The sequence below is a fragment of the Shewanella sp. CAL98-MNA-CIBAN-0140 genome (genome assembly GCF_040309905.1).
Lineage (GTDB): Bacteria > Pseudomonadota > Gammaproteobacteria > Enterobacterales > Shewanellaceae > Shewanella > Shewanella psychromarinicola.
Map to the genome: position 1 here is coordinate 1 of NZ_JBEOPI010000027.1, position 57,671 is coordinate 57,671.

The 57,671-nt window shown below is 42.9% G+C and carries 57 protein-coding genes and 1 riboswitch (1 of these 58 running past the window's edge); of the genes, 17 read left to right on the forward strand and 40 right to left on the reverse strand.

Annotation, left to right across the window (positions count from 1 at the left end):
* Positions 1-553 precede the first annotated feature (553 nt).
* Complete coding sequence (locus AAEY93_RS14200) at positions 554-997, forward strand: RNA recognition motif domain-containing protein (protein ID WP_101033675.1); 444 nt, start codon at positions 554-556, stop codon at positions 995-997.
* A 42-nt stretch (positions 998-1,039) separates the two neighbouring features.
* Here the strand turns inward: AAEY93_RS14200 and murI are convergent, their stop codons facing one another.
* Positions 1,040-1,819, reverse strand: coding sequence for a glutamate racemase (gene murI / locus AAEY93_RS14205; RefSeq protein ID WP_101033673.1), 780 nt, complete (start codon positions 1,817-1,819; stop codon positions 1,040-1,042).
* Between the two features lie 129 nt (positions 1,820-1,948).
* Here murI and trmA point away from each other — a divergent pair, with 129 nt between their 5' ends.
* A complete protein-coding gene (gene trmA, locus AAEY93_RS14210) occupies positions 1,949-3,046 on the forward strand; it encodes a tRNA (uridine(54)-C5)-methyltransferase TrmA (RefSeq protein WP_351077755.1) in 1,098 nt (365 codons plus the stop codon).
* 64 nt (positions 3,047-3,110) lie between these two features.
* On the opposite strand, the gene fabR is transcribed toward trmA, so the two are convergent.
* Positions 3,111-3,728, reverse strand: a complete 618-nt coding sequence (gene fabR / locus AAEY93_RS14215) for an HTH-type transcriptional repressor FabR (RefSeq protein WP_101033668.1) — start codon at positions 3,726-3,728, stop codon at positions 3,111-3,113.
* A 156-nt stretch (positions 3,729-3,884) separates the two neighbouring features.
* On the opposite strand from fabR, the gene AAEY93_RS14220 reads away from it, so the two are divergent.
* The 4 genes from AAEY93_RS14220 (at position 3,885) to AAEY93_RS14235 (ending at position 9,337) form a co-directional block, all read left to right on the forward strand.
* Entirely contained in the window at positions 3,885-4,994 is a 1,110-nt protein-coding gene (locus AAEY93_RS14220; protein WP_101033666.1) for an acyl-CoA desaturase, read from the forward strand.
* A gap of 757 nt (positions 4,995-5,751) precedes the next feature.
* Positions 5,752-6,807, forward strand: a complete 1,056-nt coding sequence (gene selD, locus AAEY93_RS14225) for a selenide, water dikinase SelD (protein ID WP_124012997.1) — start codon at positions 5,752-5,754, stop codon at positions 6,805-6,807.
* Complete coding sequence (mnmH, locus tag AAEY93_RS14230) at positions 6,807-7,907, forward strand: tRNA 2-selenouridine(34) synthase MnmH (protein ID WP_124012996.1); 1,101 nt, start codon at positions 6,807-6,809, stop codon at positions 7,905-7,907. The genes selD and mnmH overlap by 1 nt, the downstream gene beginning before the upstream one ends.
* A 110-nt stretch (positions 7,908-8,017) precedes the next feature.
* Positions 8,018-9,337 (forward strand): IS4 family transposase, encoded by a 1,320-nt coding sequence (locus tag AAEY93_RS14235; RefSeq protein ID WP_124012472.1) that lies wholly within the window; start codon positions 8,018-8,020, stop codon positions 9,335-9,337.
* Between the two features lie 282 nt (positions 9,338-9,619).
* Here the strand turns inward: AAEY93_RS14235 and cysQ are convergent, their stop codons facing one another.
* Together cysQ and nudE are read right to left on the reverse strand one after the other, a co-directional pair.
* The gene (gene cysQ / locus AAEY93_RS14240; protein WP_101033660.1) at positions 9,620-10,429 is read right to left on the reverse strand and encodes a 3'(2'),5'-bisphosphate nucleotidase CysQ; all 810 of its coding nucleotides are present in this window, start codon (positions 10,427-10,429) and stop codon (positions 9,620-9,622) included.
* A gap of 116 nt (positions 10,430-10,545) precedes the next feature.
* Positions 10,546-11,133 carry an ADP compounds hydrolase NudE gene (nudE, locus tag AAEY93_RS14245; RefSeq protein ID WP_101033658.1) on the reverse strand — a complete coding sequence of 196 codons (588 nt, stop codon included), beginning with the start codon at positions 11,131-11,133 and terminating at the stop codon, positions 10,546-10,548.
* Positions 11,134-11,210: 77 nt separating this feature from the next.
* Between nudE and yrfG the strand changes: the two genes are divergently transcribed.
* Entirely contained in the window at positions 11,211-11,876 is a 666-nt protein-coding gene (gene yrfG, locus AAEY93_RS14250) for a GMP/IMP nucleotidase (RefSeq protein WP_124012995.1), read from the forward strand.
* A 179-nt stretch (positions 11,877-12,055) separates the two neighbouring features.
* Here the strand turns inward: yrfG and AAEY93_RS14255 are convergent, their stop codons facing one another.
* The 12 genes from AAEY93_RS14255 to gspC form a co-directional block, all read right to left on the reverse strand.
* Complete coding sequence (locus tag AAEY93_RS14255) at positions 12,056-12,817, reverse strand: type II secretion system protein N (RefSeq protein ID WP_124012994.1); 762 nt, start codon at positions 12,815-12,817, stop codon at positions 12,056-12,058.
* 9 nt (positions 12,818-12,826) lie between these two features.
* Positions 12,827-13,303: a type II secretion system protein M gene (locus AAEY93_RS14260; protein ID WP_101033652.1), complete on the reverse strand. Its 477-nt coding sequence runs from the start codon at positions 13,301-13,303 to the stop codon at positions 12,827-12,829.
* 1 nt (position 13,304) lies between these two features.
* Complete coding sequence (gene gspL, locus AAEY93_RS14265; RefSeq protein ID WP_101033650.1) at positions 13,305-14,510, reverse strand: type II secretion system protein GspL; 1,206 nt, start codon at positions 14,508-14,510, stop codon at positions 13,305-13,307.
* Between the two features lie 50 nt (positions 14,511-14,560).
* Entirely contained in the window at positions 14,561-15,547 is a 987-nt protein-coding gene (gene gspK / locus AAEY93_RS14270; protein ID WP_101033648.1) for a type II secretion system minor pseudopilin GspK, read from the reverse strand.
* On the reverse strand, positions 15,547-16,221 hold the full coding sequence (gene gspJ / locus AAEY93_RS14275; protein WP_101033646.1) for a type II secretion system minor pseudopilin GspJ: 675 nt from the start codon (positions 16,219-16,221) through the stop codon (positions 15,547-15,549). The genes gspK and gspJ overlap by 1 nt, the downstream gene beginning before the upstream one ends.
* Entirely contained in the window at positions 16,202-16,609 is a 408-nt protein-coding gene (gene gspI / locus AAEY93_RS14280) for a type II secretion system minor pseudopilin GspI (protein ID WP_232772114.1), read from the reverse strand. The genes gspJ and gspI overlap by 20 nt, the downstream gene beginning before the upstream one ends.
* Positions 16,602-17,174, reverse strand: a complete 573-nt coding sequence (gene gspH / locus AAEY93_RS14285; protein WP_101033644.1) for a type II secretion system minor pseudopilin GspH — start codon at positions 17,172-17,174, stop codon at positions 16,602-16,604. The genes gspI and gspH overlap by 8 nt, the downstream gene beginning before the upstream one ends.
* Before the next feature lies 1 nt (position 17,175).
* A complete protein-coding gene (gspG, locus tag AAEY93_RS14290; RefSeq protein WP_101033643.1) occupies positions 17,176-17,610 on the reverse strand; it encodes a type II secretion system major pseudopilin GspG in 435 nt (144 codons plus the stop codon).
* Between the two features lie 100 nt (positions 17,611-17,710).
* Positions 17,711-18,943, reverse strand: coding sequence for a type II secretion system inner membrane protein GspF (gene gspF, locus AAEY93_RS14295; protein WP_101033641.1), 1,233 nt, complete (start codon positions 18,941-18,943; stop codon positions 17,711-17,713).
* 3 nt (positions 18,944-18,946) lie between these two features.
* Complete coding sequence (gene gspE, locus AAEY93_RS14300) at positions 18,947-20,491, reverse strand: type II secretion system ATPase GspE (RefSeq protein WP_372491462.1); 1,545 nt, start codon at positions 20,489-20,491, stop codon at positions 18,947-18,949.
* A 7-nt stretch (positions 20,492-20,498) separates the two neighbouring features.
* Positions 20,499-22,631, reverse strand: coding sequence for a type II secretion system secretin GspD (gene gspD / locus AAEY93_RS14305; RefSeq protein WP_351077773.1), 2,133 nt, complete (start codon positions 22,629-22,631; stop codon positions 20,499-20,501).
* Positions 22,632-22,655: 24 nt separating this feature from the next.
* On the reverse strand, positions 22,656-23,570 hold the full coding sequence (gene gspC / locus AAEY93_RS14310) for a type II secretion system protein GspC (protein WP_124012991.1): 915 nt from the start codon (positions 23,568-23,570) through the stop codon (positions 22,656-22,658).
* Positions 23,571-23,833: 263 nt separating this feature from the next.
* On the opposite strand from gspC, the gene hslR reads away from it, so the two are divergent.
* The 4 genes from hslR to AAEY93_RS14330 all read left to right on the forward strand — a co-directional run bounded on the left by hslR (position 23,834) and on the right by AAEY93_RS14330 (position 28,977).
* Positions 23,834-24,247: a ribosome-associated heat shock protein Hsp15 gene (gene hslR / locus AAEY93_RS14315; RefSeq protein WP_124012990.1), complete on the forward strand. Its 414-nt coding sequence runs from the start codon at positions 23,834-23,836 to the stop codon at positions 24,245-24,247.
* Between the two features lie 10 nt (positions 24,248-24,257).
* A complete protein-coding gene (hslO, locus tag AAEY93_RS14320; RefSeq protein ID WP_124012989.1) occupies positions 24,258-25,118 on the forward strand; it encodes an Hsp33 family molecular chaperone HslO in 861 nt (286 codons plus the stop codon).
* Positions 25,119-25,370: 252 nt separating this feature from the next.
* Positions 25,371-26,927, forward strand: coding sequence for a phosphoenolpyruvate carboxykinase (locus tag AAEY93_RS14325; RefSeq protein ID WP_351077779.1), 1,557 nt, complete (start codon positions 25,371-25,373; stop codon positions 26,925-26,927).
* A 190-nt stretch (positions 26,928-27,117) separates the two neighbouring features.
* The gene (locus AAEY93_RS14330) at positions 27,118-28,977 is read left to right on the forward strand and encodes a M14 family metallopeptidase (protein WP_351077834.1); all 1,860 of its coding nucleotides are present in this window, start codon (positions 27,118-27,120) and stop codon (positions 28,975-28,977) included.
* Positions 28,978-28,985: 8 nt separating this feature from the next.
* On the opposite strand, the gene AAEY93_RS14335 is transcribed toward AAEY93_RS14330, so the two are convergent.
* A complete protein-coding gene (locus AAEY93_RS14335) occupies positions 28,986-29,300 on the reverse strand; it encodes a GIY-YIG nuclease family protein (protein WP_351077782.1) in 315 nt (104 codons plus the stop codon).
* A gap of 134 nt (positions 29,301-29,434) precedes the next feature.
* Between AAEY93_RS14335 and moeA the strand changes: the two genes are divergently transcribed.
* Positions 29,435-30,688 (forward strand): molybdopterin molybdotransferase MoeA, encoded by a 1,254-nt coding sequence (moeA, locus tag AAEY93_RS14340; protein ID WP_351077785.1) that lies wholly within the window; start codon positions 29,435-29,437, stop codon positions 30,686-30,688.
* 8 nt (positions 30,689-30,696) lie between these two features.
* The gene (moeB, locus tag AAEY93_RS14345; RefSeq protein WP_101033623.1) at positions 30,697-31,467 is read left to right on the forward strand and encodes a molybdopterin-synthase adenylyltransferase MoeB; all 771 of its coding nucleotides are present in this window, start codon (positions 30,697-30,699) and stop codon (positions 31,465-31,467) included.
* 91 nt (positions 31,468-31,558) lie between these two features.
* Here moeB and AAEY93_RS14350 read toward each other — a convergent pair whose 3' ends face one another.
* On the reverse strand, positions 31,559-31,690 hold the full coding sequence (locus tag AAEY93_RS14350; protein ID WP_101033621.1) for a DUF2986 domain-containing protein: 132 nt from the start codon (positions 31,688-31,690) through the stop codon (positions 31,559-31,561).
* 188 nt (positions 31,691-31,878) lie between these two features.
* The gene (locus AAEY93_RS14355; RefSeq protein WP_101033619.1) at positions 31,879-32,046 is read right to left on the reverse strand and encodes a YqaE/Pmp3 family membrane protein; all 168 of its coding nucleotides are present in this window, start codon (positions 32,044-32,046) and stop codon (positions 31,879-31,881) included.
* Between the two features lie 153 nt (positions 32,047-32,199).
* On the opposite strand from AAEY93_RS14355, the gene AAEY93_RS14360 reads away from it, so the two are divergent.
* Positions 32,200-33,408: a GGDEF domain-containing protein gene (locus AAEY93_RS14360; protein ID WP_351077789.1), complete on the forward strand. Its 1,209-nt coding sequence runs from the start codon at positions 32,200-32,202 to the stop codon at positions 33,406-33,408.
* A gap of 133 nt (positions 33,409-33,541) precedes the next feature.
* Here the strand turns inward: AAEY93_RS14360 and AAEY93_RS14365 are convergent, their stop codons facing one another.
* From AAEY93_RS14365 to moaA, 11 genes are all read right to left on the reverse strand, one after another.
* Positions 33,542-34,219 carry a TIGR01621 family pseudouridine synthase gene (locus tag AAEY93_RS14365; RefSeq protein WP_101033615.1) on the reverse strand — a complete coding sequence of 226 codons (678 nt, stop codon included), beginning with the start codon at positions 34,217-34,219 and terminating at the stop codon, positions 33,542-33,544.
* A gap of 40 nt (positions 34,220-34,259) precedes the next feature.
* Positions 34,260-35,501 (reverse strand): sensor histidine kinase, encoded by a 1,242-nt coding sequence (locus tag AAEY93_RS14370; RefSeq protein WP_101033613.1) that lies wholly within the window; start codon positions 35,499-35,501, stop codon positions 34,260-34,262.
* Between the two features lie 67 nt (positions 35,502-35,568).
* Entirely contained in the window at positions 35,569-36,246 is a 678-nt protein-coding gene (locus tag AAEY93_RS14375; protein ID WP_101034784.1) for a response regulator transcription factor, read from the reverse strand.
* A 13-nt stretch (positions 36,247-36,259) separates the two neighbouring features.
* A complete protein-coding gene (locus AAEY93_RS14380; RefSeq protein ID WP_232772112.1) occupies positions 36,260-36,721 on the reverse strand; it encodes a hypothetical protein in 462 nt (153 codons plus the stop codon).
* Between the two features lie 375 nt (positions 36,722-37,096).
* Positions 37,097-38,209 (reverse strand): ABC transporter ATP-binding protein, encoded by a 1,113-nt coding sequence (locus AAEY93_RS14385; protein ID WP_124012984.1) that lies wholly within the window; start codon positions 38,207-38,209, stop codon positions 37,097-37,099.
* Complete coding sequence (gene modB / locus AAEY93_RS14390; protein WP_101033608.1) at positions 38,190-38,870, reverse strand: molybdate ABC transporter permease subunit; 681 nt, start codon at positions 38,868-38,870, stop codon at positions 38,190-38,192. The genes AAEY93_RS14385 and modB overlap by 20 nt, the downstream gene beginning before the upstream one ends.
* Entirely contained in the window at positions 38,870-39,715 is an 846-nt protein-coding gene (gene modA / locus AAEY93_RS14395) for a molybdate ABC transporter substrate-binding protein (RefSeq protein WP_351077796.1), read from the reverse strand. Before modA ends, modB begins: the two co-directional genes overlap by 1 nt.
* A 40-nt stretch (positions 39,716-39,755) precedes the next feature.
* Entirely contained in the window at positions 39,756-40,226 is a 471-nt protein-coding gene (gene moaE, locus AAEY93_RS14400; RefSeq protein ID WP_124012982.1) for a molybdopterin synthase catalytic subunit MoaE, read from the reverse strand.
* Position 40,227: 1 nt separating this feature from the next.
* On the reverse strand, positions 40,228-40,476 hold the full coding sequence (gene moaD, locus AAEY93_RS14405; RefSeq protein WP_101033602.1) for a molybdopterin synthase sulfur carrier subunit: 249 nt from the start codon (positions 40,474-40,476) through the stop codon (positions 40,228-40,230).
* Between the two features lie 64 nt (positions 40,477-40,540).
* Positions 40,541-41,017 carry a cyclic pyranopterin monophosphate synthase MoaC gene (moaC, locus tag AAEY93_RS14410; protein WP_124012981.1) on the reverse strand — a complete coding sequence of 159 codons (477 nt, stop codon included), beginning with the start codon at positions 41,015-41,017 and terminating at the stop codon, positions 40,541-40,543.
* Positions 41,018-41,103: 86 nt separating this feature from the next.
* Positions 41,104-42,084: a GTP 3',8-cyclase MoaA gene (gene moaA, locus AAEY93_RS14415; RefSeq protein WP_101033598.1), complete on the reverse strand. Its 981-nt coding sequence runs from the start codon at positions 42,082-42,084 to the stop codon at positions 41,104-41,106.
* A riboswitch (molybdenum cofactor riboswitch) is annotated at positions 42,072-42,204 on the reverse strand. (Overlaps the previous gene by 13 nt.)
* Before the next feature lie 231 nt (positions 42,205-42,435).
* Between moaA and AAEY93_RS14420 the strand changes: the two genes are divergently transcribed.
* On the forward strand, positions 42,436-44,085 hold the full coding sequence (locus AAEY93_RS14420; protein WP_124012980.1) for an electron transfer flavoprotein-ubiquinone oxidoreductase: 1,650 nt from the start codon (positions 42,436-42,438) through the stop codon (positions 44,083-44,085).
* 412 nt (positions 44,086-44,497) lie between these two features.
* Positions 44,498-46,417: a methyl-accepting chemotaxis protein gene (locus AAEY93_RS14425; RefSeq protein ID WP_124012979.1), complete on the forward strand. Its 1,920-nt coding sequence runs from the start codon at positions 44,498-44,500 to the stop codon at positions 46,415-46,417.
* Between the two features lie 95 nt (positions 46,418-46,512).
* On the opposite strand, the gene AAEY93_RS14430 is transcribed toward AAEY93_RS14425, so the two are convergent.
* The 6 genes from AAEY93_RS14430 to AAEY93_RS14455 all read right to left on the reverse strand — a co-directional run bounded on the left by AAEY93_RS14430 (position 46,513) and on the right by AAEY93_RS14455 (position 51,968).
* Positions 46,513-46,872 carry a DUF4870 domain-containing protein gene (locus AAEY93_RS14430; protein WP_124012978.1) on the reverse strand — a complete coding sequence of 120 codons (360 nt, stop codon included), beginning with the start codon at positions 46,870-46,872 and terminating at the stop codon, positions 46,513-46,515.
* Between the two features lie 39 nt (positions 46,873-46,911).
* Positions 46,912-47,604, reverse strand: a complete 693-nt coding sequence (locus tag AAEY93_RS14435; RefSeq protein WP_101033590.1) for an MOSC domain-containing protein — start codon at positions 47,602-47,604, stop codon at positions 46,912-46,914.
* Between the two features lie 292 nt (positions 47,605-47,896).
* The gene (locus AAEY93_RS14440) at positions 47,897-48,742 is read right to left on the reverse strand and encodes a PfkB family carbohydrate kinase (protein ID WP_101033588.1); all 846 of its coding nucleotides are present in this window, start codon (positions 48,740-48,742) and stop codon (positions 47,897-47,899) included.
* Positions 48,743-49,033: 291 nt separating this feature from the next.
* Entirely contained in the window at positions 49,034-50,371 is a 1,338-nt protein-coding gene (locus AAEY93_RS14445; RefSeq protein WP_101033586.1) for a coproporphyrinogen III oxidase family protein, read from the reverse strand.
* A 333-nt stretch (positions 50,372-50,704) separates the two neighbouring features.
* Positions 50,705-51,028, reverse strand: coding sequence for a N(4)-acetylcytidine aminohydrolase (yqfB, locus tag AAEY93_RS14450; RefSeq protein WP_101033584.1), 324 nt, complete (start codon positions 51,026-51,028; stop codon positions 50,705-50,707).
* A gap of 70 nt (positions 51,029-51,098) precedes the next feature.
* Complete coding sequence (locus tag AAEY93_RS14455; RefSeq protein ID WP_101033582.1) at positions 51,099-51,968, reverse strand: AraC family transcriptional regulator; 870 nt, start codon at positions 51,966-51,968, stop codon at positions 51,099-51,101.
* 268 nt (positions 51,969-52,236) lie between these two features.
* Between AAEY93_RS14455 and AAEY93_RS14460 the strand changes: the two genes are divergently transcribed.
* On the forward strand, positions 52,237-53,400 hold the full coding sequence (locus AAEY93_RS14460) for an iron-containing alcohol dehydrogenase (RefSeq protein WP_351077806.1): 1,164 nt from the start codon (positions 52,237-52,239) through the stop codon (positions 53,398-53,400).
* A 276-nt stretch (positions 53,401-53,676) separates the two neighbouring features.
* Here AAEY93_RS14460 and AAEY93_RS14465 read toward each other — a convergent pair whose 3' ends face one another.
* The 4 genes from AAEY93_RS14465 to AAEY93_RS14480 form a co-directional block, all read right to left on the reverse strand.
* Positions 53,677-54,009 (reverse strand): DMT family transporter, encoded by a 333-nt coding sequence (locus tag AAEY93_RS14465; RefSeq protein WP_101033577.1) that lies wholly within the window; start codon positions 54,007-54,009, stop codon positions 53,677-53,679.
* A 581-nt stretch (positions 54,010-54,590) separates the two neighbouring features.
* Positions 54,591-55,598 carry a zinc-dependent alcohol dehydrogenase family protein gene (locus tag AAEY93_RS14470; protein ID WP_101033575.1) on the reverse strand — a complete coding sequence of 336 codons (1,008 nt, stop codon included), beginning with the start codon at positions 55,596-55,598 and terminating at the stop codon, positions 54,591-54,593.
* A gap of 85 nt (positions 55,599-55,683) precedes the next feature.
* Entirely contained in the window at positions 55,684-56,808 is a 1,125-nt protein-coding gene (locus tag AAEY93_RS14475) for an alkene reductase (RefSeq protein WP_351077811.1), read from the reverse strand.
* Positions 56,809-56,966: 158 nt separating this feature from the next.
* Positions 56,967-57,671 carry the 3' portion of a CmcJ/NvfI family oxidoreductase gene (locus AAEY93_RS14480; RefSeq protein ID WP_101033571.1) on the reverse strand. Its footprint extends 126 nt past the window's final position, so 705 of the gene's 831 nt are visible here — the last part of the coding sequence; its start codon lies off the right edge, out of view; its stop codon occupies positions 56,967-56,969.

Here is a 57,671-nt window from a genome sequence, read left to right on the forward strand (position 1 = left end):
ATTTTTTGATTGCCAACATTCCGAAGAACAGAAGACAATTTCGAATAACTCAATACCTGTGAATGTCCACACAGATTACTTGATAAATTGTTAAAGAGCGTTGATGCTATCTTTCATGCATCGCCGTAAGACGCTAGGTCATTGGCTTGGGATGCGTATTTTACGCATTCCCTTTATGGCGTCAAGTGTTTTTTCAAACTTCTTTTTGCCTGTTATCAACACTATTAAGTAGTTGTAAATAACGCTAACCGGTTTCTGCTTTCGCTGTATGCCGTGTCAGTGGATGCGCATTATAGGCAGCTTGAGATTTAGTGCAAGCGCTTTTATTGATGAAATGTTTTGAATGTCGAACTTTTGGTCAGATCGATTCTTTTTTAACTTTTTTGTTCAAAGAACCGTCTTCACCTAAATCACAAAACACTTATTTTTGATATTTAAGTTGATTTCAAGCTCAATTTTTCAACAGTACTCTGGTTTATCTGGTAATTTTTAATTAGTATGTAATAGTATTTAACAGTTATTTATCATTTTTTTATTCATTAGAGATTATTTTATGCAGAAATCATTCGTGATTGTTTTGATTGCGGCGCTTCTTGGCGCTTTTGTTTTTTCTCAGTTTGGCGGCACACCATCTTCGGTAGCGTTTATTGCTGGTGTAGTCGTTGCGACGTTAATTTTCACCTTTATGCCATCTAGTGGTTCAAATTCTACAGAGGAACCGTATGTAGGTCCCACTATGACACTGTATGTTGGCAACTTGCCTTATCGTGTTCATGAGGGAGAAGTAAAAGCATTGTTCGGTGAGTACGGACCGGTTAACTCCGTTCGTCTAGTACGAGACCGTAAAACAGGACGCCGTAAAGGATTTGGGTTTGTTGAGATGTCTGAAGCGGGAGCACAGAAGGCAATGTCGAAATTAAACGACTACAGCTTTCAAGAACGCACGTTAAAGGTAAGAGAAGCTAAATCACAAGAATCTGATACAGAAAATAGCTAATCGTTATTGAGCAGGATTCTTAGCACTATTTAAACAGTGTTGTTAGTCGGTTATGGTTACCAGCGAAAAATCACCAAAACCATAATCGACTAATGTTGCTTTAAGCCCTTCGCTAATATCCTTGGTATAACACGCTTGTAATTGTTTACTTCCATCATTGTCTCTGCTCAGTAAAAACCTAACTCGCTTTGCTACTGCTTCCCCAGAATCTAATAGTGTTACGCCGCCACCAAGATAATAACTAATTTCTGACGCTATCATTGGGAAATGGGTACAGCCCAGTACCAGTACATCAATATTAGATGCCGCTATGGGAAATAAGATATCGTTCAGTTTATTTCTATCGATTTGCTGACGCGCCACATGTTGCTCAGCAAGTAACACTAAATCTGACGTACCAAATAATTCGACCTTGCAGTTTCCAGCAAACTGATTGATCAGCGCTTGAGTGTAATCTCGTTTCACTGTGCCCGGCGTAGCCAATAAACCAATGTGCTTTTTCTTCGATAACATCGCAGCAGGTTTTATGGCAGGAACAACACCCACGATAGGAATTGTTAATTGTTGGCGTAATAGCGGCAATACCAAAGTACTGGCGGTATTGCAGGCAACAACCACGATACTGGCATTAACACGTCGAGCATGATGGGTGATCAGAGCAACACATCCAGCTATTAACTCTTGCTCTGATAAGTTGCCATAGGGCAAGCGGGCATTATCAAATAAATAGCAATAATCATGCTGTGGCAGCTGTTTTCTAATTTCATTCATGACCGACAATCCGCCGATACCAGAATCAAATACTAAAATAGGTCCAGACAATAGGGGCTCCAAATATGAATATGCTCAGTTTTAATCGTCATGTCATTTTATACTTAGGCGCGTAATACTAGACATCAGCGTCATTTAGTATACTATTTGCGCCCTTTTTTACAGTCTTAGGTGGTCGATATGAATTTAGCTGCAATGGATCCTAAAAACTACGATGCACAATTACAACAAAAGCGCATCAAGCTAGAACAGGCCTTTGCCGATTTCAATCCACCAAAGCTTGAAGTCTTTGCTTCTGAGCCTATGCATTATCGCATGCGTGCTGAGTTTAGAATGTGGCATGAAGGTGATGACTTATATTACTACATGTTTGATAAAGCATTGAATGCTAAAGTGCGTTGCGATCAATATTTGCCAGCGGGGTTGATGATTAATCAAATGATGGCTGCATTAATCACCGAATTAACTCCCAATCCTGCGTTACGCTATAGGCTGTTTCAAATTGACTTTTTATCGACGTTAAGTGGCGAGATATTGGTCTCTTTGTTATATCACCGTCAGCTTGATGAAGAATGGCGCGAACATGCGACTCAATTAAAGGCAAAATTATCTGCTCAATTTAATGTCAGTATTATTGGCCGAGCACGCAAACAGAAAATCGATTTAGATAAAGACTATGTTACCGAAACACTTACAGTAAACGCTCAACGATTACATTATAAGCAGATAGAAAATAGCTTTACCCAGCCCAATGCTAAAGTATCCGTAAAAATGTTAGAATGGGCCGTTGATGCAACTAAAAACAGCCAAGGAGATTTACTTGAATTGTACTGTGGCAACGGCAATTTTACTATTGCATTGGCACAAAATTTCAATCGCGTTTTAGCAACCGAACTGGCCAAGCCTTCAGTTGATGCCGCTCAGTACAATATCGATATTAATAAAGTCAATAATGTCCAAATTATTCGTATGTCTGCTGAAGACTTTAGTGATGCGATGGCGAAAAAGCGTCAATTTAGACGTTTAGAAGGCATCGACTTAGACAGTTACGATTGCAATACTATCTTTGTTGACCCGCCTCGTGCAGGCATTGACCCTGAAACATTAAAGCTTATACAAGGTTATGAGCGGATTTTGTATATTTCATGCAATCCAGAAACACTGAATGACAATTTGTTAACCTTAGGCCAAACACATAAAATCACTCGCTTTGCGCTATTTGACCAATTCCCCTATACAGACCACATGGAATCAGGCGTATTACTAGAACGTAAGTAATGCAGATTAACTAACAAACAGGGCGCTAATGATTAGCGTACTGTTTGTTTATAAAGGCAGTTGATTAGGCTCTATTATCCATTTTATGTTGTAACGCTTCAGCACCAGTAGCGACCATCCGCAGTTGCAATACTAATTGGTCGGCCAACGCTCTACGTTCGCTACGTTTTGAATCCAACGCCGATGCTCCCGCATTAAATACCAAAATAACCAGCGCTTCAGCTTGAGCGCGCGCTAACACAGGTGTGCGGTTAGCTTGTGCTTCAGTGTAATGAGCAAGTTCAGAGATAAAGTGTTCAATTTCGCGCTCAACTGCAGCTCTAAATGCGGCAGAGGTACCTGAACGTTCATGTAACAGTATTCGAAATACGTTAGGGTTTGATTCCAACACTTCCATAAAAGTGTCAACAGAAATACGGATCACGCTACCACCGGCTTCTGCGCGTTGACGACCTTTACGCATCATTTGACGTAAGGTTAATCCGCCTTCATCGACCATGGTTAAGCCAAGCTCGTTCATATCTTTAAAATGGCGATAGAATGATGTGGGCGCAATACCAGCTTCACGTGCAACTTCACGTAAACTTAAGCTAGAAAAGCTACGCTCGGCACTGAGTTGATTAAATGCAGCATCAACTAATGCACGGCGGGTTTTTTCCTTTTGTTGTGCTCTTACGCCCATTTACTAATCCATTCAGTCAATATTAATTCACAGATAATACCGTTTTTACAACAGAAACACAGCCCTGTTAAGCTTGACCATGACTAGTTCTGTACGTTAAATTAGCGTACAATTGTACGCTCAACTTATTTATCCCTATTATTGGAACCCTACTAAATGAAAAAACCTCCAATCATTTGGCTTAATACCCTGTTATTTGCCATTACTTTTATTGGTGCTCTGGTGTTAATCCCTTGGCGTGGTTTTACCCATGGCTTTGATGGCATTGAATGGATTGCATTTGTTATTTTCGCTTACGCAAGTGGTCTATCGATTACTGCGGGTTACCACAGATTATGGTCACATAAAGCTTATAAAGCTCACTCATCGGTTCGTTTTTTATACGCACTAGGCGGAGCGTTAGCACTACAGAACAGTGCATTACATTGGTGTAGTGATCACCGCGTTCATCACAAACATGTTGATAATAATGATAAAGATCCGTATTCAGCCAAAATGGGATTTTGGTACAGCCACATAGGTTGGATGCTGCGCGAGTATCAAGCAAGCCGCTATAGTAACTATAATAACGTCCGCGATTTACAAAATGATCGTATCGTTATGTGGCAACACAAGCACTACTTAGCCTTAGTGATTTTAATGAATATAGGTTTACCAGCATTTATAGGCTGGTTGAATGGCGATATTTTATCAATGGTACTTATGGCAGGTTTATTGCGTCTAGTGGTAGTACATCACTGTACGTTCTTCATAAACTCATTGGCTCATCTCTGGGGCAAACAACCGTACACAGATAAAAATACCGCTAAAGATAATGCATTTTTAGCATTGCTGACATATGGCGAGGGTTATCACAACTTCCATCATATTTTCGAAAATGATTACCGCAATGGAATAAAATGGTGGGACTACGATCCAACTAAATGGTTAATCAAGCTAATGAACTGGTTTGGTTTAGCCAGTGATTTACGTAAAGTGCCACAAGAGCGCATTGAAAGTGCACGTTTGCAGATGCAACTTTTACAAGCACAGAATCAGGTTGCGCACTTACCTAACTGCGATGAAATAATCGAAAAATTTCAAGCAGAGTATGAGCTGATGAAGCAACACTTAGTCGACTATTATCAAGCGAAAAAGAGCTTGTTAGAGGCGAAACGCAAGCAACTTACAGATCACAATCTGAAACAACAAGTACAATTATTGCGTAACCAATTTCTTGAACAACAACGTAATTGGAAAAGCTTAACGGCTGCTTATACGTCATAATACGTCATAATACGTAAATAGCATAAAAAAAGGTTACGTATAGCGTGACCTTTTTTTTAAGTAATCTCAACGAGTTCGAGTAAAGAGTTAATTAATCTCAGCTCTTAACCCATGTTGAGGTTTGGTAAATTGTTGGGCGCACTTGCTGTTACAACATTTGGCAGTTGGTCTGACTGCCATCGAAAAAGGGGCAATGCTCAGCGCCACTTTAGACCAAAAATCCTTAGGGAAAGTGGTAAGTACCCGCCCTTGTGGCTAAAGTTAACCCCCTCACTCCAGAGGCTAACAGGATAGTATCGCCGTCTGCTGAGTATTCAACAGTGTATTATCACTCATCTTTAACGTTAATGTTGTGGCTAACTGCGCTAATGACTGTTCAGATACCGCTAATAATAAATCGTGGTAGCTTCTCAATATATGAATCAAAGTACTTGATACCTAACCTATTTGACTCGCCAATTTTATTAATCTTAGCTTATCGATGTTCTCGGCTTTAAATGGGTCATCACCATCGCTCGCCATTTGTTTTATGTGTTCATGTGTATGCTCTTTGCGCCTTACCACGATAGTCGGCTCTCCGTCATATGGTCTCTATTGGTTAAAAAACTAGCCGCAACCAAAATAAAAATAATGCTCATAATTATCTTTTATTCTCGACTCTCGACACTGTCACGTTAATGACAGAGTAAAATACAAGATATTCTTACTGAGAAACATTATAATTGCTGCTCAATACGCCAGCGATAAATCAACTACCATGCCTGATCAAACAATTAAGCTCACCGAATATAGCCATGGCGCAGGCTGCGGCTGTAAAATTTCCCCAAAAGTATTAAGTACCATTCTTGCGTCACAACTCCCTGTGTTTACTGATCCTAACTTATTAGTCGGTAATCAAACACGTGACGATGCAGCCGTCTATAAGCTGAATGAACAAACTGGCATTATCAGTACCACTGACTTTTTTATGCCCATTGTGGATGACCCATTTACCTTTGGCCGAATTGCAGCAACCAATGCCATTAGCGACATATATGCCATGGGGGGAACGCCTATTATGGCGATTGCTATTTTAGGTTGGCCAATCAATCTATTAGCAGCAGAAATAGCCCAAAAAGTGGTTGATGGTGGACGTCAAGCCTGTGCCGATGCTGGTATTATGCTGGCTGGCGGTCACAGTATTGATGCCCCAGAACCTATTTTTGGTTTAGCCGTGACAGGACAAATCCCGCTCGAGCAAGTAAAGAAAAATAACACCGCTAAAGCTAACGATCGCCTATATATCACCAAACCGATTGGAATTGGCATTCTTACCACTGCGCAGAAACAAAAGAAACTGCGTGATGAAGACAGTCAAATTGCACCTAATGCGATGTGTCAGCTCAACACGATTGGTATTGATATCGCTAAAATTGTTGGCGTTAATGCCTTAACTGACGTCACTGGTTTTGGACTGGCTGGCCACTTAATTGAAGTGTGCCAAGGTGCAAAACTTAAAGCGAATTTAATATTATCCCAAGTTCCTTTGTTACCCAAAGTCAGTGATTACCTCGCTCAAGGTTGTATCCCAGGCGGTACCCATCGTAATTTTGACAGTTATAGCGAGTATTTACCGCCATTAACCGATGAACAGAAAGCCATTATCTGCGATCCACAAACCAGCGGCGGATTGTTAGTTTCTGTGAGTGCAGAGGCTGAAAATGAACTGAAAGTATTATTGGAAACCAATGGTATTGCCGCAACTTGTATCGGTACCCTCCATGAATATGAACCTCGCGCTGACGGATACGATATCCTTATGGAATTAAGCTAATGAGTGACGTCATTCCCAGCTCAGAATATGGCAGACTATTATTAGAAAATCGTCCGTTAATAGATGTCAGAGCACCCATTGAATTTTCCAAAGGTGCATTTAGTCACTCGATTAATTTACCGTTAATGCAAGATAGTGAACGCCAAAAAGTAGGAACATGTTATAAACAAAATGGCCAAGATGCTGCCATAGCGTTAGGTCATAGGTTAGTAAATGGTCCCGTTAAGCAACAACGTATAGATGCTTGGCTCGCTCAGTTGTCACAACATCCTGATAGTTATTTATATTGTTTTCGTGGTGGTTTACGTTCAACGTTATCACAGCAATGGATTAAAGAATCTGGCATAAATATCCCATATATTGAAGGGGGTTATAAAGCCATGCGTAATTTTTTAATCAATACTATCGAGCAGGCACCCAATCAATCTAAAGTGCTCATTTTAAGTGGCATAACAGGCAGTGGTAAAACGGAAGTTATCAACCAACGTGATGAGTCCGTCGATCTTGAAGGCATTGCCAATCATCGGGGATCAAGCTTTGGCAAAAATATCGATCCACAACCCAGTCAAATTAACTTCGAAAATAACTTAGGTGTGGCATTACTGAAGCATCAACAACAGCAACATAGCCATTTACTGTTAGAAGATGAAAGTATGCTTATAGGCAGGTCAGCCCTGCCTCATCATTTTTACAACGCCATGCAACAAGCGGATATTATCGTTCTCGATGAACCATTAGATGCGCGTTTACCGCGTTTATTGAATGATTATGTTGAACAAAAACTCGCTGATTATGTGTCTCACTTTGGTGAGCATGATGGTTTTGATGCATTTAGAGCTTATTTGACTCAAAGTTTATTGGGGATCCGTAAACGCTTAGGCGGTAAACAACATCAGCAATTACAGGACTTGGTTGACGATGCACTTGAGGTACAACAAAGCCAAAATGATACCAGTAAACATCTAGACTGGATAAACCTGTTACTCGATATTTACTATGACCCGATGTACCAATACCAACTTGAAAAGAAAAATGACAGGGTTGTCTTCCAAGGGAGTAGGCAAGCGATACACCAATGGCTAGATACTCACAAGTCATAAGTCATTTCAAAAAAATGCCCTCTAGATGAGCAATGCCGATCGTTTAAGAGCACTTGACCGATCCTGCAGATGAAAGATAATCCCTACCAGTATTCTGGTGGGGATTTTTTATGTTTGTGCAAGAGCTTGAGTTAGTTCATGAGTCTGTTGAAGAAAGCGGGTCTTACGGTTCTGTAATGGAGGCGATTGATTCAGATTGGATCGAACAATCACTCCTTTCAGCTAACAAGGCGAGTATCCGTAATCGCCGTCTGCCTGCCCAGCAGGCAGTCTGGCTAGTACTCTGGATGGGGTTAATTCGTAACCAGTCCATCAAAGAAGTCTGTAGCTCGATGGATATTGCACTTCAATCTGGAGACTCAACTTGGTCTCGCGTAGCGCCGAGTGTATTGACGGATTGCCGACGACGCTTAGGTGAAGCGCCTATGTCGTACTTATTTAAATCCACTGTCTCAGCTTGGCTTGAGCAAGCGTTGGGGGAGAATAACGCGCTAGGGCTTACCACCCTTGCCGTTGATGGAACCGTGTTTCGTTGCCAAGATTCTGAAGAAAATGCCAATGAGTTTGGTTTTATTTCAAACACACACAAACCCTATCCTCAACTTCGATTAGTCAGCCTTATATCGACTGAAACCAGAATGGTATTAGGTGCTGCCTTTGATGGCTGCCACGTAGGAGAGGTCACGCTCGCACAGCGTTTAGTTCAAGATACCCCTGATAATTCCTTAACCCTATTTGACCGTTGTTATTTCTCTGCTGACTTATTAGTAAACTGGCAAAGCTCTGGAGTACAGCGACATTGGCTGACACCCGTAAAGTCAAAGATGCGCTACGAGGTAGTCGAAGAGTTTGCGAATAATGACTTGCTCATTGATATGCCCGTCTCCCCACAGGCGAGAAAGAAAAATCCGGAGCTCCCTGAAACATGGCGCGCCCGTTTTATCGCTTATCAAGAGCCAAAAGGTGAAATAAAAGGATTTGTCACCTCATTGATTGACCCTGTTCAGTATCCGCTGGACAAGCTGCTAAATATCTACTGGCAACGCTGGGAAATAGAAGAAGGATATGGCGAACTTAAGCAAACCCAGCTGCAAAGCAAGGTGACGTTACGGAGCAAATTTGTTGAAGGTGTTAAGCAAGAATTGTGGGGAGTGCTTATCGCTTATAATCTGGTTCGTTTAGAAATGACAGCGATAGCAAAGGAAGCTAAGGTCGCGCCAACCCGTATCAGTTTTACCGCTGCAATAAGCTTGATAGATACACAATTAAGGTGGCTTGCTTTATCACCAGATGGAAAGCTGCCAGCGAAACTGAAGCAAATGCGAGCCGATATAAAACACTTTATCCTGCCAGATAAAAGAAAGCACCGAACGTATCCACGCTCAGTGCTCTACATACCCAGTCGCTATCCACTTAGATATAAACAATAGTGCTTATCCGAATAGCATTAACTCAAATGAGTGGCGTTTTTTGGGATCTCATGGTCTTCGGCATTAAAATTAACCCTTACCTGCCATAGTAGCCCAAGCAATATCTATGCTGGCAATAAAGCAACTCGCCATTGGTTAGCTAATGCTATCAAGTAAAGCGCCATCCTAGTTTCAGGTAGACATATTAGCTAATCTCAACCCATAAAATGAGTCAAAATCAGCCGTCGACTAAAAAACAGACAAACAGAACCATTAATTCAAAACAAGTAAAATAACTATTAATCAATTTGTTAGCAACATATCCCACGGGAGATTGGTACTGCCGACCACAATGAAATTAGGATTTTCGAGCGTTTCACGCTCATTGTAGGTCATAGGCTGCAAATTAATATCAATCAGTGCCCCACCCGCTTCTTCAATAATGATCTGCGCCGCGCCCGTATCCCACTCACCAGTTGGCCCTAAGCGGACATAGCAATCTGCACGCCCTTCGGCCACTAAACAACTCTTTAATGCAGCGCCTCCCATCACCACTAACTCACAATGATTGGGTTTATTAAGCAGCTTTAATACCGATTGCGGGTCTTGACGACGACTGACCGCTAAACGCAAATGCTCTGGTTCATCACCGGTTAATTGTTTACTGGTAATGCGTAGCTCATTCTTACCATCACGCTTATAAGCTCCTAACCCCGCGATCGCGTAGTAACACACTTTCGTCATCGGCACATAAACCACACCCATGATAGGACGATTATGTTCAACCAAGGCAATAATGACTGAAAAATCACCACTGCCCGCAATAAACTCACCAGTACCATCTAATGGATCGACTAACCAATAGCGTTTCCATGTTTCACGCACACTTAATGGAATATCCGCCGCCTCCTCACTTAAAATAGGAATATCAGGCGTTAGCTCAGCTAACTGACGGCAAATAATGTCGTGCGCAGCTAAATCGGCAGACGTCACCGGGGTATTGTCTGCCTTCATTTCGCGTTTAAAGTTACCTTTAAGGTAAATGTCACGAATTGTTTGCCCAGCTTCCGTTGCAATGTCTATGACTTGCTCAATTACATCTTCTGGCTTCATTACTACTCCAATTGCTGGATTCGAGAAAGATGACCTGACAAGGACACCAATAAACAAGGCTATCGCCTATTCTATGTTGCTGTTCTATGGCTAACACAATACGCCGAGTAATTTATCTATTCTACATCGTTTAGCTCACGTTTAAGACTATCCGTTGATGTACTCAGATATTGCTGAGTTAAAAAAAGCGCACTCACACTGCGAGACTCAGAAAAGTCGACATTATCGAGTAATAACTGCCAATCAGATAATGGCCAAGGGATCACGTCGATCGGCTCTGGCTCATCACCTTCCAAACGACTGGGATACAGTTTTTCGGCCACAAAAATATGCATTTTGCTGGAAAAGTAACCAGGCGCAAGTGATAGCTCTTTTAAATGAGTCAATTGATAACTACCAAAACCAATTTCTTCTTGGAGCTCTCTATTGGCTGCTTCAATCGCTGTTTCACCAGGATCAATCAATCCTTTAGGAAAACCCAGTTCGTAATTATCGGTGCCAGCGGCATATTCACTGGCTAATAACAAATTACCTTGATGAATAGGCACCATCATCACAGCCCCCCTGCTACCGCCTTTCATTCTTTCATATTGACGTTCTACGCCATTAGAAAACTTAAGGTGTACCTGCTCGATTTGAAACAGTCGGCTTTTAGCAACAATTTCGGTATGCAGGATCTCCGGCTTTTTATGCCGCTGTGTCATTGAAGCCCCATGTGACGAATTAATATAGACAAGGTACAATCTTACTATTCTAGGTATATTCTACAACCGGAATTTACATGTTTCCTTGGTATAAAATAGATACAGTCCTACTCGACATGGATGGCACCTTGCTTGATCTTCATTTTGATAACCACTTTTGGTTGCATATAGTGCCTGAACAATTAAGCATACAGAGGCAAATAAGCTTGGATGAAGCCAATAAATTAGCTAAACAAGCTTGCTATGATGTGGTCGGCACCTTAGATTGGTATTGTCTTGATTACTGGCAACGCCATTTAAAACTCGATATTTTGGCATTACACCATGCATCGGCGGACAGGATTAAGCTTCGCCAAGACAGCATGCCTTTTTTACAGGCATTAGCTGGGGCAAATAAGCAACGCATCTTGTTTACTAATGCTCACCCACAAAGTTTAGCCCTTAAGTTAACCCATACCAACTTAGCCGATGGTTTAGACGACATGCTATCGAGCCATGAAAGCGGCTATCCCAAAGAGCATCCACAATTTTGGCAATATGCATTTAATAAATTTAACGTAGATCCGTCGAGGTGTTTATTTATTGATGACAGCGAAGTCATTTTAGCGGCATCAAAAAAAGCGGGGGTAGGTTATCAACTCGGAATAAAGAATCCAGATAGCCAAAAACCTCAGCTTGAATTTGCCAATTTCCCAGCGATTACCGATTACCACCTACTATTACAGACACTTCAAGCCATTTAGCAATATTGTCGCCATAGAAACAACGAAGGGATTGAAGTTAAGTTGAATGACCGCCGAGTAGCGATTGATTTTTAAGCGTGGCCATTATAGTTAAGCTAGCATTGCTGAATCAAATGTGAATGATATAAAAACGCCTTGATATTGGTATCAAGGCGTTTTTATTAATCTCTTTATAGGTATTACAAACCAGGCACAACACCTTGATAGTTAATTGGATAATACCCTTGAGTATCTTGTCGACCTAAAAATGGTAACGCCTCACGTAAATCCTTAGGTTGAGCATCTGTCGGTTTAATTTTAGCACTGACCTTAACCAAGTTTGATTCGCCTAAAATAGCTGTCCCCGTTAAGCCCAATACGTTTTGCGTTTCATCAGTGGCCAGTTGTAATTGCCCGTCAAGACAACTCAATCCCAATGTGATATTGCCCAAAGGGTATACCCCAAATTGATTTTTGACATTAGTGTGATTTACAAATAATTTACCGTGTAATTGTTCGCACCATGGTTTACCTTGCTTTAAGACTTCAACCATTATGCTCACATCACCGTCAATTTGGGTTTTAAAAGGTAAGCGAGCACCCGCTAGTATAAAGCTATCTTGTAGATCAAGACGAATATTTTTCGCGCTCATCCCAGATAATGACCAGCTAAGACTGCCTTTACCGCTGACTGGCGTGGCACGATTACCGACATTAAAATCGATATTGGCTTGACCAACAAATAATCCCCACGGGCTTAACGTCCAACTAACCCGTTCTATCTGTCGTTGATCAATCGTGATTAAGGCCGCTTTCCCCTGCCAAAGTGTACCTTCAGCACCACTTATCACCATATTATTTGGCAATGGGGCAATACTGACTAACCAATTTGCAGGTAAATATACCAATAAAAACATCATATAGATAATGACGCCAATGACTATTTTTGAAAATAAACTCACAAAAAACCCTTACTGTGAAAGCTGAATACGTCTTACTTTTACAAAGCCAGCAACGTCTGATTCCGTTAAATCAACACTGTCCAGTGTTAATCCTTTCTGCGTCACTAAGTCATGTAAATAACCCAGGAGTGCGTCGAATGGCACATCATCCATCCAGAGTTGGATCTTATCGCCTTGCGGCTGCATACGGGTGATTTCTAATTGATATTGTCCCGCGGTTTGGTTGACGATAGAGCTTAAACTTCCAGGTACTTTCGCTTGCGCACCAGCTTGTTTTAGACCCGTTATTTTATTCGCGCTTTGTTTAACATAATTTAACGTTTTCTGTGCGGCGATGTTATCGCGCTCGGCGGCTTCTTGAGCATTAGATATAGGTGCCCAAATACCCCAATAAACAATACCAATGACAAGTACCACGGCACAAAAACCAACCAGCTGTTGCTCTCTAATAGCTAAACTTTGCCACCAAATACGCATATTTTCCATGTTATTTAATCCTTAACGTCAGCGTACTGGTGACGCTGTCTTCGCTACTGTTCATGGCACCACCATCTAGTTGGTAGTCTTTGGCGACAAACGCTTTAAACTCTTCAATTTGGCCATAGGTTTTTGCCGTCACTTGCATGCGTAATTCATTACGATTGGCTTCAAAACGCAATGTATTGGGTTTTAACTCTGGCACCTTGCTAAATGCAGGTTTAAGGTTGTCTAACATTTCAAAAAATACTGCACCACCACCTTGACCTTGCATACTGCGTAACTGACTGTCCATTTGTGAGCGCATATTGACAATGCGATTAACCGCGGGCAACGACAGCTTAAAAATGACTTCACTTTGGGCTTGTAATTCTGCAGTGCGGTTGTTGAGTTGATGTATTGCCAAACCTTTATTGACTAACGCTAATACTATGGCAAGCATGATCACTATCGCAGCATTTTTCCAAATGAATAACTGTTTGCTGTATTCACTCTTGGGCTTATATACACCGCTTAATAAATTAATCGGCGCATTTAAAATGCCCTTTGCTAATACCATCATAGGTAAATCTAACGGCTTAGATTCAACTTGTACCCCAGAAAAATCGATATCGTCGCTATAACTGGCCATGCTAATAGGGTCATCATTGGTCTGCACCACTTGAGACAATAGCCGTGGTAATGCAATTGCAGACCATGCTTTAGGTAAACTGACACCGCCCCCTTCCGAGGTTCTGATTAAATATTCGCTGCCGACACTCATTGCTGCCCAGCGACATTGATCTAACGGTAATGCCAAACAATCTGGCACAATTCGTTTCACTTTCAAGCCTGCGTGATGCAGCCATTCAAGCCATAGTTGCATTTGCTCATGCGCTACAGCAGCCACATTAAGTTGCTCACCTTCGCGAGGACCAACCACAAAATGCATATTGTCTACATTCGTCGCTAATGATTCCTCCAGCATGTATGGCAACGCCTTTAATGCTTGGCGTTGGCCTTTTTCGGGTAACATAATTTGTGTCAATGTCATATTGGCCGCAGGCACAAGTACATCAACAGGACGATTACCCGCACGCTCAGCTAAACTGCTGAGGCTAGCGGCATCAGCTAACTCACCAGAAGCGATAATTTCTTGCGCTTGTTCAGACCATACCAGCCATGAACATGGGTGTTCTGATGTTTTTCCTAACCGGATAAATAGCCGTTCAGACACTGTTATTCTCCACCGATCTCAATACGCATTGTTACGCAATGAATTTGTTATTATTGTTGGCCACCATACTGACGGGTGAGCACATCTAAATTGTTACCATTGCGCTTAAGTACGCTTTCCATTCGAAATAATGCGTTATCTACTTTAGCACCAGATTTCAATAAAAAGTACTGACTATCAACGACAAAACTCGACTTTGCATTCGCTTCGGAATTGATGCCACTCAGTGACGAACTTTCCCAAAACTCTTCAATTTTTTCATACCCATCCGCGGGACGATTATTGATAATGTTTTCAGCTTCACTCACTGAAATTTTATTTTCAAGCATCCCAGCAAGTAAAGCGGCCTGCTCAACCTTAATGGTATTCACATTCAATAACTGGCTATCTTCACCGGGTATTGCACACACATAAGGTGAAAGATTCAGATAAACATCTTGGCTAAACCCTAATACTGCGCGTAACTCACTGCGATGCTGCATCAAGGTATTGGCGGCACGATATGGCACATTACGCGACTCATATTCAGCATCTTCAGCCCCATATGGTGCAGATAACGTGTCTTGGTCGATATAATCTTTAAGGGTATAAGTGAGTTTCTCTGCACCAAAATCACCTACCCCTAAACTGATCAGTAGCGCTTGGAACTGTCTTGCTGCTACCGTCATTTTGGGCTGACCATTATCGGTCTGGGTTGAAGCTTGCCCAACGGCATTAACATTAAAGCAAGCCCGCATATCTTGTACTTCACCAACAATTTCACCATATTCGGCCGGAAAAGCGACATTGGCTAAGGCCCAGTACTGCTGTAAATGTACCGTCCCTTCTGAGTCTTCAAAATCTTGCTTGAGTACTTTCATCGCCAATTCTTCCGCAGAAAGAGCATACCAGTAAGCCTGGTCATATTGGGCTAAATTAAGCGTTCGGCGCATTGAAAGCTGATTACGGCTGCTAATGTTGGTAGCAATAATCACTACCATAGCGACAATCAACATCACCACAATTAACGCAACACCTCGTTGCTTTTGGCCGCCCATTATACTGACCCGCCGTTGTTGTTATTGCCTTGCTTATCATCGTCCGCTGTAGACTTGGTCGCTGGAGCACCTTTAGGTAATAAAAATCGACGTTGGATTTTACCCAAACCCTCTAACTCTATTTCCATCGCGATCCCTTTTGGCATCACAGTTCCATCAACATTCTTCTGCCATTTATCATCCATATAAAACGAATATTCAATCGATAAGACATGGTCAATCACGACACTTTTTAATGGTTCGGCTCCTGATATTGGCTCTGGATAAGGATAATACCAGCGTTCTAATCGGCCATTTTGGACCACATAGGCCACCGACTGCAAACTGCCTCTGGGTAACATACCATCAGGGTTTAACCAACCTAAACGGTAAAACATCAATGCTTCGGTCTCTGAGTCGAGAATATTGCCACCCACTTGAAAAAATTGACTGCCGCGGCCGTCAATTAACCTGGGTGTACGCGCGACCATTTGGCCCAAATCGCGTTCTAACGCACCAAAACCCTGTTGTAATGACTTAAGCCGATCAGCGAACTCTTTGGTGACTTCATCATTTTTCATCACCGTCGATAATATTGAGTTAGCCGCAATACCCAACATGGCAAAAATTGCAATCGCGATAAGCATTTCGAGTAAGGTAAAACCGCTTAAATGCTTAACCTTTGTTATGCACATAACTATTTACCTGAGCAGCCACACGGTTAAATTTATCATCGTCACTGACGCTAATACGGATCATCCTAAATTTATCATCTGTCGTCTTAATCACTTCTTGGCGCCAATACCATTCACGGCCTGCGAGTTCTGACTGACCTGTTTTTTGGCCTATATCAGGAAAGGTACCAGGCAATCGCACGTCGACCATTTGGTTACTGGCCACCCATTGCGCTAAAGTTCGTTCTTCTAAAATGGGCATATTAGCCATGATCTCACTCAAGCTTTTTGTCACCGATACCGCAGCAATTGAAAATACCGCTAAAGCAACTATCACCTCAAGTAAGGTCATGCCACGGCTTTTACCGCGCATGTGAATAGGGTGTCGATTGAAGGCTACTTTATTCATCTACACGCCCTAATGTTAAGCGGCCTAACGCGTCACCAACAACCAGTACATTGACCGGCTGACTGTCGTCATTTATCATATTAAAACCCAGCTCAAATGGTGTCATCTCACCGCTGGGAAACAATAATATTTGCGGTTCAGGGTGTTTCTTTTTTTCTTCTTCGCTCTTTTCGTCGATAAAAGGCTCATCAAACCAAGACTCATTTTGCTCGTCTTCTTGAACTAATGGCATACCATCGATCACAATATCTAAGGTAATACCGGCATCCATTTTTTCGGCCGATAATAGCCGATCTTGCTCAACAGGCATCCATTTACCTTCTTGATAAAACACAAACTCATATTGATCTTCGTCAATCACAATACCAATAAACTGGCCGCTTAACACACTTTCATCAAGCACCATCTCAGTCGCGGCGATAAAACGTCGCGCTGGTTTTTTGAGCATCTGTTCCGGCCCAGCAACATTCATAGATAAGGTTACCGCTGAGGCCACCAACCCCATGAGCAATGCCACGATCAACACCTCAAGTAAGGTGAAGCCGGCTTGACGATGTTGAATCATTTTATTGAAAATCTTGTAAATTCCAGCTTCCGATATCATCTTCAGAACCTGGTTGTCCGTCTGGGCCTGCACTGAAAATATCAATCTTTCCATATTCACCAGGGCTTAAGAGTAAATAGTCACTGCGCCATGGGTCTTGAGGTAGACGCTTAACATAACCACCTTCACGGAAATTACGCGGCTCTGGTGACGAGTTAGGCTTTTGCACTAACGCATCAAGACCTTGTTCCGTCGTTGGATAAATACTGTTATCTAACTTATACATGTCCAATGCATTTTCTAGCGCAACAATATCTGATATGGCTTTTTGTTGGTCGGCTTTGTCTTTATTACCCATGAGATTGGGCACAACCATTGACGCTAAAATACCTAAAATAACAATTACTACCATTACTTCGAGTAAGGTGAAACCTCGTTGCATATTATTATGTTGCATTGCTTACTTCCTCTAAAAATTGTCTCTATATTCAAGCGTAAAAATCAGCTCTTACGCTTGGTTACATGTTTAGTCTACCAAGATATACACAGTCTAAAACCTAGCCGGTAACCAAATTATTTAACTCTAAAATAGGCTGTAAAATTGCCATTACAATAAATAATACAACCGATGCCATACTGACGACTAGCATGGGCTCAAAAACCCCCAAAGCTATATTCACGTTCGACTCAAAATCTCGGTCTTGGTTATCTGCGGCGCGTTCAAGCATATTCTCTAATTGACCGCTTTTTTCTCCAGATGCAATCATATACAACATCATTGCAGGGAATAACTTAGTATTAGTCAACGCATTGCCCAAACTAGTTCCTTCTCTGACTCGGGCCGTTGCATCATCGACAGCGGCACGCACTTTGACATTCTGTAACACTTCACTGGCGATACGCATTCCATCAAGTAACGGTACCGAACTCGCTGACAAAATACTTAATGTGCGCGCGAATCTGGCGGTATTTAATCCTTTACTGACTTTACCAATCACTGGCATTTGCAATAGTGCAGTGTCAAATTTCATCCGCATTACTGGATTGGTCAGCATACGCTGAAAAACAATCATGCAACCAAAGATGAGCAGTACAACCAACACCCCCCAATGTTGCACAAAATCAGATGCAAGAATTAAAAACTGGGTCGTTCCAGGTAATTCTTGCCCCATGTGCTCAAACTGCCCAACCACCTTCGGCACCACAGCAGCAAGTAACACGGCGATGACACCAATAGCGACCACGGTTAATACGATAGGATAAATCATTGCCTGAGTTAGCTTTGTTTTGAGTTGTTGACGACGCTCGGTGTAATCAGCTAATCGGTTAAGCACCACTTCTAAATGGCCTGATTTCTCACCCGAGGCCACCATCGCACGGAATAAATCATCAAAAACGTGCGGAAACTCGGCCATTGAGTCCGCTAAACTGTAACCTTCAACCACCCGAGAACGCACAGCCATAATCATGCTGCCTAAACGATCTTTTTCTGATTGTTGTCCCACCGCTTTTAGCGCTTCTTCAATCGGTAAACCCGCTGCCACCAGTGTCGCGATTTGGCGAGTGATCAACGCAAGTTCGGCAACTGAAATCCGTCTCTTAAACAAATTCGCTAGGTTAAAGCCACCACGCTGTGAGCGGGCTTCTTTCTCATTGACCGGCTGGAGTTCCAGTGGCATAAGGTGCTGCTCACGCAGCTGGCCTCTAGCATGGCGTGCGGTATCAGCTTCGATCACACCTTTTTGCTGTTTGCCTTTACTATCGAGGGCTTTGTATTCAAACGCCGCCATTGATTACTCCTCGCGTGTAACGCGTAATACTTCTTCTAGCGTCGTCACACCGGCGAGTACTTTACTCATGCCGTCATGACGAATACTTGGAATCGATTTTCGCACGTGTTTTTCAATGGCTAACTCACCCCTGCCGCCATGAATTAATTCACGGACATTATCATCAACAATGAGCAATTCATGGATACCAGTTCGACCGCGATAACCATTTTGACTACAGGCTTTGCAGCCTTTAGCGCGATAAATGACCCGAGTGTCGTTTGCGGTAATACCCAGTAATTCACGTTCACGCTCATCGGGCTCGTGTGCTTCTTTACAAATGGGGCATAATGTACGGATTAGTCGCTGAGCGAGCACGCCAAGTAAACTTGATGAGACTAAAAAGGGCTCTACCCCCATGTCTTGCAAACGGGTAATCGCCCCTGATGCCGTATTCGTGTGTAAGGTTGAAATAACCAAGTGGCCGGTTAATGAAGCTTGCACTGAAATCTGCGCAGTTTCTAAATCGCGGATCTCACCAATCATCACTACGTCGGGGTCCTGACGTAAAATCGCGCGCAACCCACGAGCAAAGGTCATATCAACCTTAGTGTTAACCTGAGTTTGACCAATGCCTTCTAACTCATATTCAATCGGATCTTCAACCGTTAAAATATTAGTGTCTTTAGAATTGATTTCCGTTAACCCAGCATACAAGGTGGTACTTTTACCTGACCCGGTTGGGCCTGTCACTAGAATGATCCCGTGTGGCTTACGAATTAACTCATCGAATTTTTCGCGAATGCCGAGCGTCATTCCCAGTTGTTCTAAGTCTAAGTTACCGGTATTTTTATCCAGCAAACGCATTACCACGCGTTCACCATGACTTGATGGCATGGTCGATACCCGAACATCAACGGCACGACCGGCAATACGTAACGAAATACGACCATCTTGAGGCAGGCGTTTTTCGGCGATATCTAAACGTGCCATCACTTTAATGCGCGACACCAACAAGGACGATAATTTACGATTCGGCTTTAACACTTCTTTTAATACGCCATCAATACGGAAACGAACAATTAATTGTTTCTCATAAGTTTCGACGTGAATATCTGATGCTTCTTCTTTAATCGCTTCCGACAATAATGCATTAATTAATTTAATAATCGGCGCGTCGTCATCACCTTCGAGCAAGTCTTCAGTTTGTGGCAGTTCTTCAGCCAGGGTAAACAAGTCCATTTCGTTACCAATATCTTCCATTAACTGTTGGGCTTCTGAAGAATTAGATTGATACGCTTGAGTGAGTTTAGCCTCAAAATGAGTCACCTCTAGCTTGACTAAAGGTAACTCGACATCGGCATAGCGCCGCACTTCTAACATGGCACTGAGTGGTGTGTTATCGGTATAGAAAAGACAAAGTTGCTCGTTCTCTTTCGCTAACACCAATTGAAAACGGTGTGAAAAGGCGAACGGCAAACGCTCTTTGCTATTGGAGTGAAAAACCCCGTCGCCTTCGACAACTTCCATGGCGACGTCACTTGATACTTGAGCTAATGGCTCGGTCATCACGCTATCAGTCATTATTTTGAGCCTTGTCCTTTTGCATGCTTTCATCAATTGAACGCAATGCTGGATCGGTTTCACGCATTTTTGTTCCTAAACCTTGGCCGCTTTTATAACGCTCTAGCACTTCATTAACGTCATCAGGTAAGTATGCCTCTTGATCCCATTCTTCCAGTACAGGAACATCAGTATTTGGCATTAGATTAATACCACGAGCTTGTTGTTCAAGCTGTAATGCTCTGAAGTAATTGTATTTACGACCTGCAATACCTTCCATTGTAATGCCGTCACGGATTATGGTGGGTTTAATGAAAATCATTAGATTTTTCTTGATCTTTTTACTCGATGAAGACCTGAATAAATGACCTAGAAAAGGAATATCGCCAAGGAAAGGTACTTTTTGAACACTTTCTTGTACTTCTTCGTTAATTAATCCACCTAAAACCACAATTTGCCCAGAATCAGCCATAACAGTGGTCGTTAAACGACGCGTAGAGAAGCTGATATCCACACCGGTATTACCATTCACACCCGAGACTTCTTGCTCTATGGTTAATTTAACCGATGAGCCTTCGTTAATCTGCGGCACAACCTTTAACTTAACACCGACTTCTTTACGCTCAACGGTTTGGAAAGGATTGTCATTGCTTGAACTTGAGGTTGAGCCAGTAAGGATCGGCACTTCATCACCGACAATAAAAGAGGCTTCTTGGTTGTCTAATGTGGTGATAGATGGGGTTGCTAATACGTTTGAATTGGTATCGCTTGAAACAGCTTGGATAAGTGCTGCAAAGTTACCTGTGGTCAAGCCCCATGCCATACCATTCACTTTCCCCAACGCTTGCGCGATCAAGGTATAGTCACCGTCTGAAGTTGGATTAGTTGTGGTTGTTGGATTACCATTACCGTCAATGGTCGTCACGCTAGTACCATCTTCTTCACGAGCAGCCCAGACTCCGGCACCGACTTCTCCAATGGTTGCACCAATGTTGTTAAACTGAGTTAAGCCACCGGCTTCACTGCCCCATTGCACCCCAAACCCCACGTTATCGCCTTGAGCGATTTCAACAATAATGGCTTCAACGAGTACTTGAGGACGGCGAATGTCGAGCTGATTAATGACGCTTTCAATCGTCCGCAGTTGATCAGGTTCGGCGCTAATAACCAGCGCGTTGGTATCACTGTGAGCCATAATGTTAATATCACTACGACGTTTACTTGAATTGCCTTGTTGGCTGCCAGCCCCGTCTTTATTATCTTGTAAATTTTGTGCAAACCCAGTTAATACTTCAACCAAGTCTTCCGCCTTGGCGTAATGCAAATAACGGACTTTGGTATTGCCGGTAGTCGCTTGATCTGCATCTAGTCGTCTAATTAGCTCGATCACACGTTGACGGCTTTTTTCATCGCCACTGACAATAACGGCATTCATGCGCTCGTCAGCCACCACTTTAGGTGCTTGACCAGGCAGTTGTGATTGGTTAGCTGTCGTGCGATATAGGGTGTCTATAATGCGGACAATCTCCCCCGCAGAGGCATAGTCTAATGCCACCACTTGCACGTCTGTATCACCTTGTTTATCCACTCGACGGACGATTTCTACCAGCTTATTCACTACCGCTGCACGGCCAGAAATCATTAATACATTCGATTGGTCATAATTAACAACATTACCACCACCAGCATTATCATTTAACTGACGCAGTAACGGTGCAAGTTGCTTAGCTTCAGAATTGTATAACGGAACAATACGGGTGACCATTTCATCACCAACGCCAGGCGCATTGTCATCGGCGACACGGATAGAGGCCATTTTGGCATCTTTATCTTTAATCACTTTAATGATGTGGTTATCCATTTCAACCACTGCATAGCCATACACTTGAAGGACGTTAAGGAAGAATTGGTAATATTGATCATCATTCAACAAGTCGTAACTGCGGACATTAATTTTGCCACGTACCGTTGGATCTACAATTATCGTTTTATTGAGGTTTTTACCAACAATATTAATAAACTCTTGAATATCAGTGCCTTTAAAATTGGCGGCATATTGTTCCGACCAAGCACTCGGTGCCGCTATCATCGCAGCGCCCACCAGCATTCCAGCAATAATCTTATGTCGGATCCCTTTTTTATTCATTTTATTCAATCCTCTAACGCCAAATTATTCTGGCAAACTAAACATGATTTCGACCAACTGCCCTTCACGCTCAACCATGACAGCCATTTCGGTGAGCTCAGGCAGTTGTGCCATCACTTCTAATGCCTGACCCATATCGGTCAGATCAAATCCATTTATTGATTTGGCTAAATCATTAGCCTGAAAACCCGCTTGCTTAAACAACGCAACATCTTTACCAGGATTTAAACGGTAACCAGCTAATTCATCACCATTACGTACAGGTGAGATAGCTAAAAAATCAGTTATTTTACTGGGGTCGGCTAATAACTCTTCACGAGAATTAGACAGTTCTTCAGAAAAGCGTTGATTATCGCGACGATCAACTCGGGTCACTTGTTGATCGACTTTCGCTTGTTGTAAATGAGTATTTGCGTCACTTTGCGCGGAATATTTAAGGCCATCAAGCATCAAGGTTTCATAACGACCGCCGTTACTAATAATGATGCGATCAGCATAAACTTCTTTTAAAGCAGCTGAAGTTCCCTTAATTTTATCACCTAAGCTATAGGTTTCTTGTTGCCCGCTTGACTCAATAACGGCTAACCCCTGATCTTCCGCAGTCGACGCAACAACCCCCCTCAACTGAATTGACAAGTTTGTTTTAGGCGCGTCAGTGATTTGTTCTACGACTTCAGCTTTGGGTTTATTACTATTATTATCTAAGCGGCCAAAAAGAAATAGGTTACGTACACCAGCAAGCTCAATACGCTTAGCAGTGCCTGCTGAAATGGGGGATGGTTGCCACATCGCAGATTGCGATGATGCTGGCATCAACTTCCATGTTATCTGTGCGGCTAAAAGCAACAGTGTGATCATTCCAAGCCAAAATACAACAATACTCAATGGCTTATGTGGTATTTTTGCGGCGTTAGCGATCAGTTTATCTAATACATCCATATGCTATTGGACTCTCTATACATGTTGGTACAGGTCTTTGTTCTAGTTGTTAATAATATGCGTTAAATAGATGTTTAGCCGTTATGCTAACTCACACAGGATAAAGCAACAACCCTAGCGCATATCGATTGGCGGATCACCATCAAATATGCTAACTTTGCGCCCATAAAAAGGCCATAATATTGCCCTTATTACGATAATATACACATTGTATGGCAATTAGGTTACTCAGTCTGTGAAATCATCCCAGTTTTGGAGGTCATTTGACTAACGCTCAGCCCGAAAGAAGCTTTATCCGGCTCGATAAATGGCTATGGACAGCACGATTTTATAAAACCCGCGCCATCGCCAAAGACATGATAAATGGCGGTAAAGTACATTACAACGGCCAACGGACTAAATCCAGTAAGAATGCTGAAGTCGGTGCAAAAATCCGCCTTCGTCAAGGTCATGATGATCGAGAGATTATTGTGCTCCAATTATCTGGACATAGACAAAGCGCGAGTGTGGCGCAAACGCTATACGAAGAAACACCTGAAAGCATTAGCAAACGTATTATCAATGCAGAAGCTCGACGGCTCAACATTTTAAATAATCCGGCCCCAGATCATAAGCCGGATAAAAAACAACGACGACAGATTATGCGCTTTAAAGAGTACTCAGCGCCCAAAGAGTAAGAGAATACAGATGAACAATGATATTTTACAGCGCTACATTTTTGATAATGCCGATGTGCGAGGCGAGATAGTCCAATTAGAACGCTGCTACCAAGAAGTGCTTTCTGCACATAGCTATCCGGTCGCATTACAGTGTCTAATCGGTGAGTTAATGGCCGCGACATCGTTACTCACGGCAACCATCAAGTTTACCGGTGACATTAGCGTACAATTACAGGGCGATGGCCCAGTCTCTTTGGCGGTAATTAATGGTAATAATAAGCAAGTCTTACGTGGTGTAGCACGTTGGAACGGCGATATTGCTACAGATACAAGTTTGCAACAAATGTTTGGTAAAGGCTATATGGTCATTACCCTAACTCCTGATGACGGTGAGCGTTATCAAGGGATTGTGTCGCTAGATCATGTCAACCTAGCTGCATGCTTAGAAGAATATTTTAACCAATCAGAACAATTACCCACTCAAATTCAGTTATTTGCTAACGGTAAACAAGCCGCAGGTATGCTTCTGCAAGTGTTGCCAACAAAGTCGGAGCAAAATGATGACTTTGAACATATATCAACATTGACGTCTACCATCAAAGCAGAAGAGTTATTCACTCTTGATGCAGAAGAAGTATTACATCGCTTGTATCATCAAGAAGAAGTGCGCTTATTTGATCCTGTTGATGTGACGTTTAAATGTAGCTGTTCTTATGAACGCAGTGGCGCGGCCATTAAAACCTTGCCGCAAGCTGAAGTTGAAGCGATTTTGGCCGAGGAAGGCAAAATTGATATGGATTGTGAGTACTGCACAGCAAAATACTCTTTTGATGCCATCGATATAGCGGCATTATATTCCGGTAGCCACAGCAGCCAATCAAAACAGTAACCAATGACGTAATAGATACGTAACAAATTACAAAAAAAGCGCGCTTTGCGCTTTTTTTATCCCTAAAACACCGATAAAAATGCCTGCAACCAAAAACCCATCAAAAAAATAACCAAACTGTTCGTTACCAGAGCGTTAACTTGCGTTACAATCTCCTACATTAGTTTATAGCCATTGCGCAAGCAAAATATCAAACTAAGTTTCAACACCTAACCCCAATAGCGATTCATTGCGAAACACGACCTAAAAGACATGGAGATCAACACTATGGCGGATGTATCAAACCGCGTTCACCTCAATCCTACGACAGCACAGCTTGTAGAAATCGCGCTTCTTCGTGGAGAGGGTCAACTCACCGCAAATGGTGCCTTAGTGGCCAAAACAGGGGAAAGAACAGGTCGTTCACCCAATGACCGATTTATCGTCAAAGAGGCAAACACCAAAGCTGATATTGAATGGGGCAAAGTAAACCGTCCATTTGATGCCAGTAAATTTGATGCATTATGGGGTCGTGTAGAAGCTTACCTTGCAGACAAAGAGTTATTTATGTCTGAACTCGAAGTGGGCGCTGATGACGAGCATTATATTCCAGTACATGTAACCACTGAGTATGCGTGGCATCAACTCTTTGCGCGTAATTTATTTATCACTCCAACAACATTTAATCGTGGCAACAAAGATGTCTGGCAAATTATCAATGCGCCTGGATTTGTTTGCGAACCAGAACGCGATGGTACCCATTCTGAAGCGGCCGTTATTCTTAACTTTGCCGAACGAAAAGTACTTCTTGTGGGCTTGAAGTACGCTGGAGAAATGAAAAAGTCGATGTTCTCGGTACAGAACTTCTTATTACCAGCAAAAGGTGTGTTACCAATGCATTGTTCGGCTAACGTCGGCCACGATGGTGATACTACTTTGTTTTTCGGTTTATCTGGTACCGGTAAAACCACTCTTTCTGCCGATCCAAAACGGTTTTTAATTGGTGATGACGAGCACGGCTGGGCACCCGGTGGCGTATTTAATATCGAAGGCGGCTGCTATGCAAAATGTATCGACTTAAGCCAAAAAAATGAACCTGTTATTTGGGACGCTATCCGTTTTGGTACTGTATTAGAAAACGTCGTACTTGATGAACAGCGAGTGCCTGACTATAAAGATACCAGCCTGACTGAAAACAGTCGCGCGGCCTACCCTTTAGAACATATAGCTCAGCGTAAAGAAAGTAATCGCGGCGCAGAACCTCATGCGGTCGTCTTTTTAACCTGTGATGTATCGGGCGTATTACCGCCAGTATCGGTGTTAAGTAAAGAGCAAGCGGCGTATCACTTCTTGTCTGGTTATACCGCGAAAGTAGGCTCAACCGAAATGGGTTCTACTTCTGCAATCCAGTCAACCTTCTCGACGTGTTTTGGTGCACCATTCTTCCCACGCCCTGCAGGCGTATATGCCGAGTTATTAATGGCACGCATTGAGTCGTTTGGCAGCCAAGTTTACCTGGTCAACACTGGCTGGACCGGTGGTCCACATGGTGTAGGTAAGCGTTTTGATATTCCAACAACGCGAGCCATTGTTGATGCCATTGTTAGCGGTGAGCTCAAAGATGTTGAAACGCTTTATATTGATAAGCTCAATCTACATGTACCGGTTAGTGTTTCAGGCGTCACCACCGCATTGTTGAACCCTGTTAACACATGGGCAGACAAAGCTGAGTACAACAAATATGCTCAGCAACTCGCGCAAGAGTTCAGTGATAATTTTGCAAAATATCACGTGTCTGATGCCATTAAAAATGCCGGCCCTAACGTATAAGCAATACATCGACTCTTCGCCGTCCACTTAATGTAATATGACGCCTAAAATCCCGACTCCGGTTGGGATTTTTTATCGCTATAAATTCAGTTCACTTATCACCATAAAAGCCTCTGAAACTGATGATGTGCAATGCTATGATGTCGTTAACGTAATTGTTTCAACACTATCATTACTCACAGGGGTATTCATGCGCCGTATTTTTCTTACCAGTTTACTGGTCAGTTTATTATTCATCAGTTCCACATCCGCTCATGCTAACGATACTGCGCAGTCGACGCCCCTGGTACCGACAGAGAAAATGGCGCATTTAGAAAACGACAGCATACTGCCTCCAATGCGTCCTTGGTCAGGCGCGAGTGAGTCGTTACTGTTAAGCGCAAATCAGCCTTGGGTAACCCCCTTTGAGCAGCAAGGCTATATTTCTAGCCCAAACTATCACGACACCATGGAATGGTTAGATAAACTCGTCGACAGCAGTGACATGTTGCAAAAAGTCAGTATTGGTAAAAGCCCCCAAGGACGAGATATATGGATGATTGTTGCATCGCAAGACGGGGGATCAACGGCAACAGCATTAATCGATAATGGTAAAGCAACCGTCTTAGTGCAAGCGGGGATTCACTCGGGAGAGATTGACGGTAAAGATGCTGGCATGATGCTACTGCGTGATATCAGCCATGGCAATAAACGCGGATTACTTAAAAACGTCAATTTACTGTTTATTCCCATTTTTAGTGTCGATGCTCACGAGCGCAGCAGTCAATTTAGCCGGGTTAATCAGCGTGGACCGGTGAATATGGGGTGGCGCACCACGGCTAAGAATCTTAATTTAAACCGCGACTATGCCAAAGCAGATGCGCTAGAAATGCAGCACCTTATCCGTGCCATTACTATTTGGCAGCCAGATTTATACATTGATATCCATGTGACCGATGGCATTGACTACCAATATGATGTCACCTTTGGCTACAACGTTGAGCAGGGACATAGCCCAAGCATTTTTGCATGGCTGGAGTCCATTTACCGTCCTGCCGTTGAACAAGCCTTAACCGAACAAGGTCATATTCCGGGGTCATTGGTGTTTGCCAACGATAACACCGACATGAGCAAAGGTCTGTCATTGTGGAATCCTAGCCCGCGATTTTCTAATGGCTATGGTGATGCGCGCCATTTACCAACTATTTTAATTGAAAACCATAGCCTTAAACCCTATAAGCAACGAGTCCTTGGCACCTATGTCATGCTTGAACAAACACTTAAAACGGTGGCGCAAAATAGCACTAAACTAAAAACTGCCATTAATAAAGACAAATATCGAAACCCAAGCAAGCTAACGATCAGTTGGCAAAAAGAAACCTTGGCACAAGGTAGAGACTTTAAAGGTATGGATTACCGTATCGAGCAAAGCCCGATCAGTGGCGATAAGGTCGTTCGTTGGACTGAAGAACCTAAGCTATACCGTAACCTACCTGTTATTGCGAACACCCAGCCAGTGATCACTGTCACTCGTCCTGTGGCTTATTACATTCCGCCACAGTGGGCTGAGGTTATTAATCGTTTATCTTTACATGGCATCAGAATGACACGACTGAATAAACCAACATCGATTACTGCGCAGCAATATCAATTCAGCAAGCCCATATTCTCAAGTGCTGATTATGAAGGCCATCAAACCGTGTCGGCGCAAACAAGCATTCACAAAATCACCACCCATCTTCCTGCTGGGAGTGTGCGTATCCCAACCGACCAGCCTTTAGGTGATTTAGCCATGCTATTACTTGAACCTCAAGCTGAGGATTCTTTGTTTTACTGGGGATTTTTTAATACCATTTTTACCCGTACAGAATACATTGAAGACTATGCAGTTGAGCCTTTAGCAGCAAAAATGCTTAGCGACAATCCGGCACTAAAAGCCGAATTTGATCAAGCATTACAGGATCCGGATTTTGCTCAAGATAGCAAAGCGAGATTACGCTGGTTTTATGAACGCAGCCCTTACTACGATAAGGAATACATGAAGTACCCAGTATTACGAGCCTCTAAATAATATCGCTATCACTCTACAAGTGCGTTGGTGCTTGTAGAGTGACGGCTTAGCTTATACTGTTCAATCAATGATAATTTTTGCGAACGCGAATATTTCTTGATGGCAATTTCACGTTTTGAAGCCTCACTTCGGTCAGTCAATTGCTCTTGGTAAGCCAAGGTTAACGGCCCTTTACCTTTTAGGTATTTAGCCGCTTTAGGGCCGCTTGTTTGATGCTCGGCAAGGCGACGCGCAATATCCGTGGTAATGCCAGTGTATAAATGTGAATTGGCACAGCGAATAATGTATAAATACCAAGCCGTATTGGCGTTATTTTGCGACATAAAATATAAAACCTTAAGTGTGATCATAAAATTCTTGTGTCATCATGGCATACTAAACACCATTAAAAAGCCAACACCTATTTCAGCCCATAACGCTGCTCATGGTATTTTAGCTATTCATTAAGGAAATGCTGATGTCCAATAATCAAGACCCTTGCGCTCAACCAGCATTGCTTCATCCCGATCAAGCGATTGAGCAACTTTTAGCTCAAGTTGAAGCAACCCAAGATACCGAGCTCGTTTCATTAACCCAAGCAATCGACAGAGTACTTGGCGAAGATCTCGCCTCAAGTATTGATTTACCTCCATTTGATAACTCAGCAATGGACGGTTACGCATTTCGGTTTGCTGACTTAACCCCATCACAGGATAAAACAACCCTCACCCTAATGGGTAGTTCTTTTGCGGGTCACCCCTTCAACGGCCAAGTACCACCCAATAGCTGTATTCGTATTATGACCGGTGCACCTGTGCCTGTGGGTTTTGATAGCGTGCAAATGCAAGAAAAAGCCCAAGCAGACCAAAACCTAATTACCATTGAGCATCCGCATCGATTAGGCGCAAATGTGCGCTGTCGCGGTGAAGAACTGCTTGCGGGTACCAAAGTCTTACACCGTGGTGTCATTATCCGTGCTGCAGAAATGGGCGTACTCGCCACCATCGGTATTAGCCACGTTAGAGTGACACGTAAATTGAAAGTCGCTTTCTTTTCCACTGGTGATGAATTACGCCCAGTGGGAAGTGAACTGGCACCAGGACAAATTTATGACTCTAACCGCTATTCAATCCAAGGTTTATTAAGTAAAAGCCATGTTGAATGGATTGATTTAGGCGTCATAGCCGACAATAAAGAAGCTATTCGTGGCGCATTTAGAGAAGCAGCAAGCCAAGCTGATATGGTATTAACATCAGGCGGAGTCTCGGTTGGTGAAGCCGATTTTATTAAGCAAATTTTATCAGAAGAAGGTCACATCACCTTTTGGAAACTGGCTATTAAGCCAGGAAAGCCGTTTGCATTTGGTAAAGTAGGTAATGCTGTTTTTTGCGGTTTACCCGGTAATCCAGTCTCATCGATGGTGACGTTTTATAAATTGGTGTTGCCTATTTTACATAAAATGCAGGGACTAAAACCGGTTACGCCTTTATTTTGCCAAGCACGGTTACTGACTGACATACGCAAACATCCTGGCAGAGTCGAATACCAACGCGCCATACTCAGTCGTAATGAGTTGGGTGAGCTTGAGGTAGCCATTACCGGCGGCCAAGGCTCTGGCATGCTCACGTCAATGAGTTTAGCGAATTGCTTTGTGATATTAGATCAAGACCAAGGTGACACCGCCCAAGGAACCCAAGTTACTATAGAACCATTTAATCATGTGTTGTGTTAGGAATAAATATGGACTCACTTGATCAAGAGATACTCACCGACACGGAAATGCTGCGTTATAGCCGTCAGATCTCCATTAAAGCTATCGATATTGATGGCCAAGAAAAGTTGAAACTTGCTAAGGTATTAATTATTGGTGCTGGCGGTTTAGGCTGTGCAGCAAGCCAATATCTTGCCGTGGCTGGGGTGGGTGAAATCACCTTAGTTGATTTTGATACGGTAGAACTTTCTAATTTACAGCGTCAAGTATTACACCATGATACCAATATTGGGCAGCCAAAAGTTGAATCGGCTAAACAGGCGTTAATGCAACTAAATCCGCTAATTAAGATTAATACGATTAATGCCCTGTTAGATGATGATGAGATTAACGCGCAAGTAAGTCAGCATAGCTTAATTCTTGATTGCACCGACAATATGTTAGTACGAGAACAGCTTAATAAAAGCTGTTTTGAGCACCAGGTGCCTTTAGTATCGGCCGCAGCGATTCGGATGGAAGGCACTGTAACGGTATTTGACTATCAACAACACAGTCCTTGTTATCAATGTTTTAGTGCCTTATTTGGCGAGCAACAGTTAACTTGTGTCGAAGCGGGTATTCTTGCACCTGTGGTCGGTATGATTGGTTGTATCCAAGCAACAGAAGCCATTAAAGTCATCACAGGTATCGGACTGCCTTTAACGGGGAAGTTGTTAATGATTGATGCGATGACCATGGAGTTTAGGCAGATGCGCTTGCCTAAACAACCCCACTGTAACGTCTGTGGTGTGAACGTCTAAAGTGATACTAGACTCAGACGTTGGTAATAGCACAGACGTGAGTATTCTCTCAGTCAGCGCTATCAACAAAATCTGTTAATGGCGCTGCAACTCATTCAACCTGCGTAAGCCTTTCGCGGTCAGCTTTAGCAACATAAGAGGGTTTATTGGTTGCATGGAGCTTCGCATTGGCTTTTTTTGCTTTGGCTTTCAGGGTTTGATTGATTTTCTTTTTACGGTTCATATGGGTCTCTTGATAGCATTTGTTGACGGTGTTTTTTTATATCATCTACGGTTTATATCATCTGAGTTTGATACAAAAAAATCATTATACAAAACAACCTGTCTACCAGACAATGATCGCCTCAAACCTGCCCAACCTCTAATGATTGCAGCACATCAAAAACCAAATAGCATCGCTCAGAACCACGATTATTCTTGTAATACCACCCACAGCGCATGGATAAGCCCAGGTACAAAAAAGAAAAGGCATAATAGGATATTAATTAATAAGTCCTTACCCATACCATTTTTGAGCAGTACCGCTACTGGTGGGAGCAAAATCGCAAGGATGACCAGTAATAATTTATTAGAATCCATGTTAGTTACCTTATTTAAGTTGATTAATTTAGCGACAAAAATTATAAAAATAGTATACGATACAACTTGTTAACTAGAATCATTATTCTATTTTTGTGCACTTATTTTGTTATTGCATCATGAGTCATCTTCTTCACGATACTAATGAGTCATATGGAACATAGTCAGAGTATTGTTTTTGTTCAATTTTTTAGTTTAATCGCGCTAAGCTGTGCACTAGCCTGGACATTGCTTGCTCATCTATTACGCATTGCACCTAAAGCCAGCTGGTGTTTCGCGGCGACCAACGTTTTCACTTTTATTGGTCTCTTACTTTATACCCAACGTACTGAAGCAATTAACTATTTATACTGGTTTGTTGCAGACATGACAATACTACTGGGTTTTGCTCTGGTGCGCTGGGGCTGCCAACATTTATTTAAACAACCTTTAACTTATCGATTTGATCTTATATTACTGGCGACCACGGCATTATTAATGCTACTAGTCCCCCCCTCCCTGACCTATGCAGTGTACTTAGTGATCGTCATGAGTATTACTGCAGCGACCTTTATCACTCTAACGGGTATTGATAACTTTCGGGCAGTGAAAAAACACCTACCGCTGTATTATGCGACTTTGTTAAACATACCCTTTTTTACCATAGGTTTGCTATTTATCATCCGCGCCATGGCTCTGTTGTTTTCCCCCGACCAACTTGCCAACATTTCTGCCGCTGACAAGCTTAACTCATCATTGGTGATGTGGAGCTACATCATATTGTTATTACTGACTAATTTAGTATTATTTGGTAATGCTCTAACTCGTTTAGTGTTCAAAGTCGCTCGGTTAGCCAACAAAGATCAACTGACAGGCTTATGGAATCGACATGCATTATTGGACAAACTCGAACAAGTTGATGCCTTGTGGCAACGTAATGGACTCGCTTATACTCTAATGGTGCTCGATTTAGATCACTTCAAGCTTATCAATGACTCATACGGACATTTAGCCGGCGACAAAGTGCTCAAACAAACTGCTGAAGTATTACAGCAGACATTACGTAAAGTCGACTTTATCTGCCGTTATGGTGGTGAAGAGTTTCTGGTTATATTGCCATCCACTAATACAGATGAAGCCCAAATAGTTGCTGAGAAAGTGCAAGATAGAATAAACGACTTATCTATTATTTGGCAAAAAAACACCATTAATATGACCCTAAGCACTGGCTATGCAACCTGTAAAACTCACCTCACTATTGAACAGTTATTACAGCTCGCTGACGATGCCATGTACCTTGCTAAAAGCAAAGGTCGTAATACGATTTGCTCAATGGACTCAATAGATGAATCGATTGCCGCTAGCTCAATAGAGCAATCTTAATCGATACAAGCGTTTCACCTGCCTTTGCACATCATAAACTTTAGCCCATTAACAAGACTTCAGCCTATTAACCCTCTCTGTAACCTCTGCTCGGGATAATAAACCGGCGGTGCCACAGGCTAATAAAAGACAACTAGTCTTTACTCGGCCACGGTAAATCATTAGGTGATTGCCATTGATTAGCCATAAGCTGTTGGCATGCTGACAACAAAAACTGTTGACCTAATGAGGGCGGTTGTTGAAAAACATAAGCCTGATCTCGATAAGTAAAATGCAAACTATAAGCATGTAAATAGCACCTGTCACTAAGCTCATTGCCATAGAGTTGATCGCCTAAAATAGGCACTCCAATACTGGCTAAAGCCACTCTCAATTGATGGGTTTTGCCACTGAGCGGTTTCAGTAAATACAGCCGCATACCATGGGCAATACTCTGACTGAAAAACTGCGTTACGGCGGGGTTGCTGCTGGTCCGCAGTAATTTATACATACTGCGACGCGACTTAGCCATGTCGCCAATAATCCAACCTTGTTTCTTTTTAGGTTTACCGCAAGCGATTGCCAGATAATATTTTTGAACTTTATGCTGAGTAAACATTTGGGTAAACACACTAGCAGCTTGTGGTGATTTAGCCACCACCAGCAAACCGGATGTCGGAGTATCGAGACGATGAACAGGGTAAAGCTTATAACCTAAATCAGCCTCTGCCTGAGCAATCACCCCAGCGCTGCCATCTTGACTATGAAAATGAACATTAACGGACTTACTGATGACAATAAAGTCTGTTTGGTCACTGATCACTTGATACATAGATTATCCAACAAGGATTAAAGGGGGGATACCCGCAGGATTATTTAAAGTGAATACTCACCAATAAACCAGGGTTATTATCATGTAATGAAATCGTCGCTTTATGACGCGACAAAATAGCCTTTACCATCGACAAGCCTAAACCCGTGCCTTTGAAATGACGACTTGGGTCTAAGCGGACTAAACGGTCAAATACCCGCTCTTTATCTTCGTCAATAATACCCGGTCCATTATCACTAATTTGAATATGTTTACCGTGCTGAATAATACTGATTGTAGCACCCTCGGGTGAATACTTTATCGCGTTATCCACTAGATTAAACAAAGCTTGGAACAATAAATACTTATCACCATTAACGTGAATATCACCTTCTAAACTGATTTTCAGCACTTGATCGCGACTCTCTGCAATAACCTCAGCCATCTCAAATAAATCTTGGCAGATTTGCTGTAATCTCACCGGCTGTAAATCAAGCATTTGCTGGCCTTCTTCAATGCGAGTTAACGATAACATGGCATCAAATGTCCCCAGACAATGGTCTAACTCTTCTAGCAACTCAGCAGTGGCATCTGCAAGCTCAGACGTAGGTTTTTGCGACAACTGTTCTATGCCTATGCGCAAATGCGATAGCGGGGTGCGTAAATCATGGGCAATGTTATCGCTGACGCCGCGAACGGCACGTAAGTTTTGCTCTAAAGTGTCGAGCACCAAATTAAATTGCCGCGCAAGCATGTCAAATTCATCTTGGCTTTCACTTACCGGCAAACGCGTTTCATAATGTCCAGCTTCAATTTGTTCACTTAAGCGGTTGTATTCGACCAGTCGCCTAAGAATGGCTTTAGAGAAAATATAACCTAATGCTAGCGTGAGCCCTAACGTAAACGCCACCGCCCAAAACGCCGCATTAATAAATTTCTCAATTAACGCTGCAAGCTGATCGGTTCGCGTAGCAATGAGTACTGGGCCATAACGAGTAATGACTAGACCGCCAGTCAGGATATGCAGCTTATCTGGGCCGCCAGTAAAAATAGGGAAATCTTTGGTTTCGGGCAGTTGTGGCATGTTTTCGGGTAAGAAAGTCAGTGCGCCAACCATATCGACACTGTTGCGCCAGGCAATCAATGCCGTTTTTGGATCGGCAGCACGAATTTGAGCGGCAAAACTACGACGGTTAACCGTTAATGCTAACTGCTGATAGCGCTGCATTTCTGCAGAAAGATGTTTGTCTACCTGATTTTGTTGCTCAATAACTAACTGTCGATAGAGACTGAGCACCAACATAACAATGAGTATGGTGACTAAAGTCGAGAAGATAAGCGTGATCCGCCACGCACTACTTTGGTAAGGCTTAATGCCTTTTGCAAAGGCGATAACCAGCCCCTCTTACGGTTTCAATTAGCTCACCATGCCCAAGTTCTTCAAATTTGCGACGTAATTTGGCGATGTGCACATCAATCACGTTGGTACGAGGATCAAAATGGTAGTCCCATACTGCTTCAAATAATAATGTCCGACTAATCACTTGATTCGGGTGTTCCATTAAATATTTAAGCAATTGAAATTCTTTTGGTTGTAGCATTAACTCGCTATCATCCAGGGTAACTTTACGGGTGAGTAATTCCATCTTCAAACTACCAACCTCAATATCTGTGGCAGCAGGTTCAACCACATTGCGTTGAATAAGCTTTTCAGCACGCACTAATAATTCCGCAAAGGCGAATGGCTTAGTCATGTAATCATCACCACCCGCACGCAAACCTTTTACACGCTCATCAACGTGGCTTAATGCCGATAAAATGAGTACCGGAGTATTATTCCCACTGGTACGCAGAGCAGATAATAATGTTAAGCCGTCTAACTTAGGTAGCATACGATCGAGGATCAACAAATCATATTGGTTATGTTTCGCTAACGTTAGCCCTTCTTGACCATCCGTCGCACTATCGACTTGATATTTCTGAGCAGTAAATCCATCGGCTACATACTTTAATGTAGTAGCATCATCTTCAACCAATAAAATACGCATAGTCATAGAGTCTTTAATCCCATTTGAGCAAAGGTAGTGGACGTAGGGTTTCAATATCGAAAGCAATGGTATTTCTACTATCTTGATTGAGTAATTTTAGTTCGAGATAACTAATTGACAAATCGTGGTCCAATTCCGCCTGTGTTAAATATCCTTGCTGATTTTCAATCGCGAGAGTCACTAATTCTGAAAACTTCATATGCTTGGCTTGGAGCATTTTTGCCGCATTCACTTGGCCAATATCATCAGAGGCATAAGTTGACGATTTTTCAGCTAATAATGTACCGTCTAAGGCTCGGTATTGGTATTTATGTATTCGGTGTGTCTCTACGTTAACCATAGAAATTTTATACACCAGCAAGCCTTCTTCAACATCAACATCAAAGTCACAAATGGTGCCTTCATCTTGTTGCTCTAATTGTTCCATGACCGTTATTGGCTTTAAAAAGTCGCCATTGATCAATAAAGAGTGCATAGACGGTGTCGCCATCACGGCACAAGGAAGAAAGCATATTGCTAGCAGCAACCGAACCATCACGAGCCTCTATATAATTGAAAATGGTATTACATGACCACTCTACCTAAGAGCAGACGAAGTCCCAAGAAATCTAAGATTAATAATTGATCATAAATATCATTTTTCGGCGCGATGGGCCGTCGTCACATAACATTTTCTCGAAATAAGAGGTCAGGTCAATCGATAATAACAGCACAAATGGCAACGTTTTATCGTAACCCCGCCATTGATGTTGCCAACAAGCCACATTGACGCGTCAATGGTCATGTTATTATTCAGAAATAGCGCCAAAACGCGATCAAACTATTGTTTTATTTGCTTTTATTATCACAATCAAGACTGCACACTTAAAATGTGAATTTGATCTGACTTGAGAGCAATAGTCGTTTGCACGCCTGCCGCCAAGGCTAATTTATGCACCAAATGAGTAGGCACATCGGTATTGATGATCGACCCAATACCGACAACAGATGCTATCACCCGTGATGATTCACCCATCACCAGTACAGATTCAATTAATACCTCTAATTTATTTAAGCTTTTACACAAACGACCACTGCTAATGGCGTTAAAGCGAATGCCTTGATTTGGGATCACCCAGCGGATAGATTGGCCGATAGTTAATCGTGGTGAACTGTCGCTGACAATGAGTTCATCACCCAAAGTAAACTTGGTCATGTTGCGTTCAATGTCTTGCTCTACAACTTGACCATCAAAAATATTCCTCAAGCCCATCTGCCTGGCCACCGCTTCGTCATTGGGGTGAGATAACACCTCAAATGGCTTGCCTTGTTGCAACATTTTACCTTGGCTAATCAATATCATCTTATCGGCCAGTAACAACGCCTCATGCATATCATGGGTTACCATGATGACAGGTATAGATAATTGTTGTTTTAAGCGAGCTAACTCAATGTATAAGCGCTCGCGAGTTTCTTTGTCTACGGCAGAAAAGGGTTCATCAAGCAGCAAAATAGTCGGCTCGCGAGCCAGTGCACGAGCCAGCGCGACTCGTTGACGTTGTCCGCCAGACAATTGAGCGGGTAAGCGATCAGGCAAACCTTGCAAGTTGACGCGCTCTAACCAATCTAAAGCACGCGATTTTCGCAATGCTTTGGGGACATGGTCAAGCCCAGAAATGACATTATCTAACGCTGATAAATGCGGAAACAAACCAAAATGCTGCGGCATATAACCAATATGCCGTTGCTGTGGCGTTAACGAAATCGACTGTTGTGCATCAAACCATAGCAGATCACCACAGTGGATTTGTCCCTGTTGAGGTAAGCTCAAACCGGCTATCATTCTTAGCAAGGTGGTTTTACCGCCACCGGAAGGACCAACAACCGCTAATACCTCACCGGCGCGGCAACTAAAATGCGCTTCAAGTGGAATAGGAGAGGTTTGTGAAATATCACATATAAGGTCAGCGCTGCGAGGCACCATAATGCCCTCCTAAACGCTTCGACATACTCGTAGTCAACGCTAAAGCACTCACTGCAAACAAGAGTAATACCAAAGACATCATTCCTGCGGAATCAAAATCAAATGCCTGCACACTGTCATAAATTGCTATCGAGATCGTTTTGGTTTCACCGGCAATATTACCGCCCAGCATTAACACCACACCAAACTCGCCTAGTACATGAGAAAAACACAGCACCACTGCGGTTAATACTCCAGGCCATATCATAGGTAATTCGACTCGAAGAAAAATACGTAATCGACTCATGCCACAGCAGGCCGCAGCATCACGAATATCAATGGGAATGGTTTCAAAAGCACGTTGAATAGGTTGAACCGCAAAAGGGATATTGACGATGATAGAAGCGATCACTAAGCCTGAAAAATGAAACACCAGCTGCTGGCCCGTTAATTGTTCAACCCATTGGCCAATCACGCTCTGATTACCTAACCCTACCAGCAAGTAATAGCCAATAACCGTCGGCGGCAACACTAACGGCACCATGATCAAAGCCTCAAGCCATGACTTACCCTTAAACTGCCGGTACGCCAACCATCGTCCAACCATAATGGCCAACGGAATTAATAATATTACGGTAAAACAACTCAGTTTGACCGACAGCCACAGAGCTTGCCAATCCATTAAGCACCCTTCTTAACAGTAGGTTGCGGTAAATTAAACCCAAATTGAGTTAACACTTCCTGCGCCTCAACTGATTGCATGTATTGATAAAATCGCTCGGTAGTTTCAGATGCATTAGGCATTAATGCCATCTGTTGATTGAGAGGTTGATATAACGAATCAGGGATAACAACATAGTTTCCGCGCTTAGCAAACGCAGGCGTTAGCACCAAGGATAACGGCACTATTCCGCCTTGAGTGGAGCCACTAATGGTAAATTGGGTGGCTTGTGCAGCATTCTCGCCTAAAATCAGGGTGGGCTGCAACATATCCCATAAGCCTTTTGTTTTGAGCACTTCGCGCGCGCGCTCACCATAGGGGGCATGATCGGGATTGGCTATCGCAAAACGAGACAATTTTCCATCATCGATTAATTGCCTTAGCCCAACTAAATTAGCGTCCAAAATTAACGGCGATTTCTTCGGTGCAGCAAGGGCAAGTCGACCAATAGCATAAATAACCCCACTATCTTGGGTATAACCCGCTTGATGTAACTTATCAATATAACTCTCATCAGCACTGAGCATCATTTCAAACGGTGCACCATGCTGAATTTGAGTGACAAAATTACCCGATGACCCATAACTTACCCGCACAGCCAACCCCGTTTTCTGTTGAAAACGTATCGCGATCTCGTCTACAGCAAACTGAATATTGGCCGCGGCGGCAATGGCGGGGGCATCATTGGCCACGCATACTGAACTGAATCCCACCAGTAATATCGCGAGCAACGCCGCGATACCACTGGTATGAAGCCGCTGCAAAAGCCGATAAAAAATCTGAGTAATGGTGTTAATGAAAGACATTGAGGGCTTATCCTTGCTATGTACCAGTAATATGGAAATACTACTTTTGCCACATTTTAGCGGCTTGCTGATCGCTATCATGCGCCTCAACCCACTTACGACCAGTATCACCGGCTTCAAGCTTCCAAAAAGGCGCTTTGGTCTTTAAAAAATCAATTAAAAACTCGCAAGCTGCAAATGCCGCTTTACGATGAGCACTGGTCACACCGATAAACACGATTTGTTCGCCAAGCACCAGAGTACCAACTCGATGAATAATTGTCACTTTGCTTAATGGCCAACGATCGCAAGCTTGTTGGCTAATTTGCATTAATACCGACTCGGTCATCCCAGGATAATGCTCTAGGGTTAAATCGGTTACGGCACTGCCATCATTAAAGTCACGTACTTTACCGACAAAATTGACCACGGCGCCGTCCTGATTATTGCAGGCAAGTAACCCATACTCATCGGCGACACAAAAATCTTCAGTGTGAACACGCACATTAATTTGAGGATTACACTGTTCCATATTATCCCCCTGTAACCGGAGGGAAAAAGGCCACTTCATCGCCGTCTTTAACCGGTGAATCCCACTGACTCATGGTTTGATTAATTGCCACCAGTAATTTGTCTGATGCCAACACTTTGGCCCACTTGTCATCAGTGGCGGCAAGCGCTGCACGTAACGCTTCAGCGGTATCAATATTCTCGGCAGTATGCTCAACTTTAGCGCTGCCTAATAACTCACGAATTTGCGCAAAAAATAACACTTGGATCATAGTGGTTTCTCACTGTCTTTATTCATAACATCTATCGAGGTTTACCCGAGTAATCATTGACCGATTAAGCTTGGAAATGGCCTGATTTACCGCCGCGTTTTTCCAGTAACCTAACTTGAGAAATAATCATGTCTTTTTGTACCGCCTTACACATGTCGTAAATGGTTAATGCGGCGACACATGCCGCCGTTAACGCTTCCATTTCGACACCGGTTTTGCCTGACAATTTACACAAACTGGTAATGCGCACGCGGTTATTCTCAGGCTGAGCTTCAAGCTCAACTTCCACCTTAGTCAGCATCAAGGGATGACATAATGGGATCAAATCAGCCGTTTTTTTAGCCGCTTGAATCCCGGCAATACGTGCGGTCGCAAACACATCACCTTTGTGATGACTGCCATTCATGATCATGGCTAAAGTCTCAGGAGCCATATCAATAAAGGCTTCAGCGCGGGCTTCACGCTCAGTGACCGCTTTTTCAGTCACATCGACCATATGGGCATTGCCATCGGCGTTAATATGGGTAAAACGATTGCTCATACTGTAATTGCCTTAATCAAATTCAATCTCTATCGACTGAGCACCACTATATTGTGCGTCATCCGTCTGTTTAGCTCAATAACCGCTTAACCACCAATAGAAGCAAGGTGCTGAGTCACACCGGTAATACCTTGATGTAAATAATGGGTTTCTTTTTTCTGGGCTAATTGACCGTGTAAACGACTTATTAATTCATCTTGCTGCGAAGGATTTTGCAATAAATCACGCAAATCGACGCCATTTTCAGTAAACAAACATAAATGTAATTTACCTTTTGCAGACACACGTAAGCGGTTACAGCTGGCACAGAAATTCTTAGCGTAAGGCATAATTAGCCCAATACGACCTTGGTAATCTGCATGACTGAAGTTTTGCGCAGGACCATCATCAACACTTGGCAGATCATATAACCAGCCTTGTTGCTCAAGTTGTTTTTTTATGTCCACACCAGCTAGATGATGCGCGTTAAAATAATCGTGACCTAAACCCGTCTCCATTAACTCAATAAAACGTAAATCGATAGGTGTATGTTTAATCCACTGCAAAAAACGTGGTAAATCTCTATCGTTTAAGCCTTTAAGTAACACGGCATTGACTTTAACCCGCTCAAACCCCGCCTCAAGTGCGGCATCAATACCCCGCATCACTTGGTCGAATTTGTTTTCGCCGGTAATTTGATAAAACATTTTAGGATCTAGGCTATCAACAGAGATATTAATACGCCGTAAACCAGCGTCATACCATTCTTTAGCATGTTGCTGTAAACGATAACCATTGGTGGTCATTGCTACGGTATTAATATTAGGATTTGCGGCAACGATCCGCACAATATCTGTGAAGTCTTTGCGCAGAGTGGGCTCACCACCGGTGATTCGAACTTTTTGAGTGCCGACCTCTCCAAAGCCTGCAACGAGATTTTCAATCTCATTAAGCGTTAAAAAGCTAGGCTTGCCATCGGGTTTATACCCATCGGGCAAACAATAAGAACATTTGAAATTACAAACATCAGTAACTGACATCCGCAAATAGTGAAATCTTCGACCAAAGCTGTCTTGTAATTGGGACATGTTAACCTTTCCAAGTGTGGGAGGTGAGTGCATTTCTTTACTCACCCCGGTGGCAAAATTACCACGGCTAACTGCCCATATCATTGACGTAGGGCAAAAAGCTCGGAGAACCGTCAGATCCAATTATAGGCCTAATTGCGGTTTCACAAATACCCCTTTAGGTGAATATCTTAATTTAAAAGACTATAGGGTTATTTTTTTGTGACTCGACTCACGCTGACAAGATTGTGTTTGCTACTGTGACAAAAGCAAATTTTGCGGTAAGGTGAGTAAAGAACAAACGATCGTTTACTTATCATTATATAAAAACAATAAACCCGCGATGAACGGGAAACTTGGAAAGGTGAGAACATGGAACGCGAGTCAATGGAGTTCGACGTAGTAATTGTCGGTGCAGGCCCTGCGGGTTTAGCAACTGCTTGTCGTTTAATGCAAATATCTAAAGATGCCGATAAAGAAATCACCGTTTGCGTGGTAGAAAAAGGCTCTGAGGTTGGCGCACATATTTTATCGGGTGCAGTATTTGAACCCGATGTACTAGACGAATTGTTTAATGATTGGCGTGACTCAGATATCCCGCTAAACACCAAAGTCACACATGACGAAATCTATTTGCTTAATTCAGAAACGCAATCACGCTTAATACCAAATAGCTTAGTGCCTAAAACAATGCACAATGATGGTAATTACATTATTAGTGTTGCTAACTTAGCCCGTTGGTTAGCCAACAGAGCAGAGACCATGGGCGTAGAGATTTTCCCAGGGTTTGCCGCCAGTGAATTGCTATTTAATGCAGATAACAGTGTTAAAGGTATTTTAATCGGTGATATGGGCGTCGGTGAAGACGGTCAACCTAAAGACAGCTATATGCCAGGTATGGAATTACATGCCAAATACACCGTTTTTTCAGAAGGCTGTCGTGGTCATTTGGGTAAACAATTGATCCAAAAATATCATTTAGACAATGGCAAAACGCCGCAGCACTATGGCTTAGGCTTTAAAGAAATTTGGAAGGTCCCTGCCGAGCAACATCAACCGGGTAAAGTGGTTCACACTGGCGGTTGGCCACTGGTGAATGGCTCATCAGGAGGTGGATTTCTCTATCACATGGAAGACAACCAAGTCGCTGTCGGGTTGATAATCGATTTGAATTATAAAAATCCTCATCTCAGTCCATTTGATGAATTTCAACGCTATAAAACTCATCCCGTTATTGCCAAAGCATTAACGGGTGGTGAGCGCTTATCCTATGGTGCAAGGGCCATTGCCAAAGGCGGTTTAAATTCATTGCCTAAAATGAGTTTCCCAGGTGGGTTAATTATTGGCTGTAATGCTGGCACGCTTAACTTTGCCAAAATTAAGGGCACCCATACTGCAATTAAAAGCGGTATTATCGCGGCTAAAACCTTAGGTGAAGGCTTAATTGCAGGTTTAGAAGGTGGTAAAGATCTAGATTGCTTCCAACAACGTTTTGAAGAGAGCTGGCTTCACGAAGAACTATACCAATCGCGTAATTTTGGTCCCGCATTACACAAGTTTGGTACTCTACTGGGTGGCGCTTTTAACTATATCGACCAAAATTGGTTTGGCGGCAAGTTTCCAGTGACCTTTAGAGACACGACGCCAGACTATGCCACAATGGGATTGGCCAGCGATTACACCAAAATTGATTACCCTAAACCTGACGGGAAATTGAGCTTTGATAAGTTATCGTCAGTGTATATGTCGAGCACTTATCACGAAGAAAATCAGCCGTGTCATTTACATCTAAAAGACAAAAGCATCCCTATTTCGGTCAATTTAGCCAAATTTGATGAACCCGCACAACGTTATTGTCCGGCAGGTGTTTATGAAGTCGTTGAAGAAGCCGGTGACAAAAAGTTTGTCATTAACGCTCAAAATTGTATTCATTGTAAAACCTGTGACATTAAAGACCCGAGCCAAAATATTACTTGGGTTACACCAGAAGGCGGCGGCGGGCCAAACTATCCCAATATGTAAGTTAACCAATAGCTAAATTATTGGCACCGTCAAAAAAACGCACACAAAATAGTAGTGCGTTTTTTTTGTTTTATCGACTATCATGCGCCACATAAAATCAGAACAACCTACACAAAAAGACTATTTTGTTTCCGTACTCAAATAGAGAAATAAGTTAACGCAGTGAAATCGACTTGGCGTAAAGCCGGTTATTTCAAACTTAAACGTTATGCTGATATCAAGACTGATTCACGCAGCTAATTGCGAGCCTGTTGCATGTGAACTCAGTACTATTATCGATACATCGACAGTTTAATATGCCTTTATTATTTAACGCTGAAATGACTCAATGCGTTTGCTGACAAAATAACTATCAATTTATTGCCATAATATTCCCATATATCATAAAGATACTCCCAAGAGGCTGTTGTAGATGAATACATTTAATACCCTTACCATTAAGCAAAAAATCTTGCTTACGGTAACGTTCGCTGTACTGCTGTCGACGATGTTAGTCGGACTGCTGAGCCAACGAAGTGCAAAACAAATCGTCGAACAGCGCATGTTAAACTCAGAAATGCCGAGCTTGCTTATGCAAATCCGCAATCAAGTCGACCTCGAAATTAGTGGTTTAATAAATGCTTCGGAACAACTCGCTAATAGCCGAATGTTACTTGGATGGCTTGAAAATGGTCGTCCAGCAGACCAAGAAAGTCTCGTGATTGCACAACTTAATGACGTAAAAGATCAATTCGGCTTGGCTCAAGCGTCTTATGCCGATCGTGAAAGTGCAGCCTATTATACCCAAGACGGGTTTTTACGCGTGTTAACCCCAGAGCAAGACAGCTGGTTTTTTGATTACCGTGATAGCAAACAAGAGCGAATGCTGAGTATCTTTACCGAAGCCAATGGTGAAGTAAAACTATTTATTAGTTACCAACAACCCAATGGTCGTGGGCTTGTTAGTTTAGCCAAATCATTAGATGACATGGTTAATTTACTGGCTTCATTTAAAATAGAAGATAGCGGTTTTGTCTATTTAGTGGATGCCAAGGGTGACGTAAAACTGCATCAAGACACGCGTAAAGTGGGTAAGAGTAAACTTAGCAGCTTGTACCCTAACGCCAATACTAACCAGCTGTTAAACCAAAGAGACTTTAATTTGGTCAAAGCGGAAGTCGATGGCCAGAATATGCTGATCGCCAGCAGCTACATTGAATCAATGGACTGGTACTTAGTTGCTCAAGTGCCTGAAGCGGAAGTCTTTGCCTTGCTACAAGAGTCTGCGTATCAAATTTTACTGTGGACAATACTTATCGCAGCGGTGTTTATTGCGATTTCGATTGTCGTTGCCGGTTCGGTCAGTCGTCCGATTGCCCATATTGCCGAGCTATTTCGTAACATTGGTGAAGGTGAAGGTGATTTACGCCAACGACTCCCTGTTACTGGAGATGACGAAATAGCCCAGCTTGCCCGTGGTTTTAATAGTTTTATCAGCAAAATTCAAGATACGGTAGTCGAAGTGGCCAAAACCAGCGAGCAGCTAGGTTTATCGGCAGTTGATGTATCAAACCAAGCCCATCAAACGTTAGATGATAGCCAATTACAAAAAGACCGCACCATCATGGTTGTCACCGCAATTAACGAAATGGGTGCTACGGTTAATGAAATTGCGACCAATGCAGCTCAAGCAGCGGTTACCGCTCGAGATGCTGATACCGAATCGATTGATGGTCAAAAAGTGGTCACTCGTGCACGTTCAACTATTAATCAATTATCTAAAGATGTTGAACAAGTCGGTGAAGTGATTGAGTCGTTAGCAACGCACACTAAGTCAATTGGCAGCATTTTAGATGTTATTCGTGCCATATCAGAGCAAACTAACTTACTTGCACTTAACGCGGCGATTGAAGCCGCTCGCGCAGGCGAAGCCGGACGAGGCTTTGCTGTTGTTGCAGATGAAGTGCGTAACTTGGCTTCTCGAACGGCTGCATCGACCAACGAAGTGCAAACCATGATTGATAAGCTTCAATCAGAAACCAGTCGTGCCGTTAATGCGATGGAGCAATCTCGTAGCCGCTCACTCGAAGGTGTTACAGCTGTTGATGAGGCAAGTCATTCGTTAAGTGGTATTAGTCAACGTATTGCGCTGATTAGCGATATGAACATTCAAGTTGCTGCCGCGACAGAAGAACAATCAACCGTAGTTGAAGACATCAATCGCAATGTGACTGAAATCAACGATATTACTCAACGTACAGCAGATACTGCTCATGCGGCTGCGCATGCAAGCAAATCATTGAATCAGTTAGCCACTCGTCTTGATACCCTAGTGGCGCGCTTTAAAGTGTAATGCGTTAATCAATAGCCATAAAAAAACGCCACTCATTTGAGTGGCGTTTTTAAAGCTTATGATTATTGGCCATCACTTTATGTTTATAGTACGGGTTACTTCAGAAACCGAATCGTGAGCGGATATTGGTAAGCGATGCCATCGCTAGCTTTCACCATCGCGATAATGGTACAAATAATATCAAGCAATGCCAACGCCGCTAACAGTAATACTCCCACGCCAATCAAAATCAATATTGCTGATACCAGGGCATAAACCATTAAGCTCAATTTAAAATTAAGACAATTCTTTCCGCATTGGTTGGCAAACTCAAATTCATCACGTTTCATTAACCAGACAATTAAAGGTCCTAGAACACTGCCCAAAGGAAAAACATACCCCACAAAACTGGCTGCATGGATCAATAAACCCATATCTCTCGCTTGCTTGCTAACTTCGCTTATCGGTTCGGCCATTTGATATTCCTTATCATTTTTTTATTATATTGTTATTCTCTAACTCGCTTTGCCATATAAGCGCATTGCCCAATCTTCTATGCTTTGCTGATCAAGTCTGCGCTGCAATGAATTAACCCAACTTTGCGCTAAACCGTCACATTCAAGCAGCAGCTGATATTGCGCAGCATCAAATTCAGCTAAAAAATAAATCTGCATGGCTTTAGCCACGCTAATATCCGTTTTCCTCTCCAGCAATACAATACTATCACTAGAACGAATATCGCCTTCAGACAGCACCCGATAAAACCAACCGCACATGCGACTTTCTTGCATGGCTAAGGCAAATTTAGGCTGACCAAACTGTAAATTGAGTTTAAAACAAGGCGAGCGAGGCTGAGTGACTTGTAAGGTAACATCGCCAATTTGGACAATGTCGCCGATATTAACCTGTGCTTCATTAAGGCCAACTGTACTGATGTTTTCGCCCATTGAAGGTGCATCACCAAAGGTTGGCATTAAATCCCAGCGCCGGTATTGGCCATAATGTTCACGCGGAAAATGATGTAGCACTCTGTCGAGACCACCGTGATGTTTAGGGTCGGCCTCACGATTGCCTACTACCCGGTCAAACTGCACGGTCAAAAGCTTAACGGCATGTTTTTGATTAATACAACTGGCAACTCCGTTATGCATTTGCACTTGGTCACCTAAATACAGCCCAGAAATACACTTTACCAATCGCTCACTCATCCAGCATGTCCTTGCTTAAGTATGATTACACAGTGCCAATATACCCAATTTTCAGACAAAAAAAAGCCTTACTGTAGAAGAGTAAGGCCATCAATAAAATGGGAGATAATATAGCAAAAATAATAGCTAAAAATGGTCTGAACCATTGGATGCTATAAAAGTTGTTTAGACGGGCTCATCATAAAGGCCAACAATGACACTAAAATGACAAACCAATACTATTTTAGTTATCCGCATATACTTAGCAATGCGCAGCGTTCGCCTGCAAACCTTAACTTAACCCAAGTTGACCTTAGGCTAGATACTGTTTCAGTGCCTCGCCTGGAATTGAGCTTTTGGTTGCAACAGCAAACGATGCCCACAAAGCTCCTTCATGCATTGCATCGGTAATCGACATCTGCTGACATAAGCCATGGGTCACCCCAGAGGCATAGGCATCGCCAGCACCAGTAGTGTCGACCACATCGGCTGTAACGGCTGGAACATGTTGTTTGCCATCCGCGCTATACACCATCGCCCCTTGGTCGCCATCGGTAACAATAAAATATTCTAATGCATCGCCGGCAATTGCTTGCGCAAACAACCATGGATCTTGGTTGCAACGACCTTGCATATCGGTAATCGATGCGATCAGCACATGACAAGGACGGTTGCGCTCATCTTTTGCCAGTTGAGATATCACTTTGCAGTTAGGATTAGACGCAATAGCATTTGCCGCCCAAGCGCCGGCACCTTTTGCTGAGGAGTTAATATAAAAAGCATCCCAATGTTGCCAGTCGGGTGGCGCGGGAAGTTCAAAAATAGGTCGCTGTGGTCGAATAATGGTCCGTTCACCATCGGGTGTCATCACCAGTAACATTTCACAAGTATTGCCACTAAAGCGGTGCACCAAACGACAATCGAGCCCTAAGGTGCTGGCCTTAGCTAAAATCCAGTCACCTATGTCGTCACTACCGACCTCACTCACCAGAGACACCTTGTGTTGAGCCCACACTAAGCCCAATCCGGTATTCGCACCACCACCGCCTAAACGTAATCCGCCATCTTGATAATGAAAACGGCCACCGGTTTTTAGTGGCTTATCAAGCACTAGAATGCGATCACAATTGATATTGGCAAGTAAAAGAATATTGGCCATGCAACTCACCTAAAAAAGCGTCGATAAAAAGAACCTTGAGTATAACAAAAAGGCCGTGATTAACACGGCCTTTGGTTATCTCGATGATCTCAATACGGGTTAAGAGATGGGATTATTAAACTAACATAAAAATATTTAAGCTAATTTTATATCAAACTTGCTATTTTTTTTGCTAACAAGGCGTATTCACGCGTGAATAGCAGCATCAATAGCGGGTCTATTGCAAGTCAATACAACGCAGATAACAAGGCAAATGGTACTTTGATAAGCGTTGATTATCCCGAACTGAGATTACATATCACCAGTGGCAAGTGGTTGACGCAATTGGGCACGCACATTGTCCATGCCGGAGTAAAACTCCTTCATCATCAATAGCCCCAACATTTTGCCATTATCGGTCACAATCAGTTCATCTGGGTTAACTGGGTCATTTTTAAGTGCCCCCATCGCTTTCATTGAGGCCATTTCTTTAAACAAGGCGGTGTCTAAATTAACGTTGAAAGTATCGCGAAAATATTTACGTGATAAACGCCCAGAAAACATACCCAGCAAAAAGCGATATTGCATGACTTCTTTTAGCTGGTATTTTTTCTGTTGCTCAACCGCCATACGGCCTTCGGCAATACGTTGTTGATATTTTTTCAGCGAAAATGTATTCACGTATAGCGTGTCATTTAAAAAACTAAATGAACCAGAACCTACACCGAGATACTCATCATAATCAATAACGTACTCATCAAAGCCTTCGTTATTAGTTTTACCAAATGCCCAAGCCGATAACTGTGTGTATTGCCCCGTCAAGTGGTTTAAAATCTGTCGGTACTGATTGACCATTTCACCTTGGGGTGCAGCTAGCTGGTTCTTAACGCTTTTACGGGTTTGGTGAGTGATCATTAGCGGATAGGTAGTAATTTGGCGTGGGTCGAGTTTTGAGGCAATTTCAAGATCTGACTGGATAATTTCATCCGTTTGACCACGAAAACCAAAAATTAAATCCACATTGATAATAGGAAACAGCTCTTTGGCCGCCATAATATTGTCAAAGGTTTGTTGGCCAGAACCAAACTTGTCTAAGCGATCGGTCATTTTTAAAATGCCATCATCAAAGCTTTGTACCCCAATCGACATTCTGTCGACCAGTCCTTTTAATTGCTTAAATTCAGGGTTGGCCAAATGCTGCGGATCAGACTCACATGACACTTCTTTAATGCCCGGGAACAAGTTTTTTGCATGTTCGATGGTGCGGGCTAATTCATCTTCAAGCACTGTGGTGGTGCCACCGCCAATGTACATAGATTCAAACTCATAGCCTAAATCTTTGGCCATTTGCATTTCTTTACGCAGCGCAACAAAGTATTCGCGCGCTTTATCTTCGCGGAATAAAAACCGGTGAAAGGTACAAAACGAACACAAAGTATGGCAAAACGGAATGTGCGCATACAACATGTATTTTTTGCCTTCGATGGGCTTAGGCATGCGGTCAGTAGAAATGGTGTCGAGGCGCAGGTTTTTATCAACATAAAACTGCATGACCCGCTCCATAGAGCTGATCATCCAATTGGGTACGGTAATATTAGATTGATAAGGTTTAATCAACTCCTGGCTGGCTGATTGAATAATTGGAGACATAAAAAATCCTAACTGAATGAGCCCTGAGAGCAAAACCATTGATAAAAAGCGCTAAATAAAATACGCATACCCTAAGCAGGAAAACAAAATATCACTTTAGAGATAGCTAAAATGTGAACTAGCTAATAGATATGCAAACTAACATGGTTATTGGCGCACATTTGTTAAGCAGGTCATGTTTTAGGTATTGCTTATTGAGTTACTGATGAGGGGCTAATGCTGCGGCTAAAACCAGAAAATAGAACAAAGCAAGCTGAACCTACAACCAAAGTCGGACGCGCATATCAACAGCAGAAGAAATCTTAGTTGATAACTTTTTGATAATCATGAGCATTAAGTAGCAAGCAATTTAAATGAAATCATAAACAAGGTTTGCTGATTAGGATACACAGTTTGGATCAGTTGCTTTAACTCAACTAATGGCAGGCTTTCTTGACTAGCATGAAACTCATTAATGTCATCAAATGCTAATGGCTCAACGGCCAAAATAATGATGTCACACACCTTGGTATGGCTTTCAAGAGTAAACACCTGCACTTGACTGCCCGGCTGGTAATGGTTTTCGCTGCCATCACGGATAGTAATCGTCTTCCGCCCTGATGCAACTAACGGCGTTAAAAACTCAAAAAAGGTCATTTCCGTGGGTACTGTCATCATTAGGTGGCCTTAACTAAAAACATAACGTACCCACTCGGGGCACATGACTTACTCGGAAGGGGAATAGCCATTATAACCTCCCGCACTCGCCTGGGCTTTGATCAAAGTAGCGTTTAAACTCGCGGCTAAATTGGGCCGTGCTTTCGTACCCCACCTGAGTTGATACCTCTTTAACCTTCAAATTCTGCACTTGTAATAACGCTTTGGCTTTATTCAGGCGGATCTTCTTTAAGTATTGTATCGGTGATGAGGCGGTGACCTCTTTAAAGCAACGATGAAACGCCGACGGACTCATATTGACCAAACGAGCTAAAGTGTCTACTTCAACCGACTCACCATAATGTTTATGAATGTAGCTAAGGGCTTTTTCGACCCTCGATAAACGAGTGTGGCTAAGCGACAACGCATAAAGCGGTGCGGCATTGGGCGAGTCTAATAAACGATACAATAACTCAAGCACTAACGCCTCACCCATTACTTTGGCTTCTAATGGCGACTGTAACGCCTGTAATAGCCGAATAACGCTGCAATCCATGTCTTCAGTGTTATCAGCAACAAAAAAGCCACTCTGGCGCGATTCGTTTAAATCTTTAGGGATCTGATGATGCTCATCCATCAGTCGGATAATGTAATTAAGCTGCACTAAATCGATATCAACCATCAATACTAATACAGGCTCTTCAATACTGGCAAACGTTTCACACTCTACCGGCAGTGGCACCGTCATCACTAATGAGTGCTGGCGGTCGTAATCGAAGCTTTGGTTGTCTAAGTAAACCCGTTTTTTACCTTGGCCGACAATAAGCACGCCTTGTGAATAGCACATGGGTCCGCGCGCGCCATACCGTGAGCTACGAAACACATGCACACCGGATAAATGGGTATGATTAACCCCTTCAGTTGGGGCAAGTTGTGCCATTAATTTTGCTGCTTCACTCATACCTTCCCCTTAGAAAAACCTTCATACCAATACTATCAAAAAAGCAGTAAAAGGTATCAAATTAACCAAAAAACCACCTTATTTAAACAATATAGATAGGAATAGGCATGAACTCGATAGCTCTGTGTCTGTTTATTTTGACTCAATCAGCTATCATAATCACATAATTTATCCTTGTTGTTGTGTATATAAAACTTTTCCATAAATGACTTATGCATCAACAATCAGCCAACTCTTTGTTTCACCGCTCAACCAAAAGGCGTCCATTATGCTCAATTTTGATTATCGTAACCCTACTCATGTTGTTTTCGGCAAAGACCGTATCGCAGAGTTAGACCAACTTGTTCCAGCCAATGCACGAGTATTAATCACTTACGGTGGCGGCAGCGTGCAACGTTTCGGCACACTCGATAAAGTCAAAGCCGCATTAGGTGACCGCATTGTATTTGAGTTTGGCGGCATTGAGGCAAACCCGACATACGAGACCCTAATAAAAGCCGTTGACGTTGCCCGTAAAGAAAACATCGACTTCTTACTGGCTGTCGGTGGTGGTTCGGTTATGGACGGCACCAAATTTATCGCCCTAGCGACTCAGTTTGACGGTGACACAGCAAGTTTATTACATCACGGATTTACACCGGTTCCAGTGGCTAATGACAACGTCATCCCACTTGGCGTTATTGCTACCCTGCCGGCTACGGGTTCAGAAATGAACGCCTTTGCAGTAGTAAGCTATCAAGGCGGTAAGTACCCAGTAAACCACCCATGTGCTTACCCGACGTTTGCTATGCTTGACCCGGAATTAACTTTCAGCTTGCCAAAAATTCAAGTGGCAAACGGTGTTGTCGATGCGTTTGTGCATGTGCTTGAGCAATATGCGACTTACCCCGTTGATGCCCGCGTACAAGACCGCATGGCAGAAGGCATTATGCGCACCCTTATTGAAATTGGTCCTATTACCGTTGAAGAGCCAACTAACTACGATGCCCGCGCTAACTTAATGTGGAGTGCTACATCTGCTCTAAACGGCATGATAGGTACAGGCGTGCCATTAGATTGGTCTACTCACATGATCGGCCACGAGCTAACCGCGTTGTTTCACATCGACCATGCACAAACGTTAGCCGTTGTATTGCCATCACTATGGCGCGTGTTAAAAGATCAAAAACACGCCAAACTGCTGCAATACGCAGCACGCGTTTGGGATATCACTGAAGGTGATGAAGCTAGCCGAGTGGATCAAGCCATTGACAAAACAGAAGCTTTCTTCCAGCAAGTGGGTTTACCAACCCGTTTACGCGATCACGGTGTAACCCAAGATCAAATCAGCCTAGTGATTAATGCATTAGAAGCTCATGGCATGACCGCATTATCTGAAAGCGGCCAAGTCGATTTAGCCACCAGCCGTAAGATTTTAGACATGGCGTGGTAATAACGCTTACAGCCTAAGCGATCAACCCATTCATCGCTTAGGCTTGAGCGGCTATATCCAAGACTATGACTAACATTAAACAAAAAGGGCTTAACAATGACTATCATTGTTAAGCCCTTTTTGTTGTGCCTAAAAACGCTGCGCATTAGCATCATTAGCTAGAAATGGGCACCGTCGGCTCGAAAAGTGGAGAAAAAAGTGGAGAAAAAAGTGAATAAAAACACAAAAATTCGGCTACGCAATGTCTATGTTATTGGTTGCGTACTAACGCTAATACTAATGCGGAGTAACGCTTGAGAATAAGTTCATTACTACAACACCCGCTAAAATTAACGTCATTCCCACTAGCGCACCTAAATCTAATTTTTGCCCATACATCACCCAAGCGATCACCGTAATGAGCACAATACCCAATCCAGCCCAAGTCGCATAAGCAATACCAACAGGAATAGTTTTTAGCGCCAAAGATAGAAAATAAAAAGATAATACGTACCCCACAATAACCACGATTGAAGGCATTATTCTTGAAAATCCATCGCTTGCTTTAAGTGCAGAAGTTGCCACAACTTCAGTTAAAATGGCCACACTTAAAAATATCCAACTTTTCATTTTTACTTTCTACGCAGACAAAACAGCCGCGCAGTATAAAGACTAAATAATAAAAAAAACAGCCTAGCATGTTATCTCTATGCCTGATCATCTGTACATTCAGTCATCATATAATACCTTACGAAACCGCTCTACTCTCTAATTAATAACATAGCGTTTTTGACTCTTCACACAAAAAATATAGAATTCGTTTCTCGATGAATTAAGCTTTAATCTATTAAATGTAAACAATATGACCCATTCAAAACAGTAACATAGACTTGATAGCTATTAATCGAGAATGACGCTATCTAGTTAAAGAGTTAAGCACATGGCCTGTGCTGGCAATGTGCATAGTCTTGCCGCTTATATCTGCATAAATGTTAGCGGCATTCGGTAAAAAATTATCGATGCTGTTGTTTAAGCGCCACACCCGGCAAAAATAGTTGCTTTGTGGCGCAGACTCAATCCGACTTTATAAGGCCGCAGTGGCCCATAAGCCGCTGCGGATTGGATTGACTAAGCCCACCATAACCAACTTGCGCATTCCCCACTAGATGCAAAAAATGGTTTCACAAGTGGCTGGCCATATATTGCTCGGATTAAAACGCTAGGCAGATCTTACCGAAGTGCTTGCCAGACTCTTGGTAGCGGAACGCGTCAGCGATCTCTTCCAGCGCAAATGACCGGTCAAGGATCGGGTGCATGTCGTTTGCTTCAATCGCGCGGATCATTTCTTGCTGATGGTTTCGGCTGCCCACAATCAGTCCTTGCAGGCGAACCTGTTTCGCCATCAGTTTTGCGGTTGGAATATCCCCAGCCCAGCCAGTCAACACCCCAATAAGCGCGATATGGCCACCAATGCGCACGGCATCAATAGATTCTGGCAGAGTGCTAGGGCCACCCACTTCTATAACGTGGTCGACGCCCTTGCCGCCAGTTATTTCCTGAACCTTAGTGCCCCAGGCCGGTGTGGTTTTGTAATTGATGGTGTGATCGGCACCCAGTGCGGTGAGCCGTTCCAGCTTTTCGTCTGAAGACGACGTAGAAATAACCCGAGCGCCCATCATCTTGGCAAACTGCAGTGCAAAGATAGACACACCACCGGTGCCCATCGTGAGCACGGTATCGCCTGCTTTCAGGCCGCCATCAACAACAAGCGCTCTCCATGCGGTTAAGCCTGCGGTGGTCAATGTGGCGGCTTCGGCATGGGTGTAGCCTTTAGGGGCGTGGGTGAACCAGTTGGTTGGGCGGACAACCTGCTCGCGGGCGTAACCATCCTGGCCATCACCGGGTGTGGTACTGAAGTTTCCAATAAGAGCGGGGCCAGTTAGCCAATCAGGGAAGAATGTCGACACGACAGGGTCACCAATCTTAAATTCGCTGACACCTTCACCGATGGCTTCTACAACGCCGGCGCCATCCGCCATGGGGATGCGGTTGTCTTCGGTCGAGATGGCTCCGACAACCACTGCATAATCGTGAAAGTTGAGAGAACAGGCTCGAATACGTACTCGTATTTCGCCAGGCCCCGGTTCGCCAGGTTCCGCGCTATGGTTAAGCTTGAGCTGGTCAAGACCGCCCGGTGTAGAAAGGGTCATGCTTTTCATACTAAGTCCTCTAATTATTTCATGTATAGGAAATGTATAGCAGAATTAGTGCTACAACTTTTCTCAGCATTGAGCAACAAGCTGTCTACTTTATGTATACGGGGTAATCTGTGTAGCCTTTGTTGGTTCCGCCGTACATAGTCGATGGATCGGCTTCATTTAATGGCCATTCGTATTTAATGCGTTCAGGTAAGTCTGGATTAGCAATAAATGGCCGGCCAAAACCAAAAATATCACCATGACCTTCAGTCAATATTCGAAGCGCTTTTTCTGGGGTATATTTACCTGCATACATAATTAAGCCATCAAAGGTTGCTCTGACTTCTTGATAAAATTTTTCAGGTAAATCTGGAGCATTATCCCAATCAGCTTCAGCAAGGGATAAATAGGCAATGCCAATATTATTTAAAATTTTAATCGCTTCGATATAGGTTAAATGAGGGTCACTTTCAACTAACCCTAAATACACTCTGACTTCATCGGTACTTTCAAATAATGGCGCAAACCTTACCCCGACTTTATCTGGCCCCATAACACTCGCAACCGCTTCGGTTATTTCTTTTAGAAAACGTAAACGATTCGCTAAAGTACCACCGTATTTATCGGTTCTATTATTAGTATGCTCAGAGATAAACTGATTAACAAGGTAGCCATTCGCACAGTGTAATTCAACGCCATCAAATCCAGCTTCTTTGGCGTTAATTGCCGCCTGTTTATACATCTGTACAAGCTCTTCAACCTCGGCGGTAGACAGTGCTCTTGGCTCACTTGGATCGGCCAAGGCGCCTTGATCTGGAGCCGTTTCAATAAACACCTTAACGGTGTCTGCTATAAGGTCAGATGGGCCAATAGGTGCTTGCTGATCTGGCTGTAATGAGGTGTGAGAGACGCGTCCAACATGCCACAATTGGCAGAAGATAATACTACCTGCATCATGTACGGCTTTGGTGACTTGTTTCCAGCCCGCAATTTGCTCGGCACTATGAATGCCCGGTGTCCACGCATATCCTTGCCCTCTAGGTTCAATTTGCGTTCCTTCCGTCACCATGAAACCAGCGCCCGATCGTTGAGCATAGTACTGCGCCATCAGTTGATTAGGAATATTCCCTGGCTGATCACTTCGTGAACGTGTCAGTGGTGGTAAAACAATACGATTTCTTAAGGTATATGGACCTAATTGGGTTTCTTTAAATAAGTGAGAGAACTTCATTTATGTGACTCCGAGAATGTGATTAAAATAGACCTATCGGTGATCAATGTAAGCTGATCAAGCTATTTTTCTGTTGGCTATATGCGTCAAGCATGGGTTGAGGCGTTTCTCGACCAATACCTAATTTGTCATACCAAACAACGGCAAAAGGGTCGAGCTTAGTCGAATAACACTATGCATCTGACTTCAATGCTTATCCGCGCAGCTGATTTTTGATCACTCATTGGCAATGAAAACGCGCTATGAGGAGTCCTTGAAATAGCGCTATCTAGGTCGCTATCAAAGACTTTAAAATTGAGTTGTTCTTGCGATGTCATTTGAGGATAAAAATACCAACGATTATTATCGTCATAACTAAAAGCTTCTATTTCCCCGATACGATCAGGATAAGCCACCGGTAACTTTCGAGATTGTTCGGGGTGAAATGTTCTTGCATCTCCAAGTGCCAAAGGACTATCGAGTACTACATCAACTAAAGGGATCCAAGTATTTATAAACTGAAACTTTTTATAATCACTTGCATTTAGGCCGCTTTTTTTCAGTTCTATATTAAGACGGTTTTCTGCTGAACTCGCCACGTAATCGTTATGTACGGTATGAATAGGAGCGCGCTTTTCTGTGCGCGTTAAATGATCTTCAACCGAGCGAATGGTATGGTCAAAAACAAGACATTGACTGGCATTGGTTAGATCCAAGAGGTGCTTTATTATTTGTGGATAAAGCTCTGTTTGAACAAGGTTATCGTCAAAATAGTTCGCAACAACATAATCATTTTTAGCTAAACCAAAGCCATCATTATTGAGTGATGGAGGGGTATTCAATAAGCGCGCATTGGCTATTTCAACGAGTCGAGTATCAACATG

Coding starts and splice junctions, on each gene's coding strand:
- AAEY93_RS14200 (WP_101033675.1), top strand. CDS start 554: ATGCAGAAATCATTCGTGATTGTTTTGATTGCGGCGCTTCTTGGCGCT.
- trmA (WP_351077755.1), top strand. CDS start 1,949: ATGAATTTAGCTGCAATGGATCCTAAAAACTACGATGCACAATTACAA.
- fabR (WP_101033668.1), bottom strand. CDS start 3,728: ATGGGCGTAAGAGCACAACAAAAGGAAAAAACCCGCCGTGCATTAGTT.
- AAEY93_RS14220 (WP_101033666.1), top strand. CDS start 3,885: ATGAAAAAACCTCCAATCATTTGGCTTAATACCCTGTTATTTGCCATT.
- selD (WP_124012997.1), top strand. CDS start 5,752: ATGCCTGATCAAACAATTAAGCTCACCGAATATAGCCATGGCGCAGGC.
- mnmH (WP_124012996.1), top strand. CDS start 6,807: ATGAGTGACGTCATTCCCAGCTCAGAATATGGCAGACTATTATTAGAA.
- AAEY93_RS14235 (WP_124012472.1), top strand. CDS start 8,018: ATGTTTGTGCAAGAGCTTGAGTTAGTTCATGAGTCTGTTGAAGAAAGC.
- cysQ (WP_101033660.1), bottom strand. CDS start 10,429: ATGAAGCCAGAAGATGTAATTGAGCAAGTCATAGACATTGCAACGGAA.
- nudE (WP_101033658.1), bottom strand. CDS start 11,133: ATGACACAGCGGCATAAAAAGCCGGAGATCCTGCATACCGAAATTGTT.
- yrfG (WP_124012995.1), top strand. CDS start 11,211: ATGTTTCCTTGGTATAAAATAGATACAGTCCTACTCGACATGGATGGC.
- AAEY93_RS14260 (WP_101033652.1), bottom strand. CDS start 13,303: ATGGAAAATATGCGTATTTGGTGGCAAAGTTTAGCTATTAGAGAGCAA.
- gspK (WP_101033648.1), bottom strand. CDS start 15,547: ATGGGCGGCCAAAAGCAACGAGGTGTTGCGTTAATTGTGGTGATGTTG.
- gspJ (WP_101033646.1), bottom strand. CDS start 16,221: ATGTGCATAACAAAGGTTAAGCATTTAAGCGGTTTTACCTTACTCGAA.
- gspI (WP_232772114.1), bottom strand. CDS start 16,609: ATGAATAAAGTAGCCTTCAATCGACACCCTATTCACATGCGCGGTAAA.
- gspH (WP_101033644.1), bottom strand. CDS start 17,174: ATGATTCAACATCGTCAAGCCGGCTTCACCTTACTTGAGGTGTTGATC.
- gspG (WP_101033643.1), bottom strand. CDS start 17,610: ATGCAACATAATAATATGCAACGAGGTTTCACCTTACTCGAAGTAATG.
- gspF (WP_101033641.1), bottom strand. CDS start 18,943: ATGGCGGCGTTTGAATACAAAGCCCTCGATAGTAAAGGCAAACAGCAA.
- gspE (WP_372491462.1), bottom strand. CDS start 20,491: ATGACCGAGCCATTAGCTCAAGTATCAAGTGACGTCGCCATGGAAGTT.
- gspD (WP_351077773.1), bottom strand. CDS start 22,631: ATGAATAAAAAAGGGATCCGACATAAGATTATTGCTGGAATGCTGGTG.
- gspC (WP_124012991.1), bottom strand. CDS start 23,570: ATGGATGTATTAGATAAACTGATCGCTAACGCCGCAAAAATACCACAT.
- hslO (WP_124012989.1), top strand. CDS start 24,258: ATGAACAATGATATTTTACAGCGCTACATTTTTGATAATGCCGATGTG.
- AAEY93_RS14325 (WP_351077779.1), top strand. CDS start 25,371: ATGGAGATCAACACTATGGCGGATGTATCAAACCGCGTTCACCTCAAT.
- AAEY93_RS14330 (WP_351077834.1), top strand. CDS start 27,118: ATGCGCCGTATTTTTCTTACCAGTTTACTGGTCAGTTTATTATTCATC.
- AAEY93_RS14335 (WP_351077782.1), bottom strand. CDS start 29,300: ATGTCGCAAAATAACGCCAATACGGCTTGGTATTTATACATTATTCGC.
- moeA (WP_351077785.1), top strand. CDS start 29,435: ATGTCCAATAATCAAGACCCTTGCGCTCAACCAGCATTGCTTCATCCC.
- moeB (WP_101033623.1), top strand. CDS start 30,697: ATGGACTCACTTGATCAAGAGATACTCACCGACACGGAAATGCTGCGT.
- AAEY93_RS14350 (WP_101033621.1), bottom strand. CDS start 31,690: ATGAACCGTAAAAAGAAAATCAATCAAACCCTGAAAGCCAAAGCAAAA.
- AAEY93_RS14355 (WP_101033619.1), bottom strand. CDS start 32,046: ATGGATTCTAATAAATTATTACTGGTCATCCTTGCGATTTTGCTCCCA.
- AAEY93_RS14360 (WP_351077789.1), top strand. CDS start 32,200: ATGGAACATAGTCAGAGTATTGTTTTTGTTCAATTTTTTAGTTTAATC.
- AAEY93_RS14365 (WP_101033615.1), bottom strand. CDS start 34,219: ATGTATCAAGTGATCAGTGACCAAACAGACTTTATTGTCATCAGTAAG.
- AAEY93_RS14370 (WP_101033613.1), bottom strand. CDS start 35,501: ATGTTGGTGCTCAGTCTCTATCGACAGTTAGTTATTGAGCAACAAAAT.
- AAEY93_RS14375 (WP_101034784.1), bottom strand. CDS start 36,246: ATGCGTATTTTATTGGTTGAAGATGATGCTACTACATTAAAGTATGTA.
- AAEY93_RS14380 (WP_232772112.1), bottom strand. CDS start 36,721: ATGCACTCTTTATTGATCAATGGCGACTTTTTAAAGCCAATAACGGTC.
- AAEY93_RS14385 (WP_124012984.1), bottom strand. CDS start 38,209: ATGGTGCCTCGCAGCGCTGACCTTATATGTGATATTTCACAAACCTCT.
- modB (WP_101033608.1), bottom strand. CDS start 38,870: ATGGATTGGCAAGCTCTGTGGCTGTCGGTCAAACTGAGTTGTTTTACC.
- modA (WP_351077796.1), bottom strand. CDS start 39,715: ATGTCTTTCATTAACACCATTACTCAGATTTTTTATCGGCTTTTGCAG.
- moaE (WP_124012982.1), bottom strand. CDS start 40,226: ATGGAACAGTGTAATCCTCAAATTAATGTGCGTGTTCACACTGAAGAT.
- moaD (WP_101033602.1), bottom strand. CDS start 40,476: ATGATCCAAGTGTTATTTTTTGCGCAAATTCGTGAGTTATTAGGCAGC.
- moaC (WP_124012981.1), bottom strand. CDS start 41,017: ATGAGCAATCGTTTTACCCATATTAACGCCGATGGCAATGCCCATATG.
- moaA (WP_101033598.1), bottom strand. CDS start 42,084: ATGTCCCAATTACAAGACAGCTTTGGTCGAAGATTTCACTATTTGCGG.
- AAEY93_RS14420 (WP_124012980.1), top strand. CDS start 42,436: ATGGAACGCGAGTCAATGGAGTTCGACGTAGTAATTGTCGGTGCAGGC.
- AAEY93_RS14425 (WP_124012979.1), top strand. CDS start 44,498: ATGAATACATTTAATACCCTTACCATTAAGCAAAAAATCTTGCTTACG.
- AAEY93_RS14430 (WP_124012978.1), bottom strand. CDS start 46,872: ATGGCCGAACCGATAAGCGAAGTTAGCAAGCAAGCGAGAGATATGGGT.
- AAEY93_RS14435 (WP_101033590.1), bottom strand. CDS start 47,604: ATGAGTGAGCGATTGGTAAAGTGTATTTCTGGGCTGTATTTAGGTGAC.
- AAEY93_RS14440 (WP_101033588.1), bottom strand. CDS start 48,742: ATGGCCAATATTCTTTTACTTGCCAATATCAATTGTGATCGCATTCTA.
- AAEY93_RS14445 (WP_101033586.1), bottom strand. CDS start 50,371: ATGTCTCCAATTATTCAATCAGCCAGCCAGGAGTTGATTAAACCTTAT.
- yqfB (WP_101033584.1), bottom strand. CDS start 51,028: ATGATGACAGTACCCACGGAAATGACCTTTTTTGAGTTTTTAACGCCG.
- AAEY93_RS14455 (WP_101033582.1), bottom strand. CDS start 51,968: ATGAGTGAAGCAGCAAAATTAATGGCACAACTTGCCCCAACTGAAGGG.
- AAEY93_RS14460 (WP_351077806.1), top strand. CDS start 52,237: ATGCTCAATTTTGATTATCGTAACCCTACTCATGTTGTTTTCGGCAAA.
- AAEY93_RS14465 (WP_101033577.1), bottom strand. CDS start 54,009: ATGAAAAGTTGGATATTTTTAAGTGTGGCCATTTTAACTGAAGTTGTG.
- AAEY93_RS14470 (WP_101033575.1), bottom strand. CDS start 55,598: ATGAAAAGCATGACCCTTTCTACACCGGGCGGTCTTGACCAGCTCAAG.
- AAEY93_RS14475 (WP_351077811.1), bottom strand. CDS start 56,808: ATGAAGTTCTCTCACTTATTTAAAGAAACCCAATTAGGTCCATATACC.